At 55.0% G+C, this 57671-nt stretch carries 57 protein-coding genes, 1 pseudogene and 1 riboswitch (2 of these 59 only partly in view); of the genes and pseudogenes, 16 read left to right on the plus strand and 42 right to left on the minus strand.

Going from position 1 to position 57671, the window contains the following annotated elements:
• The 8 genes from ACZ439_RS02920 to ACZ439_RS02955 all read right to left on the minus strand — a co-directional run.
• Positions 1-343: the 5' end (the start) of a class II fructose-bisphosphate aldolase gene (locus tag ACZ439_RS02920; protein ID WP_141334032.1), read on the minus strand. It extends 512 nt beyond the left edge of the window; 343 of the gene's 855 nt are visible here — the first part of the coding sequence; the start codon lies at positions 341-343; its stop codon lies beyond the left edge, outside the window.
• 29 nt (positions 344-372) lie between these two features.
• A complete protein-coding gene (locus tag ACZ439_RS02925) occupies positions 373-1311 on the minus strand; it encodes a sugar kinase (RefSeq protein WP_054795281.1) in 939 nt (312 codons plus the stop codon).
• 11 nt (positions 1312-1322) lie between these two features.
• On the minus strand, positions 1323-2333 hold the full coding sequence (locus tag ACZ439_RS02930; RefSeq protein WP_054795282.1) for an alcohol dehydrogenase catalytic domain-containing protein: 1011 nt from the start codon (positions 2331-2333) through the stop codon (positions 1323-1325).
• Positions 2330-3148, minus strand: coding sequence for a carbohydrate ABC transporter permease (locus tag ACZ439_RS02935; protein WP_054795283.1), 819 nt, complete (start codon positions 3146-3148; stop codon positions 2330-2332). Before ACZ439_RS02935 ends, ACZ439_RS02930 begins: the two co-directional genes overlap by 4 nt.
• Before the next feature lie 6 nt (positions 3149-3154).
• Positions 3155-4048, minus strand: coding sequence for a carbohydrate ABC transporter permease (locus ACZ439_RS02940; protein WP_155614238.1), 894 nt, complete (start codon positions 4046-4048; stop codon positions 3155-3157).
• A 65-nt stretch (positions 4049-4113) separates the two neighbouring features.
• Positions 4114-5433, minus strand: coding sequence for an ABC transporter substrate-binding protein (locus ACZ439_RS02945; protein ID WP_464620602.1), 1320 nt, complete (start codon positions 5431-5433; stop codon positions 4114-4116).
• A 112-nt stretch (positions 5434-5545) separates the two neighbouring features.
• On the minus strand, positions 5546-6493 hold the full coding sequence (locus ACZ439_RS02950) for a 1-phosphofructokinase family hexose kinase (protein ID WP_054795300.1): 948 nt from the start codon (positions 6491-6493) through the stop codon (positions 5546-5548).
• A gap of 323 nt (positions 6494-6816) precedes the next feature.
• Entirely contained in the window at positions 6817-7566 is a 750-nt protein-coding gene (locus ACZ439_RS02955; RefSeq protein ID WP_054795287.1) for a hypothetical protein, read from the minus strand.
• 246 nt (positions 7567-7812) lie between these two features.
• Here ACZ439_RS02955 and ACZ439_RS02960 point away from each other — a divergent pair, with 246 nt between their 5' ends.
• The 4 genes from ACZ439_RS02960 (at position 7813) to ACZ439_RS02975 (ending at position 10943) form a co-directional block, all read left to right on the plus strand.
• A complete protein-coding gene (locus tag ACZ439_RS02960; protein WP_054799049.1) occupies positions 7813-8043 on the plus strand; it encodes a hypothetical protein in 231 nt (76 codons plus the stop codon).
• A gap of 91 nt (positions 8044-8134) precedes the next feature.
• The gene (locus tag ACZ439_RS02965) at positions 8135-9118 is read left to right on the plus strand and encodes a zinc-binding dehydrogenase (protein ID WP_054795289.1); all 984 of its coding nucleotides are present in this window, start codon (positions 8135-8137) and stop codon (positions 9116-9118) included.
• Positions 9119-9695: 577 nt separating this feature from the next.
• Positions 9696-10055, plus strand: a complete 360-nt coding sequence (locus ACZ439_RS02970) for a response regulator (protein WP_127605665.1) — start codon at positions 9696-9698, stop codon at positions 10053-10055.
• Between the two features lie 111 nt (positions 10056-10166).
• Entirely contained in the window at positions 10167-10943 is a 777-nt protein-coding gene (locus tag ACZ439_RS02975) for an SDR family oxidoreductase (RefSeq protein ID WP_054795301.1), read from the plus strand.
• A 21-nt stretch (positions 10944-10964) separates the two neighbouring features.
• On the opposite strand, the gene tenA is transcribed toward ACZ439_RS02975, so the two are convergent.
• Positions 10965-11630, minus strand: a complete 666-nt coding sequence (tenA, locus tag ACZ439_RS02980) for a thiaminase II (RefSeq protein ID WP_372812911.1) — start codon at positions 11628-11630, stop codon at positions 10965-10967.
• A gap of 209 nt (positions 11631-11839) precedes the next feature.
• Here tenA and ACZ439_RS02985 point away from each other — a divergent pair, with 209 nt between their 5' ends.
• The gene (locus ACZ439_RS02985; RefSeq protein WP_464620603.1) at positions 11840-12019 is read left to right on the plus strand and encodes a hypothetical protein; all 180 of its coding nucleotides are present in this window, start codon (positions 11840-11842) and stop codon (positions 12017-12019) included.
• Positions 12020-12131: 112 nt separating this feature from the next.
• Here the strand turns inward: ACZ439_RS02985 and ACZ439_RS02990 are convergent, their stop codons facing one another.
• The gene (locus tag ACZ439_RS02990) at positions 12132-12935 is read right to left on the minus strand and encodes an RDD family protein (protein WP_372812909.1); all 804 of its coding nucleotides are present in this window, start codon (positions 12933-12935) and stop codon (positions 12132-12134) included.
• Positions 12936-13006: 71 nt separating this feature from the next.
• Here ACZ439_RS02990 and ACZ439_RS02995 point away from each other — a divergent pair, with 71 nt between their 5' ends.
• Entirely contained in the window at positions 13007-14032 is a 1026-nt protein-coding gene (locus ACZ439_RS02995; RefSeq protein ID WP_464620604.1) for a stage II sporulation protein M, read from the plus strand.
• A 23-nt stretch (positions 14033-14055) separates the two neighbouring features.
• On the opposite strand, the gene ACZ439_RS03000 is transcribed toward ACZ439_RS02995, so the two are convergent.
• From ACZ439_RS03000 to ACZ439_RS03030, 7 genes are all read right to left on the minus strand, one after another.
• Complete coding sequence (locus tag ACZ439_RS03000) at positions 14056-15432, minus strand: DUF58 domain-containing protein (RefSeq protein WP_464620605.1); 1377 nt, start codon at positions 15430-15432, stop codon at positions 14056-14058.
• Positions 15383-16303, minus strand: a complete 921-nt coding sequence (locus tag ACZ439_RS03005; protein ID WP_155614236.1) for an AAA family ATPase — start codon at positions 16301-16303, stop codon at positions 15383-15385. Before ACZ439_RS03005 ends, ACZ439_RS03000 begins: the two co-directional genes overlap by 50 nt.
• A gap of 6 nt (positions 16304-16309) precedes the next feature.
• Entirely contained in the window at positions 16310-17437 is a 1128-nt protein-coding gene (locus tag ACZ439_RS03010) for a DUF4350 domain-containing protein (RefSeq protein WP_464620606.1), read from the minus strand.
• Complete coding sequence (locus tag ACZ439_RS03015) at positions 17421-18062, minus strand: DUF4129 domain-containing protein (protein WP_054798524.1); 642 nt, start codon at positions 18060-18062, stop codon at positions 17421-17423. Before ACZ439_RS03015 ends, ACZ439_RS03010 begins: the two co-directional genes overlap by 17 nt.
• The gene (locus ACZ439_RS03020; protein ID WP_054800434.1) at positions 18055-19155 is read right to left on the minus strand and encodes a DUF7847 domain-containing protein; all 1101 of its coding nucleotides are present in this window, start codon (positions 19153-19155) and stop codon (positions 18055-18057) included. Before ACZ439_RS03020 ends, ACZ439_RS03015 begins: the two co-directional genes overlap by 8 nt.
• Before the next feature lie 178 nt (positions 19156-19333).
• Positions 19334-21103, minus strand: a complete 1770-nt coding sequence (locus tag ACZ439_RS03025; protein WP_141334067.1) for an ABC transporter ATP-binding protein — start codon at positions 21101-21103, stop codon at positions 19334-19336.
• A gap of 13 nt (positions 21104-21116) precedes the next feature.
• Positions 21117-22892 carry an ABC transporter ATP-binding protein gene (locus ACZ439_RS03030; protein ID WP_054798522.1) on the minus strand — a complete coding sequence of 592 codons (1776 nt, stop codon included), beginning with the start codon at positions 22890-22892 and terminating at the stop codon, positions 21117-21119.
• 436 nt (positions 22893-23328) lie between these two features.
• On the opposite strand from ACZ439_RS03030, the gene ACZ439_RS03035 reads away from it, so the two are divergent.
• From ACZ439_RS03035 to ACZ439_RS03045, 3 genes and pseudogenes are all read left to right on the plus strand, one after another.
• Positions 23329-24090 carry a sulfite exporter TauE/SafE family protein gene (locus tag ACZ439_RS03035; RefSeq protein ID WP_127605683.1) on the plus strand — a complete coding sequence of 254 codons (762 nt, stop codon included), beginning with the start codon at positions 23329-23331 and terminating at the stop codon, positions 24088-24090.
• Positions 24091-24103: 13 nt separating this feature from the next.
• A complete protein-coding gene (locus ACZ439_RS03040; protein ID WP_464621103.1) occupies positions 24104-24448 on the plus strand; it encodes an ABC-2 family transporter protein in 345 nt (114 codons plus the stop codon).
• A gap of 65 nt (positions 24449-24513) precedes the next feature.
• A pseudogene (locus tag ACZ439_RS03045) lies at positions 24514-25474 on the plus strand (ABC transporter ATP-binding protein).
• 86 nt (positions 25475-25560) lie between these two features.
• On the opposite strand, the gene ACZ439_RS03050 reads toward ACZ439_RS03045, so the two are convergent.
• The 11 genes from ACZ439_RS03050 to ACZ439_RS03100 form a co-directional block, all read right to left on the minus strand.
• The gene (locus tag ACZ439_RS03050) at positions 25561-27024 is read right to left on the minus strand and encodes an amino acid permease (RefSeq protein WP_127605687.1); all 1464 of its coding nucleotides are present in this window, start codon (positions 27022-27024) and stop codon (positions 25561-25563) included.
• Positions 27025-27131: 107 nt separating this feature from the next.
• Positions 27132-27314, minus strand: coding sequence for a hypothetical protein (locus tag ACZ439_RS03055; RefSeq protein WP_464620607.1), 183 nt, complete (start codon positions 27312-27314; stop codon positions 27132-27134).
• 53 nt (positions 27315-27367) lie between these two features.
• A complete protein-coding gene (locus ACZ439_RS03060) occupies positions 27368-28573 on the minus strand; it encodes an anhydro-N-acetylmuramic acid kinase (RefSeq protein WP_054800433.1) in 1206 nt (401 codons plus the stop codon).
• The gene (gene nagZ, locus ACZ439_RS03065) at positions 28570-30330 is read right to left on the minus strand and encodes a beta-N-acetylhexosaminidase (protein ID WP_464620608.1); all 1761 of its coding nucleotides are present in this window, start codon (positions 30328-30330) and stop codon (positions 28570-28572) included. Before nagZ ends, ACZ439_RS03060 begins: the two co-directional genes overlap by 4 nt.
• Positions 30331-30369: 39 nt before the next feature.
• Entirely contained in the window at positions 30370-31539 is a 1170-nt protein-coding gene (locus tag ACZ439_RS03070; RefSeq protein ID WP_054800400.1) for an exo-beta-N-acetylmuramidase NamZ family protein, read from the minus strand.
• A 4-nt stretch (positions 31540-31543) separates the two neighbouring features.
• Entirely contained in the window at positions 31544-32224 is a 681-nt protein-coding gene (locus ACZ439_RS03075; RefSeq protein ID WP_464620609.1) for a DUF2189 domain-containing protein, read from the minus strand.
• Positions 32225-32259: 35 nt separating this feature from the next.
• A complete protein-coding gene (locus ACZ439_RS03080) occupies positions 32260-33366 on the minus strand; it encodes an ABC transporter ATP-binding protein (RefSeq protein WP_141334045.1) in 1107 nt (368 codons plus the stop codon).
• Positions 33367-33381: 15 nt separating this feature from the next.
• Positions 33382-34215, minus strand: coding sequence for a carbohydrate ABC transporter permease (locus ACZ439_RS03085; protein WP_054800397.1), 834 nt, complete (start codon positions 34213-34215; stop codon positions 33382-33384).
• Between the two features lie 14 nt (positions 34216-34229).
• Entirely contained in the window at positions 34230-35150 is a 921-nt protein-coding gene (locus tag ACZ439_RS03090) for a carbohydrate ABC transporter permease (protein WP_127605697.1), read from the minus strand.
• Between the two features lie 165 nt (positions 35151-35315).
• Positions 35316-36716: an ABC transporter substrate-binding protein gene (locus tag ACZ439_RS03095; protein WP_141334047.1), complete on the minus strand. Its 1401-nt coding sequence runs from the start codon at positions 36714-36716 to the stop codon at positions 35316-35318.
• A gap of 24 nt (positions 36717-36740) precedes the next feature.
• Positions 36741-37595, minus strand: a complete 855-nt coding sequence (locus tag ACZ439_RS03100; protein WP_054798416.1) for a MurR/RpiR family transcriptional regulator — start codon at positions 37593-37595, stop codon at positions 36741-36743.
• 170 nt (positions 37596-37765) lie between these two features.
• Between ACZ439_RS03100 and ACZ439_RS03105 the strand changes: the two genes are divergently transcribed.
• Both ACZ439_RS03105 and murQ read left to right on the plus strand, forming a co-directional pair.
• Positions 37766-38812 (plus strand): N-acetylglucosamine kinase, encoded by a 1047-nt coding sequence (locus ACZ439_RS03105; RefSeq protein WP_196426859.1) that lies wholly within the window; start codon positions 37766-37768, stop codon positions 38810-38812.
• Between the two features lie 118 nt (positions 38813-38930).
• Positions 38931-39845 (plus strand): N-acetylmuramic acid 6-phosphate etherase, encoded by a 915-nt coding sequence (gene murQ, locus ACZ439_RS03110; protein ID WP_054800401.1) that lies wholly within the window; start codon positions 38931-38933, stop codon positions 39843-39845.
• 206 nt (positions 39846-40051) lie between these two features.
• On the opposite strand, the gene ACZ439_RS03115 is transcribed toward murQ, so the two are convergent.
• From ACZ439_RS03115 to ACZ439_RS03145, 7 genes are all read right to left on the minus strand, one after another.
• A complete protein-coding gene (locus tag ACZ439_RS03115) occupies positions 40052-41131 on the minus strand; it encodes a glycosyltransferase (protein ID WP_464620610.1) in 1080 nt (359 codons plus the stop codon).
• The gene (locus ACZ439_RS03120; protein WP_141334050.1) at positions 41128-42219 is read right to left on the minus strand and encodes a glycosyltransferase; all 1092 of its coding nucleotides are present in this window, start codon (positions 42217-42219) and stop codon (positions 41128-41130) included. The genes ACZ439_RS03115 and ACZ439_RS03120 overlap by 4 nt, the downstream gene beginning before the upstream one ends.
• 95 nt (positions 42220-42314) lie before the next feature.
• Positions 42315-43139, minus strand: a complete 825-nt coding sequence (locus ACZ439_RS03125) for an NTTRR-F1 domain (protein WP_054798413.1) — start codon at positions 43137-43139, stop codon at positions 42315-42317.
• Entirely contained in the window at positions 43081-43341 is a 261-nt protein-coding gene (locus tag ACZ439_RS03130; protein WP_464620611.1) for an NTTRR-F1 domain, read from the minus strand. The genes ACZ439_RS03125 and ACZ439_RS03130 overlap by 59 nt, the downstream gene beginning before the upstream one ends.
• A gap of 480 nt (positions 43342-43821) precedes the next feature.
• A complete protein-coding gene (locus tag ACZ439_RS03135; protein WP_464619852.1) occupies positions 43822-44703 on the minus strand; it encodes an IS3 family transposase in 882 nt (293 codons plus the stop codon).
• A 41-nt stretch (positions 44704-44744) separates the two neighbouring features.
• Positions 44745-45071 (minus strand): transposase, encoded by a 327-nt coding sequence (locus ACZ439_RS03140; RefSeq protein WP_141334052.1) that lies wholly within the window; start codon positions 45069-45071, stop codon positions 44745-44747.
• Between the two features lie 328 nt (positions 45072-45399).
• Positions 45400-46161, minus strand: coding sequence for an NTTRR-F1 domain (locus ACZ439_RS03145; protein ID WP_464620612.1), 762 nt, complete (start codon positions 46159-46161; stop codon positions 45400-45402).
• A 242-nt stretch (positions 46162-46403) separates the two neighbouring features.
• Between ACZ439_RS03145 and ACZ439_RS03150 the strand changes: the two genes are divergently transcribed.
• Together ACZ439_RS03150 and ACZ439_RS03155 are read left to right on the plus strand one after the other, a co-directional pair.
• The gene (locus ACZ439_RS03150) at positions 46404-46784 is read left to right on the plus strand and encodes a cytochrome-c oxidase (protein ID WP_054797262.1); all 381 of its coding nucleotides are present in this window, start codon (positions 46404-46406) and stop codon (positions 46782-46784) included.
• A 130-nt stretch (positions 46785-46914) separates the two neighbouring features.
• Positions 46915-47106, plus strand: coding sequence for a cold-shock protein (locus ACZ439_RS03155; RefSeq protein ID WP_127606358.1), 192 nt, complete (start codon positions 46915-46917; stop codon positions 47104-47106).
• Positions 47107-47233: 127 nt separating this feature from the next.
• On the opposite strand, the gene ACZ439_RS03160 is transcribed toward ACZ439_RS03155, so the two are convergent.
• The 3 genes from ACZ439_RS03160 to ACZ439_RS03170 all read right to left on the minus strand — a co-directional run bounded on the left by ACZ439_RS03160 (position 47234) and on the right by ACZ439_RS03170 (position 49128).
• Positions 47234-47530: a DUF6509 family protein gene (locus ACZ439_RS03160; RefSeq protein ID WP_054797261.1), complete on the minus strand. Its 297-nt coding sequence runs from the start codon at positions 47528-47530 to the stop codon at positions 47234-47236.
• A gap of 122 nt (positions 47531-47652) precedes the next feature.
• Positions 47653-48393, minus strand: coding sequence for a hypothetical protein (locus tag ACZ439_RS03165; protein WP_054797260.1), 741 nt, complete (start codon positions 48391-48393; stop codon positions 47653-47655).
• Positions 48394-48645: 252 nt separating this feature from the next.
• Complete coding sequence (locus ACZ439_RS03170; RefSeq protein ID WP_054797259.1) at positions 48646-49128, minus strand: DUF2569 family protein; 483 nt, start codon at positions 49126-49128, stop codon at positions 48646-48648.
• Positions 49129-49334: 206 nt separating this feature from the next.
• Here ACZ439_RS03170 and ACZ439_RS03175 point away from each other — a divergent pair, with 206 nt between their 5' ends.
• The 3 genes from ACZ439_RS03175 to ACZ439_RS03185 all read left to right on the plus strand — a co-directional run bounded on the left by ACZ439_RS03175 (position 49335) and on the right by ACZ439_RS03185 (position 52939).
• Entirely contained in the window at positions 49335-49844 is a 510-nt protein-coding gene (locus ACZ439_RS03175) for a C40 family peptidase (protein WP_127606362.1), read from the plus strand.
• A gap of 350 nt (positions 49845-50194) precedes the next feature.
• Positions 50195-50401 carry a YrzA family protein gene (locus ACZ439_RS03180; protein ID WP_127606364.1) on the plus strand — a complete coding sequence of 69 codons (207 nt, stop codon included), beginning with the start codon at positions 50195-50197 and terminating at the stop codon, positions 50399-50401.
• A gap of 211 nt (positions 50402-50612) precedes the next feature.
• A riboswitch (cyclic di-GMP riboswitch) is annotated at positions 50613-50703 on the plus strand.
• 85 nt (positions 50704-50788) lie between these two features.
• Positions 50789-52939: a methyl-accepting chemotaxis protein gene (locus ACZ439_RS03185; RefSeq protein ID WP_464620613.1), complete on the plus strand. Its 2151-nt coding sequence runs from the start codon at positions 50789-50791 to the stop codon at positions 52937-52939.
• A gap of 209 nt (positions 52940-53148) precedes the next feature.
• Here the strand turns inward: ACZ439_RS03185 and yhfH are convergent, their stop codons facing one another.
• The 4 genes from yhfH to aceA form a co-directional block, all read right to left on the minus strand.
• Complete coding sequence (gene yhfH, locus ACZ439_RS03190; RefSeq protein WP_164751762.1) at positions 53149-53331, minus strand: protein YhfH; 183 nt, start codon at positions 53329-53331, stop codon at positions 53149-53151.
• A gap of 203 nt (positions 53332-53534) precedes the next feature.
• Positions 53535-54863, minus strand: a complete 1329-nt coding sequence (locus ACZ439_RS03195) for a DRTGG domain-containing protein (RefSeq protein WP_141334059.1) — start codon at positions 54861-54863, stop codon at positions 53535-53537.
• Positions 54864-54967: 104 nt separating this feature from the next.
• The gene (gene aceB / locus ACZ439_RS03200; protein WP_464620614.1) at positions 54968-56572 is read right to left on the minus strand and encodes a malate synthase A; all 1605 of its coding nucleotides are present in this window, start codon (positions 56570-56572) and stop codon (positions 54968-54970) included.
• 31 nt (positions 56573-56603) lie between these two features.
• Positions 56604-57671, minus strand: partial view of an isocitrate lyase gene (gene aceA / locus ACZ439_RS03205; protein ID WP_127606374.1) — the 3' portion only. It continues 213 nt past the right edge of the window; the window shows 1068 of its 1281 coding nt (coding positions 214-1281); its start codon lies off the right edge, out of view — the gene reads right to left on this strand; it ends in the stop codon at positions 56604-56606.

The raw sequence follows: 57671 nt of genomic DNA on the forward strand, positions 1-57671 counted from the left end.
CCACATTTCTTTCGAACGGATGCATGGATTGATCTATCATAACGGAAGTATAACCGGAACGGATACACTTCAGGATTAATTCAAAGTCTTGGCAGTGATCCAAGTGCAGCGCGATAGGTACGCTGGCCTGCTTCGCCGCCGCCTGGGCTGCGCCGACGATATAGTCGATGCCCAGATGTTTAACGGTGCCAACCGTGGTTTGCAAAATTAACGGCGAACGGGACTCCTCCGCCGCCTCAACGACAGCTTGAAGCATTTCGAGCGTATGCACATTAAAGGCGACAATGCCGTATCCTTGTTTTCTTGCCTCCGTTAATAAAGGCGTCGATGAAACTAATGTCATGGTTAACTCCTACCTTTCATCTCTATCCGCTAAGTCCTGTTCATAAACTCCAGTATCGTTTCCAGATCGCGCGTGCCCTCCATGGGGCCGAGCGCCGTCGTAGACAAAGCGCCTACCGCGTTGGCAAATCGCAGCGTCTCTTTCCAGGTCCAGCCTTGAAGATAGCCATAGACCACACCTGCATTAAAGCAATCTCCCGCTCCGGTAGGGTCCACGCAATGGACGCTAAAACCAGGAACAGCTTCCGATCTCACGCCATTCTGATACAACTCGCATCCATGCTCGCCCATCTTCCGCACAACAAGGCTAATTCCTTGCTCGAACAACCGCTGCGTCCCCTCTTCGACATTCGGACAGCCGGTAAGCCGTTCCACTTCATCGCCGCTTGGAAGCAAAATGTCGGTATGCTGCAAGACAGGGCCGTACCAACCGATCCATTTGCGATCCAAGGCAAGCTCGGGTCTAAGATTCGGATCAAACGTCACGATCCCTCCGCCGCGCTTGACTACACGGACCGCTTCATAGCAAAGTTCCCTGATCGAATCGTTGATGGTCAGGCTGGTGCCGCTGAGGTGCAGCGCCTTCGTCCCCTGCATAAATTGGAGGTCTATGGGCCAAGGGATCTCCACGGCCGCTGAATCGTTCATATGGAACAGAAAGTCCCGCGAGCCGTCGTCGGAATAAGTGACAAACGCCATCCCCGTCGTCTTGGCATCGCTCCGGTACACGTGCGCACACTGAATTCCATCCTTCATCAGCCGATCCGTGAGGCAGCGTCCGAACGCATCCTGCCCGACCGCTCCAATGATTCCACAGCTTAAGCCCAATTTGGCGACGGCGTCGATAAATATAGCCGGCGCGCCGCTCGGATAAGGGCCTGCGAACATCGCTGGCTCCGAAAGCGGAACATTCGTCTCCGTTCGCATGATCTCGACGAGCAGCTCTCCGATTGTATATACGTGCTCCATGAACTCACCTCTTATGGCAGTCTGACGACGCCTTTGATCACGGCTTGATCCCGTTTCCCTTCCAATAGCCCGGTCACATCCTCCAGGGAGAGCTCGGATATAATCGGATCAAGTTCGAATTGCCCGGATTCGATCATGCGGATCGCCCGAACTTGCGTGTCCGGATACGTAAAGGAACCGATGATCCGCAGCTCTTTACGGAACACCTCGAACGGCTCGATCGCAACGGCTTTATTCTCCGGATACGCTGCGAATAACAGGATGTCCCCGCCGCGTTTCGTTGCTTTCATGCATTGCATGAGGACATCGCCGGCGCCGGCGCAATCGACCGTCACGTCCAGATCGATTAATTCCTTGATTTTGTGCTTCTCGTTTACGGGGTCTATCGTTCGGAAGCCAAGCTTCTCCGCCACATTCCGTTTAATCGCCTGCGGCTCGACGAGCGTAACCTCGCTGGCTCCCTGCAGCCGCATCGCCTGCAGCATCAACTGACCGATAAAGCCGCCGCCGAATACAGCCCCGCGATAGCCCGCCTTGACTTGCAGCCGGTCAAGTCCGTGAAGTACGCACGAAACCGGTTCGGCTAAACAAGCCTTAAGCGGGTCAGTCCCCGGCTTCATCTTGTAAATCAGCTCCTCGGGAACCGCGCAGTACACGGAAAGTCCTCCGTTCACATCAACGCCCAGCGCCGTCATGCCGCTGCATAAATGCGGCACCCCTTCCAAACAAGAAACGCAGTTGCCGCACCACCGGTTCGGATTGACCGAAACAAAGTCTCCGACCGCCGTGTGACGAATGTCTTTGCCGATTTGCTCCACAACCCCTGCGAATTCATGCCCGATGGTAACGGGAAAGGATGCCGGGTAGGTGCCGTGGTAAATATGCCGGTCCGTGCCGCAAATCCCGCAAGCGGAAACTTTCACCAGCACCTCCCGGTCTCCAATATGCGGGCGCTCGACATGCCGATATTCCATGACTCCCGGTTGATGAAGCAGCAGGGCTGCAAACGTTTCTGTGCTCATTTGACGCCTCCCATGGTCATTCCTTGCACCAAATATTTTTGAATGCAGATGCCGAATATGATTACCGGAAGAATAACCATCGTTCCTGCAGCTGCCACCTCACCCCATCGGATTCCCTCAAAGGTGATAAAGCTGGTAATCGCGACCGTCGCCGTCTTGGTCTTGTCACCCGTAAGGATTAACGAGTACAAGAACTCATTCCAGGACATGATGAATGAAAATATACTTGCCGCGGCAATCCCCGGAGCGGACAACGGTATAGTGACTTTAATAAAAGCCATTAACCGGGATACCCCGTCAATTCTTGCCGCGTCCTCCAGGTCAACCGAGATGCTTTCGAAATAACTGCGCATCATCCATAAGATGAACGAAAGGCTGAACGTCATATAAATAAGGACGAGTCCCAAGGTCGTATCGAGCAAATTGAATTGCTTGAACACCAGGTAAAAAGGCAGTATGACCATAATCGGCGGCGCCATTCGGGTAGAAAGCACCCAGAACGCGAAGTCCTCTTTCTTGCGCATCGGGAAACGCACCAGCGCATAGGCAGCCGGAATACCGATCAGCAAACTGAACAACGTGCTCAGGAAACCGACTTTGACGCTGTTGAAGTAATAATGTAAGAAAGAACCGTCTTCCAGCACCTTGGAGTAGTTGGTATACGTAGGTGTGAATATGAACTTGGGCGGCAAGCTGAACGCGTCCACCCGCGTTTTTAAAGACGTCATCACCAGCCACAGGATCGGGAACACAAATGCGGCAATCATCGCCCATAGCAGGATGTTAAAAATAACGTCTTGAACCTTTCTAGGCACGAATGATCACCCCTTTCTAGCTAAATTAATGACAAATTTCGAGATCGTCGTAATGATGAACAGCATCGTTAAACCCAAGGATGCGGCATAACCTACATTCATGAAATTGAAGCCGGTCAAATACCCGAACATATTCAACGTCTCCGTTGCCGTTCCAGGTCCGCCCTTCGTCATCACGTAGATCGTATCGAACCACCGGAACAAATCCATAAACCGGAAGACGAAGGCTATGACCAGATAAGGTTGAATAAGCGGCAGCGTCAAATGCACGAACTTCTGAACGCTGGAAGCGCCATCCACCGTCGCCGCTTCATAGGGCTCATCCGGAAGCGATTGAAGCCCCGCAAGGACGACAAGCGCCACGAACGGCGTCCATTCCCAAACATCTACGGCAATAACCGCCCAGATCGCCGTCTTCTCGCCGGCCAGCCATGCCTGCGGTGCGAATCCGAGCTGCCCTAACGTATAATTAATGATCCCGAATTGAGGGTCAAACATCATCACCCAGATTAACCCGACAACGACGGGAGTCGTGATCGTCGGAAGCAAGAACAGCGTCTTGGCGAGACCGCTGCCGAAAAACTTTCTCGACATGAGGAGTGCAAGCGCGGCCCCCAGAATCATTTCAATGAAGATCGAAGAGAGCATGAATGTGAACGTGGTGGACAACGACCCCCAAAAGCGGGAATCGTTAAGCATGAACCAATAGTTGCCTACTCCTGTAAAATGCTTATTATAGGGCTCCGATAAGAAGTAATGCTGCGTGCTTGTAAATAAAGCATAGACGGTCGGAAAAACCGTTACAGCCAGCAAAAATATAAAAATGGGGGCCACCAGCAGTTTAGGGGCGGAATCCGTCTCCAGCGAAAATAACAACTTCAGTCTTTTTTTGGATAACATTATGCGGATCGAACCTCCATCATACCGGGCGGCACCTTATCGGAACCGCCCACCCGAATCCTTCATTATTTAAAGTATTGTTCGATATCCTTCTGCGCTGCGTCGAGCGCCTCTTTGGCATTCCGGTTGACCAGCACTTCGCTTACCGCGATGCCCAGACGGTCGCCCATTCTTTTCCATTCCTTGATTCTCGGACGATAATCGGGATTTGCTTTATCCATGCTTTGCACCGTTACGTCAATCCAGCCCGGGTAATTGTACTTGTTGCGGAAGCTCTGGTCTTCCCACACGGATTTCCGGGTGGCGTCGCCGCGCATGCCGTCAATTGCCGTTTTGAGCTGAATCTCCTTGCTGGTCGCCCAGGCCATAAATTGGAAGGCGGCCTCTTGATGCCTGGAGCCTTTCGGGATCACAAGACCCGCCGTATAGACGCTCGGAGAGCTGCCGGCCGGACCGCTCGGAACAGGAGCATATCCGATCTTGCCTACAACCTTCGAGTTTTCAGGGCTTTCCAGCCTGGATGCGAAGTTTGTGGCATCGATCGCCATAGCCACGGTGCCCTGCTGAACCGCCAGCTGCACTTGGTCCCAACTGAAGTTGGAGGCGCCCGGAGGGGCAGAATTTTTCAGCAGCTCCGCATAAACCTCGGTTGCCTTAATCGCTTCGGGGCTATTGACGACCGGTTTGCCGTCTACCAGCCATTTGCCGCCGAACGCGTTATAGAATCCGGCCCAAACATAAATGTTCATGCCTTCTCCGCGCATTCCGCGCAGCGCGATCCCGTATTTGCCGTCTTTCGTTAATGCTTTCGCCGTTGTGACAAGCTCGTCAATCGTTCCCGGAGGCTTCGTAATTCCGGCCTTCTCGAACATTTCTTTGTTGTACATCAGCATCGTGCTCTCGCCGTAGAAAGGCAGTCCGTACGTTTTGTTGTCCGTTTTGAAAGCATTAAGAAATCCTTCAAGGAAATCCTTCGATTGCACGGTGGCTTCGTTTTTGGCGATCATGTCATCCAGGGGTGCTACCCAGCCGGCCTTGGCATATTGCGTAGTGAACATCATATCCATCATGACGACGTCATATTGATCGGAATTGGAAGCAAGCGCCAGCTCCGTCTTGGAATGCAGTTCTTCTTGCGGCAAAATATCAAATTTGACCTTAATACCGGTTTGCTTCTCGAAATCGGGCAGCATGGCTTTAATCGCATCTACGGCCGTATGCTGCTGCATGGCAGCGGTAATCGTCACCGCCTGCTTCGCTTCCCCCTCTTTGGCAGCACCGCCGCCTTCACTCTGACCGCCGGAGGAACAAGCGGCAAGCAGTCCGGACATGACCATCATTCCTGATAAAGCAAAGGCTGATTTGCTTTTCCATGTTTTGCTCATTTTTTCATCTTCCCCTTTTAGAAAGTTATTAGGACGATTCCAAACGTTTGGCCAGCACCGCGTATGTTTTTATCATCACCTCCCACAAGATTAAAATAAGAAACGCGCCAATCTACAAAGGCTTGACCGTTACCTGCCGCAGCATCTCCTGCATGCCGGCTGCATGCACGTGCCCGGCAATCGGATATAAGGCGTTGGAAGCGGCGGCGGCGGTTCCCCATGCAACAGCTTCAATCATGCTGGACGCTGCGGGCTTATCCCCGAGAAGATCGAGAAAGTTGGCTGTCCCCCCCACCAAAGCGTCCCCGCAGCCTACCGTATTCACCGCATCAATAACGGGCGGCAGAACCTGCCATGCCTGATTCTCCGATACGACGAGCGATCCGTCTTTGTCCAGGGAAACGACTACCCATGAGATGCCTTGGGCGATCAGGGTTCTGGCCATATGGATTACGCTTTCGGCACTGTCCGCGCGTTGACCGGTCAATTGGGCCAATTCGTCCCGATTAGGTTTAAGAAGGAAGGGAGCGCTTTCAATTGCTGCGCGTAAGCTCTCTCCGCTGGAATCGAGAATCGTGAGCGCCCCCGCCTCCTTCGCAGCCTGGATAAGCTCCGCATAAGCGTGAATCTGAAGACCTCTCGGCAAGCTGCCCGAAAAACTGATCACGCTGCTCTTGGCCGCCAAATCCTTCACTTTGACCTTCATCTCTTGCCATTCAACCGCGCTAATCTCAGGGCCGGGCTCTAAAATCTCGGTTTGGGTTCCCAAACTTTGATCGATGATGTTGAATGCTTCCCGGGTTTGACCGGTTACCCAGACGGGATCGCTTGCAATTCCTCTGGCGCGCAATTGCTGATCGACGAATCGCCCCGTGTCTCCGCCGAGGAAACCGGAAGCGGTTACATCGGAACCCAATAAACGCGCAACCTTGGCCACGTTATTGCCTTTCCCTCCAGGCTCGGCGGCAATTTCCGCAACGCGGTTCACGCTGTTTATCCGGAAACGTTCGATATAATGAACTTTGTCTATAGCGGCATTTAAAGTAATGGTTGTAATCATCAAATCATCCCCTATGAAGTCGCTCACTTGAACAATGAAAATATGTTTCGTAATCATATGTTTTTAGTTTCGTTTTGTTTCGAATTAATTCAATAATATTTCGTTTAATTATTTTTGTCAATCCTTACTTTGCAAATTTTACAATTCGAAAACGCAGGTATATGCTGCGAGCAAAAAAACTTGATGGCTCCAAGGCTGCCGGCATTCCTTAGACAAAAAAATGCCCCTGTCTGCGTCAGCAGCCCTAAACGGGGCTATTGACAACAGAAGGGGCTTGGGAAGCAGCTCAAGTCCGCGGCAAGAAGCTGTCGCTTTGCCGGATGTTACCTGACGTATTTGTTAAAATCAACGGCAAACTCGACATAATAACTGGTGTTGCTCTTATCGAACACCTTCAGCACAGCCGGCTTGGTGAAATCAATCTCGCTGACAGGAAAGTTCGCCAGTTTGTACCGGCTGTAATACTCATCGACCGATACGTCGGTCGGCTCAATCATTTTGTTTCCTTGTACCAACACGACGGCAAACCCTTTGGCGAATCCTTTATAAAAATTAACATGAAAACCGAGCTTATTGTAATCGATGTACTTTTTCGCCGTCGCTGCATCGATGAGCTTGTCTTCCTTATAGTAGGATAAGCCTGAGGCTGACGCTACCATCTCGTACGGCGGTTCAATGTTGGCCTCGTATACAAGCGGGCTTTCGTATTCGCTCTTCTTGGGCGGCGAATAGGTCACAGGAAGCATAAAGGGCTTGCCGCATTCCAGCAAACAGCTCTTCCCCAGCGCAATCGCCTCTTTGATCTTCGCGTCGTCGATTGCGTATATATACGCCGGCTTGACGGCGGCAGCCGGCGGGGCCGATTGCTGCTGCGGCGCAGCTTGTGTATTCTCCTTATTGGGCGCCTCGGTTTGTGGAGCGTTCGCTATCACGGGTTCTTGTTTCGGAGTCGGGACGGACTGACTTGCGGTTTGCACGGCAGGCGCTTTCTTGGAGTCGGTGACGATAATAAACGCGACAACACCCCATACGCCGAGTACGACCAAAGCGAGAAAAGATAGTACATATTTCATTGCATTGCATCCCCCAAGTTGTTAGTTACGTTACATTATTAGTTCGTAAACCCTATTGACTTTCCTACGAGCTATTATATAGGAGTAACTTAAAAAATCAATATATGCGATATTTATAATTTCATCCGTTTCCATAAAAATCCACGACGATGTATTGATTAATCGTTATGAAAGCGCTACAATAAAAGAAGCATATCTCAAATTTATACTTCATCTTAATCCTCATAAGAAGGGAATTGATTAGCAATGCCCCCACTGAAAACTTATGAAGGTTTTAAAGAAAGGTTCGAAGAGATGCAGGATTTGTCTTTCGATTGCTACCGAACCGATCCTCAGTTGTTTGGCATTATTGATAGCTTAGTCAGGCTCGGCGGTATGCTAACCGAATCAGCTCCGGAAACTTATGTTCGCAGTCAATTGGAAACGGCCTACAACGGCTTGAAGAAGTATAAGGAAGAACGGATGAGCAGCCTTTAGCGCTGCTCTTTTTGTTTGTGTCTCCGGCATTTGCATGCTGAAATACATTTGGTATCATGATAGGGACGACTCATGACGAGGAGAGGTTCGAATGAAAGCCTTACTACTGAAAGCCCCCGGTAAACCGGATACGCTAACCGTATCGGAATTACCGGTGCCGGAACCGGGTCCGGGAGAAATTCGGGTGCAGGTTCGCGCAGCAAGCTTGAATCCCATTGATTATAAAGTTTCACTGAACGGGCATCCCGACTGGGTCTACCCTTTCGTGCTCGGCGTGGATGTGGCCGGGGTCGTCGATACCGTCGGTGAAGGCGTCACGCAGTGGTCGCCCGGAGACCGCGTGGTGTATCACGGCAGCTTCGTTAAGCCGGGAGGCTATGCGGAGTACAGCGTCACCAAGGCGCACACTGCGGCTTCCATTCCTGAGGGCATATCGTTCGTGGAAGCCGCAGCTTTTCCTTGTGCGGGATTGACGGCTTATCAAGCACTGCAAAGAAAAATGCGTCTCCAGGCGGGCCAATCCATCCTGGTGCACGCCGGAGCCGGGGGTGTCGGCGGCTATGCGATTCAATTGGCGCGGACGTTCGGCGCTTCCACCATCATCACCACGACTTCCCCTGCCAACTTTGATTATGTGAAGAGCCTCGGAGCTCACTTGGCGATCGATTACAACCATGAGAACGTACGCGAAAGGGTCATGGAGGCGACTAACGGCCTTGGCGTGGATTGTATCCTCAATTCGATCAATCGAAGTACGGCCCAGGAGGATTTATCCATGCTGTCATTCGGAGGACAACTGGCTTGCATCGCCGGCGCTCCGGAAACGGTTGCCGACTTCCAGCCGTCCCACCAAACGTTCACGGTTCACAAAATGATGCTGGGTGGAGCACATGTATCCGGAGATGTCCGAGCCGAGCAAGAGCTTGGCCAAATGGCGGCCGAATTCATGGAGCTGATGACAGCTAAGAAGGTGGAGCCGATGGTAACGGAAGTCATCTCGCTGAAGGATGTGCCGGAGGCGCTGATCCGCTTATCGCAAAGACATGTCAGAGGCAAAATTGTAGCGGAGCTGTAAGCTCAGCCTGCCGGAGAAGGGTGTCCGGGACAAGCGTCCTGAGCCCTTCTTTTTTACTTTAGAAAAGGTTAGGGCGTGATTTTGTTGTTTCTGTTGAAAAAGTTTGCCTTTTGGCTCTCGATCATTAGCCTTGTCATAGGCTTAAACAACTACTGGGGAAATGACGATAAGAACATTCTCCTTATTGGACTTAACCCGTTCTTGAATTCCGTTGCATATACAGAGCCATTGCGACATTGGATATTCGATTATGATAGTGCGAAACTGGCTGCCGACAGTGCAAGTATCCGGGTTCGGTTTCCTGCTTACCTGATCCATGTCAGCTCTTTCTTCTTGGCAGGACTTATCATCGATTTTCTAATCTACCTGTTCAAACGCAAACAAACTTTTAAATAGGTTGGTTAGCACGTTTATTGTTCCATCCGGTCTCCGGAAGATCCCGTCTCACACCTGGGCACTCTGTTTCCTTAGTCGGGTTCTCCGGTTTACTTTCCTATCATATAATCATTCTATGCCGATCAGCTCCTTCCAATTTTATTATGAAATCTCATATAACGAATGTAGGGGGAATCCAGTAATGGCTGCCATTATGATTGTTGACGACTCAGCGTTCATGCGGCTTATATTGAAAGATATGATACAAAAGTCGGGACACCGGTTGGCCGGGGAAGCGGAGAACGGCTGGACAGCGGTTCAAACTTACCGGGAGGTCGATCCGGATTTAGTCATCATGAACATCATCATGCCGGACTTAAACGGAATCGAGGCTCTCAAAAAAATAAAGAGCATCCATCCTTCTGCAAAAGTCGTGATGTGCTCCGCCATGGGAAATCAATATTATGTCATCGAATCCATTCAGGCGGGAGCGATCGATTTTATTATGAAACCGTTTGATGAGGCCAGAATGATTCATGCCATTCATAAAGCTCTCAGCTAGCAGGCAGGAAAAAATAACTATAGTTATTTTTCAATTGGCAAGCCGAGGGTGTTTCCGGTTATTATGGGATCAAATAGGGATTAAATAGGAGCTGCATCAGATTTGGATCCAATGAAAAGCGGTAAATTAAAAGGTAAAATAGCACTCGTTACAGGCGCAAGCCGGAGTGCTGGAATTGGGGCGGCTATTTGTAAAGCGCTGGCTGGCGAAGGAGCCGATATTTTTTTTACATACTGGGTCGGCTATGATGAACAAATGCCATGGGGCGGCAATAGCGCGGAACAAGAGCAGCTAAGAAAAGAGATTCTCCGGCTTGGCGTTCGCTGCGAACATGCGATGGCCGATCTTGCCGATGTAAGAAGCATCCCTCACATCCTGAATGAGGTCGAGGAAGCTCTCGGAAAGCCGGCCATCCTTATTAATAACGCTTGCTATTCCGTGAACGATAATGCGGATACGATTACAGCAGAATCGTTAGACGCCCACTATGCGATTAACATAAGGGCCGTGACCTTGTTAAGCGTGGAATTTGCAAGAAGGTTTAATCAAGGCACCGGAGGAAGAATCATCAATATGACTTCCGGTCAATCTCTCGGCCCTATGGTCGGCGAGCTTTCGTATGCCGCGACGAAAGGGGCTATAGAGGCTTTGACCCGAACTTTGGCAGCAGAGATCGGGTCAAAAGGCATTACGGTAAATGCCGTTAATCCCGGGCCGTCCGATACGGGCTGGATGACGCCGGAAGTGCGGCGGGAGCTTGCCGGCCGTTCCCCTTTGGGCCGAGTAGGCCTGCCTCAAGACGCGGCGCGCCTCATCGCTTTTCTGGCGACGGAAGACGCCGGGTGGATGACCGGTCAAATCTTCCATTCCGATGGTGGATTTCGATGAGATAAAGAGAATGGCATAACCCTACGGCCACATCTGCCCGTGGTACGACATGTCCCAGAACATGTACTCGAACCGGGTCGTGTTCAAGAAGATCGTCTCCAGCTTCGCCAGCTCGGCTTCGGTCTTCCCGGCCGCGAGCGTATCGAGCAGGTCGATGCACCAGCCCGCCAATTCGCCATACTCCGGCGAGCTGTACATCCGGATCCATTCGCCGTACAGCTCATGTTCGGCCGCGCCGGGTATGGCGTTCAGTTCTTTGCCGATCTCCCAATACCCCCACATGCACGGCAGCAAGGCTGCCACCAACTCCGCGAGCGAACCTTTCTGCGCCTCATGCAGCATGTAATGCGTATACGCGAGCGTAATCGGCGAAGGCTCCGCCTCCTCCAGCTCGTCTTCCGAAATGCCGAAGCGAGCGGCGTAACTGCGGTGCAGCGCCATCTCATCGTGCAAGGTTGCATGCAGGAGCGCCGCAAACTTGCCCATCGTCCCGAGGTCTGCCGCTTTCACGGCGCCCAGCGCGAACAGCTTCGAGTACTCGATCAAATACAAGTAATCTTGAATCATATAAAACCTGAACTTCTCTTTCGCCAGCGTCCCGTTCCCCAGCTCTTGAACGAACGGATGATCGTGGTTTTGACGCCAAATCGGCCTCAGCTTTTGCTGCAAACGCTCTGAAAATTTCATGGCTAATCCCCTCCTGGACTTCCGGCACCGGCTTGTTGGTTGGATTGACATACAAAAAACCACTCTCCGCCGTGAAAGTGGTTGAACATGTCACCCTAAATTGTAACATATCGATCGGGAAGAAGAAAATTTTATCAAACGATGTCAAACTCGATCCTGGCTGCATATATATAGGAGGGTTCATTTTTAATGATGAAGGAGCTGGCATTGTGGTAGAAACAACGGCAAGAGATGTACGTGAGGAAAAGGAATACGCAGAACGTGTATTGGATGACATGGGCTTGAATCAGATTGCCAACTGGCTGCGTGTGCTGCCCGAGGACCGATGGGAGAAATTGTTCGTCTTCTACTGGCCGACGCTGGCCAGGAAATGCGGCATCCGGACCTAATATCTTCTACATAAACACGCTCGTTTGCGCCGTCCGGCGCCTGCGGCTTGCCGGGTTTCCTCCGCAGAAGATGCGTCCGGCAAAGCCGCTTTTTTGTGTCGCCTGGCTGCCGCTAAAGCGTCCATTCGCCCGCAAGCAGTACGTAAAGCTCCATCAAGAACGCCTCCGCCGATACGAAACGGAGTTCGGCTTCGAGCTCCAGCTTGGCGGCCAGCCGCCCGGCGATCTCCGCGGCCAGAGCGTCGCGCTTGATTCCCGTCAGCGACGGAATCCGTTCCACGTAGGCGGACAGCAGCAGCCAGTCTTCGCGCTCCACCCGTCTGCGCTGCAGCTCCGTTAACGGAAGGTTGGGACGACCGGCCATCTCACGCTGATTCAGCCATTTCTCCGTTTGGCGGCGTCGATGCAGCTGTTCCCGGCGCGTGTCGCGCACAACGAGCGTGCCGGCGGCGAGATCGCCCAGCCTTTTATCCATCGGATGGAAAAAGATCCACAGCCCCCCCAGAAAATATAACCAAGGCAAGAAATCGATAAGCCGGAAAAAATTGCGGATGATCGCGGACAAGAAGGTGACCGGTTGGCCGTTCTCTTGAATGACGCGCAACCCCAACTGCTTCTTGCCTACTGTCTGGCCGTTCATATAATACTCGGCTAACACGAAGTACCCGCCGCTCAGCACCGAACTGAACACGATGATAAAGGCGAGTGCATATTCGCCCGGCATATCGTTCACGCCGATGCCCATGACCATGAGCGCCAGCCCGATCAGCAGGCACACCGCGCCGAATACGAGCATCAACAGCAGCACGTCGATCAGTTGTGCGGCCGTGCGGCTGCCGAGTCCGGCTGTACGGAATTGCAGCCGCACGTGCTCCGGCGTGACAACCGTCGCTTCCCGGTTATAGCTATCGTTCATTTCCCCACTCTCCTTCTTCTATTCATTGTGGTAGTATGAACTTATCGTCTTGAAGGAGGATGCTCCGTCTTATGGATATTCAGTACTTTATTCGTGAGCATAAGCCCGTTTGGTCCGAATTGGAACAGCTGCTCGAGCCGTTCGAGCGAAGCAAGCGGACGGTGCAGGCGATGCAGATCGATCGTTTGACACTGCTTTACAAAACCGCCTCGGCGCATCTGGCGTTCGCACAAACGTACTACCCGGGCGACGAAATCGTCCCCTTCCTGAATCAGCTCGTTTCGCGCGCGCATCAGGCGCTCTTTGCCGGGCAGCGCCAGCCGGCCGGCCGGCTGGCCGACTTTTTTAAAAGCCAGTTTATCGGTTTCGTGCTGGAGCGCAGACGGTTCATCGCCGCAGCCCTCCTGCTGTTCATCATCGGCGGACTTTCCGGCTTTCTCGCCGTTTGGTCCGATCCGTTGAATTTGTACACGGTAATTCCCGCTCAAATCGCGGAAAGCATCAATCCGCATCAAGTCGGACGGGGCCACGACGATCTCCAGAGCGCGGTCATGTCCTCGACGATCATGACCAACAACATCCGCGTCGCCGTGCTGGCGTTTGTCAGCGGTATTACGTTCGGCCTATTAACCGTCTACTTGCTGCTCTACAACGGCCTCTTGATCGGCGCCTTAACCGCCGTGTTTTGGCAGTCCGGCAACAGCTATAGGTTCTGGGCCTACATCCTGCCACACGGCATCATTGAGCTGGCCGCTATTTTTATCGCCGGGGGCGCCGGTTTGTATATGAGCTACCGGATGATTAACCCGGGACCGTATACGCGTAAATATATGTTCCTGCGCTCCGTAAAAGAATCGGCGCTGCTGCTCGTCGGTACGATCCCGCTGTTCGTCATCGCCGGTATCATCGAAGGGTACATCATCCCGTCCGGACTTTCGCTCGAAGCGAAGTACGCCTTCGCCGGGTTAACGCTGCTTGCGCTGGCCGTGTACGTCCTCTACGGCATCGCGAACGGGCGCAAGCTGCTGTTGGACGAAACTTCGCACGGACTTCACGCGCCGGACGTACAGCCGGAGCCGAAGCGCTCACCCGTCTAATTCGGCCGACGGTTTCGAGGCGCCTACAGCCTGTCGCCGGACTTCACGTCCAAGTACCGGTTGACGGCCGTCCAAGCGAGCTCGCCAACCGGGACGTCGACCACATCGATGCCCCCGGACGCCATCTCAGCCGCGTACGCTTGACGCTCCAACGTCATCTTGTGCGCCAAGCTTTTGACGAAAGCTTCGCGTTTGCCGCCCGTCTCCATGATCGTCCAACGGTGCAGCGCCTCGTCCCGAAGCCCGAGCAGCAGCAGGAGGTGCTGCTTTTGCATGCGCAGCAGCAGCGGACGGAGCTGGTCCTCGTACATATAATTGTCCATGTCGGAGAACAGCACGGTCAAGCTGCGCTTCTTCTGCACACGCATCAGATGATGCAGGGCGGAGGCGTAGCTGGACTCCACAAAATCGCTTTGCAGGTGGAAGAGCGCTTCCGTAATCGCCTGCAGATGGCCGGTACCCGTGCCGGGCGGCACGTAAGCTTTAACCCGGTTCGAGAAAGCCATCACCGCGACTTTATCCCCCTGCTTCAAGGCCACGGCCGCCAGCGACAGCGCCGCTTCGAGCGTCGCATCAAGCTTCGCGCGTCCGTCCAGTTCTACGCCCATCATGCGCCCGCAATCCAGCATAATCGTGACGACCTTCCCGCGCTCGGGCCGAAACACGTTCGTCATCAGGGCCCGGGACCGGGCCGACGCCCGCCAGTTGATCAGGCGCGTGTCATCGCCCTCCACATACTCGCGAATCATGTGAAACTCCGACCCGGCACGTTCCTTGCGGAACACCCGTTTCCCCTCCAAAATCAATTGATGCTGCACGGAAGCCAATATACCGCGAGCACCCGACATGTCCGGATAAATGCGAATGTCCTGTGCAACCGGCGCAACCAGCTGTTTCTCCCAAAGTCCAAGCGACCCGCGAATACGCAATCGGGCAAACCGGAACTTATGAATCCCGCGCTCGCGTCCGCAAGTCGTATACAGGATCTCGGCCGATCTCCCCTGCCAGTCGGCAGCAAGCGATTCGACCGGCACGGCAAGGAACGACTGCGGCACATCGTCGGCAAGCTCAAGCCGCAGCGAAACCGGCCGGTCCGTCTCGACGCGCACCGCAACTTCGAAAGGCGCGTCCCGGTCCGCATGGCTCGGCAGATCGCGGCTCACCCGAACATGCCTTCTGCGCGGAAGCAGCGACAGATCCAGCACGGATGCGCCGAGCAGCGCGCCGTTGACGAGCAAGAAGGCCGCTGCGCCCGCGCCGAGCGCATACCCGGCAGCGATCAACGCCGCGCCGCTGGCGGCGGCGGCCGCCATGCGGGGCGTCGGTACGATCATGCGCCGCTGTATCGCATCAGCGAGGGACCGGAATCGAGGCCAACGTTTCCTGGATGAAGTGGTCACTCGTCTCTCCCTCCAATTCAATCTGCGGCGTCAGCAGCAGCCGGTGCCGGAGCGCCGGTCCGGCTACCGTCTTGATGTCGTCCGGCGTCACATAGCGGCGGCCGTCTAGCAGCGCCCATGCCCGCGAGGCCATCAGCATCGCAATCCCCGCACGGGGACTTGCGCCAAGCAGCAGCCTTTTATCCTCCCGCGTCTTGCGGATCAGGGCGGCGATGTAGCCGATCAGCGCGTCCTGAACCACGACATGCGGCAGTTCAGCCCGCAGCGCCTTGAACTCGTCGAGCGACAACACCGCCTCTTGCGGCTGTTCCTGCACTGCGTAGAACGGCTTGTGGCCTTTCAATATGTTCAATTCCGCCTCCAGCGACGGATACGACACCGTTAATTTGAACAAAAACCGGTCGAGCTGCGCCTCCGGCAGCGGATACGTGCCTTCGTACTCCACCGGATTTTGCGTGGCGACGACAAAAAAAGGATCGGGCAGCGGATAGGTCGTGCCTTGAATCGTCACCTGCCGTTCCTCCATCGCCTCCAGCAGCGCCGCTTGCGTCTTGGGCGGCGTACGGTTGATTTCGTCGGCCAGCAGCAAATTCGTAAATACCGGCCCCCGTATCGTCTGAAACTCGTTGTCCCTCATATTAAAGATTGCGCTGCCGGTCATATCGCCCGGCATCATATCCGGCGTAAATTGAACCCGGCTGAACGACCCCTCCGTCAAATCGGCGAGCGTGCGCACCATCTTCGTTTTCCCAAGCCCCGGAACCCCTTCCAGGAGTACGTGGCCTCCGGCCAAAAAAGCGGTCAGCAGCAGGCGGATATTCGTCTGCTGTCCGATCACGATTCGTTCCATTTGCTGCAGCAGCTGTTGCATCGAACTTCACTCCTTCTCCAGATTGCGGATGACTTCATCGGCCTTCCGGCTGTCCATCTCCAACTGCTTCGGCGTATACGACACGGCTTCCTCCGCCGCCCTCCAGCAAGCGAGCAGCGCCGCGAGCCGGTCCACCGCAGCCTTATCCCAGTGACGCTTGGCTGCGGCCAGCACCTGGGCGTCGGATGCGTCGGTGCGAACGCCGAATCTGGCGCGCAGCCGGCTGCGCACGTACCGCTCCTGATGCGCCAGCGCTTCACGGGTCAGCCTGCCCCGCTCGTACCAGCCTGCCGCGGCCAGCAGCGTTTCGTCGCCGCGCCGCACCGTCCATGCGCGCGGCGTGAAGGCAGGTCCGAAGCGGACCGCTTTCCGCCACAGCCATAGCAAGACGGCAAGCAGCAGCTGCAGCAGCACGGCGAGCAACCAGTCGGGGTACACGGCAAGCAGCCCCGGTTTGTCCTGCAGGCCGTGGTGGTATTCGTCAACCCAGAGCGCGCCGCTCGGCCGGTTCAAATACGGCCACAGCAGCTCGAAGTGCGAATGCTCAAGCACATGCTCGTTCATGGTCCATTCCGGCACGACGAACAGGCTCAGGCTGCCTTCGCCGACGGCGAGATGGCCGCCGATCACCCCGCGCGCATCGCGAAGCACCGGCTCCATGCCGCTCGATGCGTCCAGCCGGTAAGCGGACGCGACGCTGCCGGTGAACCCCGTCTCGGCCGGACGGCGCAGATCGGTTACCGGGACGACGCCGGGGTCCGGTTCGTCCAGTGCCGCTGCGGGAAACGTCGTCCAGCCCTCAGGAGAACTGTCGAACACCAGCAGCTCGTTGCCCCGCTCCACCCAGCCCGCGATTTCTTCCCGCTCCCGCTCCGTCAAGCTGTAAGGCTGAAGGAGCACCAGCGTTTGTCCGGAGGCCTTCGGCAAGAACCGCCAAGGCTTCTGCCATCGTTTAACCGGGACGTTCTTCTCTTCCAACAACGTATATAACGCTTTCGTTCCGTCGCGATCCGCCGAAACCGACACATAGGCCGGCAGATCCGGCAAATCGGGCCGGACAAGCAGCCAGCCGATGCCGAGAAACGCGGCGACGCTAAGGACGAGAGCAATCGGCGTCTTATTTCGTTTCAGCATGACCCGCCCCTTCCCGGACAAGCGAAGCCAGCAGCTCCGTCATCCGCTCGTAATCGCGCGCCTCTGCTTCTCCGCGTCCGTAATACACATGCTCGAACAGCCGGGCCGCTTCGATAAAGGACCGGGCGGCGGCAGGCTCGCGGTCGTGCAGCTCCTCCGCATATTCGCGGTTCGTCTTCCACGTCTGGGCCCGTACCCAGTCCCGTTCATTCATGAGCAGCAGCAGCGCCAGGAACGCGTGCCGCACCGCTTCGGGGTAATCCCCGGCGGCGGCGAACCGCTGCGCTTCCTCGGCCAGCCTTGCGGAAGACCGGTCCAGCTCGACTGCGCTGCGGAAAACAATCCGGCGCCGGCTGCGCCGCTCGAGAATCAGAAGGCGCATCATCCACAGGATGGCGGCGGCCAGCGCGGCCAGCAGGAAGCCCAACAGGAGGTACGCGACCACATTCGGCGTTCCCGGCGCTATATCCAGCTCCGGGAACAGGTCGGCAATCTTCTCCAGCTTCTCCTGCAGCCATTCGAAGATCGGGTTGCCGCTGCGTTCCCGCATATAGGCGGTATATTCGTCGCGGTTTAGAATCTCCTGCAGCTTCTCTTTATCCGTCTGGACTTCGGCTTTATTCATCGGTCTTTTTCGTCTCGGTCATTTTCGTCTCCACGGCGCTCCAGTCGGTCGGGCCCTCGTCCTCCGGACGATCATCACCTGCATTGCCCGGCATCGCCGCATCCGGGTCCTTATGCCCGTTCACGTTCGGCAGGCTGCGGGCAAGCATCTGTTCCAAATCGGTGCCCTCGCTGCGCAAGCGCAGATCGAAATAAATGACCGCATACGGGATCATGTAGAACGGCGTGATGAGCAGAGACAACAGGACGTAGATCAGCTGGCCGAGCAGCGACATTTTGAACACCGACACAAGAAGCGCATAGATGCCGAGCAGAAATACGGTATAAATGACCGTCAACACCAAATAAATGGCGAATATACGCCAAAAGCTGCCCCTCGTCAGCCTCCAGCTGCGGCGCAGCGCCTGTCTCTCCTTCTCCACGGCGACAACCGGCAAATAAAAGCCGAATCGCACGACGAAGTAGCTGACAACGGCCAGCACAGCGAAAAGCGCAAGCAAATAGAGAATGACGATCAGCGCCACAAACGCGATGCCGCCGCCTAACGGATCGGCGCCCATCCTCGTAAAGGCTGCTCCGAAACCCGTGCCGACGATGGCCAGCACCCCGAACACAGCGACAAACACGATAATTAGGCCGATATAGATCCCGGTTACAATCAAGCCGAACAAAAACGTATTGCCGACCATCCGCCAATAGGGCGTGAACGATTGGCGGAGCAGGTCTCCGAAACGAATGCTCTCGCCTTTGCCTGCCGCGTTCACCAAGTGCAGCTGCGCAGCCACCGACGACGGAAAGAACGCCAGTATATACAGCGGCATGAGCAGGGCAAGCCCGGCAAGCCCGCCCGACATTTCCGCCTGTCCGCTCCTGTTGCCATTCAAGAAAAGATCGAATGAACCGGAAATCGAATGCTCGCTTTGCGGGAGGAACGAAACGCCGCTCATGTCGTACAACAGCACGTTTTGCACGAAATAAAACGGTCCGAAGAACAATAACGCAAGAAGATATGTCATGGTGAAATGTTTGCGGTACAGCTGAAAGCTTCTGTCCAAAATCGTCCCGACGCCCATCGGCTTGTTGAATAATTCCATCCTGGCATCCTCCCGCTTACATATTCGCCATAATTATACACGAAGGCAGCAGCCGTGGCACCAAAAATTACAGCCGCCGCAACAAACAGAAAGCCGGCTTTCCCCGGGAAGCACCGGGCAAAAGCCGACTTCTTTGTTCGTGTAATGGGCGCCAAGCTCTGAAAGCAGCGCGCTTGCCTTACCCCGCGCTCTGCGAGTGCAAATACAGCTGCTCGTAGTAGCCGTGCAGCTCGAGCAGCCCGCGGTGGTCGCCTTCCTCGACAACTTCGCCTTGGCGCATGACGAGGATGCGGTCCGCCTGCATGATCGTGGACAGCCGGTGCGCAATGACAAGCGTCGTCCGGCCTTGCGAGACGACGTGCAGCGCGGACTGGATGAGCTGCTCCGTATGCGAGTCCAGATTGGCCGTCGCTTCGTCGAGAATCAAAATTTTCGGCTGGAACACGAGGATGCGCGCGAACGAAATCAACTGGCGCTCGCCCGCGGACAGCCCGCTGCCCCGTTCCGACAACCGCGTGTCGTAGCCGTCCTTCATGCGGCGGATGATCGCATCCGCTCCGACAAAGCGACAAGCGTCGATGACGGCCTCGCGCGAGATCGATTCATCGAACAGGCGGACGTTGTCGATGATGCTGCCCGAGTACAAATACGGCTCCTGCTGCACAAGTCCGATCATCCGGTGCAGCGTCGCCTGCGGGATATCGCGAATGTCCGTACCGTCAATCTTCACGCTGCCCCGGGTCACGTCGTAAAACCGGCACAGCAAGCCGATCAGCGAGCTTTTGCCCGCGCCGGTCGTACCGACAATACCGATCATTTCGCCCGGCTGGATATGTAAATCGACATTGCGTAAGACCGGGACGCCTTCCTGATAAGCAAAGTGCACATGGTTAAAGTCAATCCTCCCGCGCACCGAACCCAGATCGATGCGGGCAGGCTTCGCCGCATCCCTCACCTCCGGCCGTTCCGAGAAAATATGCCAGATCCGGTTCACCGACACCGTAGCCGATTGCAGCGTGTTCCACTGCTGCGTAATCGTGTTGATCGGCTGGAAAAACAGGCGGATGTACGTGATGAACGCATACAACACGCCGAATTCGATACTTTTGTCGAATACGGCGATGCCGCCGAGCCACGTGACGAACGCGACCGACAAGTTGCCGAGCATATCGAACGAGCGGTTAAACAGGACGCTCGTGCGGATCTCGCGCAAATTCGAGCGATAGTAGCTGCGGTTTTTATCGGTAAACTGCCCCTGCTGCTCCTGTTCCTGATGGAACGCTTGAATGACATTCATCCCGGCCAAATTCTCGGCGACGAACGCCACCATACGCGATAAATTCGTCCGCGCCATCTGGTACGTCTTGCGCATATACGAGCGGAAAGAGACGGCAATCAGCGCGATCACCGGCAGCAGAATCAAGCAGTACAAGGTCAGCTCCACGTCCAGCTGAAACATCATCACGATGATAAACACCAGCGTCATCCCGTCGCGCACCAGACTTAAGAGCACTTGATTAAAAAATTGGTTCAACGTCTCGGTGTCGCTCGACACGTGCGTGATCAAGCTCCCGCTCGGCATCCGGTCGAAGTAGGACATCGACAGCTTCGAGATGTGCTCGAACAGCTCCTTGCGGATTGTCGCGACGATGCTCTGTCCGGCGTGCTGGAGCAAATTGTTCTGCAAGTACGTGAACAGCAAGCTCGTCAACGACAATCCCAAATAGACGGCGCTGATCATCACCAGCGTCCCGTAATTCGTATCCCCGATCATGAGATGATCGTCGATCGCGATTTTGACCAAGAACGGCTGGAGCAAGTCGGCGGCGATCGCCAGCAGCACACAGACGACCATCAAGCCGAACGTCAACCGGTGCGGCTTCGCGTAGCCGAGCAAGATACGAAACGCCGACTTATACTGCGTCGGCGTCTCCGGAGCGCCGTCCATGGTCGAATCCCTTCTAGGATCCGGAACCGGGCGTCCGAATTCCTTCGGCATAGTGGCTCCCCTCCTCTTGAATGGCGTGTAAAACCGCATAAATCCCCGGCTGAGCCAGCAGCTGCTGATGAGTTCCCCGCTGCACGATGCGCCCTTCGTCCATCACGATAATTTCGTCGGCGTGCTGAAGCGCGCTGATCCGATGCGCGATCAATATCGTCGTCTTGTTCCGGCGTTCGGCGCGGATGGTCTCGATTATTGCCTTCTCCGTTACCGCGTCGACCGCGCTCACGCTGTCGTCGAGAATCAGAATCGGCGAATTTTTGATCAAGCCGCGGGCCAGGCTTGTTCGCTGCCGCTGCCCGCCGGATAACGTTACCCCGCGCTCGCCGAGCATCGTCTCGAACTGATCGGGGAAAGCGATAATACTGGCGTAAATTTGCGCTTGCTTCGCCGCGCGTTCCACCTCGCCAAGCGACGAGTCCCGGCGGTAGAAGGCAATATTGTCGCGAATCGTCGTGCTGAACAGGAACCCTTCCTGCGGCACATAGGCGATTTGCGTCCGCAAGCTTTCCAGCGTCATCTCGCGGATGTCGACGCCGCCGATGCGGATCGCGCCGGCCGGCGGATCGTAGATGCGCAGCAACAGCTTCGCCAGCGTCGTCTTGCCGCTCCCCGTCTTGCCGATGATACCGAGCGTCTTGCCCGGCTCAATCGTCAAGTCGATGCCGTGCAGCGCATCCTTGGCCGCATCCGGATAAGCGAACGACAAGCCGCTGACGCGAATGCCCGAGCGGTCTAAATTGACCGGCTTCGCTCCCTCATCTTCCGCAATGTCAGCCGGCCGCGCCAGCAGGTCGTTGATCCGTTCCAACGAGGCCCGCGACCGCAGGACCGTGTTGATGACATTGCCGATCTGCTGCAGCGGGTTGACCATCATCCGGATGTACAGCGTCAGCGCGACGAAATTACCGAGCGTAATGCGGTTTTCGATGGTCAAATACCCGCCGTATGCGATCGTCACGACAAGTGAAAGCGCGCCGAGAAACGGGATGATCGCCTGGAATAACGACGATACCCGTACCAGGCGCAGCTGGTTGTCGCGAATGCGGTCCACGGACTCCCCGAAGCGCCTGATCATAATCGGCTCGACGGCGAATTTCTTGGTCACGCGGATGCCGGCGAACTGCTCCTCCGCCGACTCGGTCATCTTCCCAAGCGATTCCTGTACGCTTAAGGATCGCATACGGATGACAGGCCCAAGCTTGACAACGACGAACGGGATGATCAGCAGCGGCGCGATACAGACGGCGATCAAATAAAGCGGGATCGCGCTGGTTGCCATCATCGTGACGGCGGCCGCAATCAGCATGACCGCGTTTGTCGTCTGATTGATCCCGAGCGAGATCGATTCCCGGATGGAGGTTACATCGTTCATCACGTAGCTGAGCAGCTTGCCGACCCCGTGCTGCGAATAGAAGCTTTCGCTCAGCTGAGTGAAATGGTCGAACAGCTTTTTGCGGGTCACAAACTCGAAATAACGTCCGATCCGCATAATGATGTACTGGCCGACACCCCCGAACAACGCGAACGTCACCCCGATGCCAAGCAGCATCAAGCTGTAATCGACGATGACGGGCGGTGTTAACTCTGCCCGCTGCAGCTGATCCGTAAAGCTGCCGAGCAGCTTCGGGTAGCAGGACTGAACAATGTTGGCCGTCGCAATGAGCGCGATTGCAAACGCAAACTGACGCCACTTGGATCGTACGAAATCGAACAATAATCGTTCTGAACTCAAGACGCGTCACATCCTATGGGTGGTTTTGGGCGGTCGTTCTACCAGAACCCAACGACTGTCGGTCCTGGAGGTTGATTCGGCCGCACTTCATTCGGAGCAACGGCATCATGGCCGCCCGCTGCGGCCCTTGCATCCGCGAAGCCTGCAGCCCGGGAATCTGATGAAAACGGTTTATGCCGATCATAAGCTGCTTCAATATTTTAACATACGATCCGCCTCTGCTGAACACCTTGCGAAAAAAGTTCCGCCCGATGAGCCTAGCGCGTGGCGCGATGACGAGGCGACACAGACGACCGCCATTGTACATGGGCTTCAACAGGGGATGAGTGCGGGGCCAAAAATAAAAGCAAGCCGCCCCCTTGTCCCGCATAGATTAGACCGATAAGCACTAACAAGGATACAAGCACTTAATCCATACACATGGAGGGGATGCCTTATCGAACCCAGCCTTATCCTGATCGGCGCCTTCGTCGGGATGCTCGTCGGACTGACAGGCGTTGGCGGAGCCGCACTCTTAACGCCGCTTCTCATCACCATTGGCGTACAGCCGGCAGTGGCCGTCGCCACTGATTTATTTTACAGCTCGGTCACGAAGCTGTTCGGCAGCGTTCAGCATGTACGGCAACAAACCGTAAACCTGCCGTTAGTGAAGCAATTCGCGCTAGGCAGCCTACCGGGCGCCGCGGCTTCGATCCTGCTGCTGAAAACATACCCGCCCCTGCATGCCTATCAAGATACGATCATCAGGAATACGCTCGGGATTATGCTCATTGTCGTTGCACTGCTTAATTTGGTCAAGCTGTGGCTGGGGGACGAAGCCACCGGCGCCATTCAAGACAAGCCGCTGGAAGGGAAGCTGGTCCTGACGATCAGCATCGGCTTTGTCCTCGGTTTTCTGGTCGGCCTCACTTCCATCGGCTCAGGCTCGTTGTTTGCGCTGGCGATGATGTTCTTTTACCGGCTTACCGCCGCCGAGCTCGTCGGCACCGACATCGTCCATGCCTTCCTGCTCGTGTCGGCGGCAGGCCTCATGCATGCGGGTCTCGGGCATATCCATTACGGACTTGCTTTCCAGCTGCTGATCGGCTCGGTTCCGGGCGTTCTACTCGGAAGCCGTCTCTCGGCGAAAATCCCGGCGAAGCCGCTGCGCACCGCCATGGCCGCCATCATTCTGCTCAGCGGCATCAAGCTGCTGTAATCCCTTGACCTCTGTGCCCTGGACCTTATTCGCCATCGGGACCGGGGCGATCCTTTTATTCTCGATCGGTTTGGCCACAGCGACCGTCGGCTTCTGGATCACCCGGATCGCCGAGCTGCAGAACTTCACCGAGGACGCCGCCCGCACGGCCGCGCAATATCCGCTTGCGCTCTATCCCAAGTGGCTGCAATCGCTGCTCCTTGTCGTCGTGCCGGTCGGCTTCGTCAGTTACGTCCCTTCTCTTTACATTGTGCGGGGCGAATACGGCGTCTGGCTGCTTGCGGGGACGGCATTGGCCGCTCTTCTGTGCTTGGCGGGCAGCTTGGCGTTCTGGCGCTACGGATTAACAAAGTATTAAAGTACGGGGAGTTAGGGAGGCGGCAATAAACCTTGAGCGCTCCATCGAGGATAGAAGTCAATCATATGTCTAAGCCATTTAAAACCCCTGTCGTTCGCGAAGGTCCATGGGCCGGGCTGCGCACGTTGTTCTCCCGCGAATATCGGGTGAAGGAAGCGGTGCGCGATATCAGCTTCTCGATCGAACCGGGCGAGTTCGTCGGGTACATCGGTCCGAACGGCGCCGGCAAATCGACGACGATCAAGATGCTGACCGGCATCCTGCATCCGACGTCCGGCACGGTGCGCATCGGCGGGGACAGCCCTCATCGGGACCGGCGGCGCGTCGTCCGCCGGCTCGGCGTCGTGTTCGGACAGCGCAGCCAGCTGTGGTGGGATTTGCCGGTTAAAGACTCGTTCGATATTTTAGCGGAGATGTACCGGGTCGAGAGCTCGGTAAAACGCCGTCGGCTCAAGGAGCTGTCGGACCTGCTCGACTTGCGTGAATTTTGGGAGACGCCGGTGCGCAAGCTGTCGCTCGGCCAGCGGATGCGCACCGATTTGGCGGCGGCCCTGCTGCATGACCCCGACCTGCTATTTCTTGACGAGCCCACGATCGGGCTGGACGTCTCGGCGAAGCGGAACATCCGTGCATTCCTGAAGACGCTGAACCGCGACTTCGGCAAAACCGTCCTGCTCACGACTCACGATATGGACGACATCGAACAACTGTGCGGCCGGGTGATGGTCATCAACCATGGCAGGCTCGCCTATGACGGCACGACCCGTCAGCTCCGCGAGATGATCGGACTGCCGACCGTCATCCGCGTCACCTTCCGCGGCGCCTTCCACATTCCGGCGCTGTCCGAGACGGAATCGCTGCCGTTCCGCATCGCCGAAACGTCGGAAAGCGGGGTCGTCATCGAGGGCAACCGGCAGGACGCGAAAGCGATGGACATGCTGCGGGAGCTGAGCCGCTGGGGCGAAACCCGACGATATTCTTATGGAGGACCCGGCTTTCGAAGACGTGATTCATCGCGTTTACTAGCCTAACAACCGGGAGATAAGGGGCATCCGCTGTAAAAAAGCCGTTGAACTCCAGCTGGCCGGAGTTCAACGGCTTGTTCATCTTGTTCAGTCGGTCAGCTTACACTGCCCGAGCGGAACGACTTTCGTTTTATGCTTCAATTTATAGCCGATCCAGATGGCGGCAAACAACGGCAGGCCGATGAACGAGGAAAGCAGGCCATACCAATCGATTTCTTCCCCGGTTACCGCCGCATACCCTTGCCCGAACATGACGAACAAACAAAGCACCAAGGCAAATAACGGCCCGAACGGAAACCACTTGGCCTTGAACGGCAGCTCGCTCAGCGAGTGACCTTGCAACAGGAAGGCTTGGCGAAACCGGTAATGGCTGACGGCTATGCCGAGCCAGGCGAGAAACCCGCACATCCCCGACAAATTCAGCAGCCAAATGTACACGATCCCGTCGCCGAACAGCGAGGTGAAGAACGCGAGCATCCCGATCGCCGCCGTCACGGCAAGCGCCGCAACGGGTACGCCGCGGCGGTTCAGCGACGCCAGCAGGCGCGGCGCCTTGCCTTCCTTGGCGAGCACCCAGAGCATCCGAGTGGAGGCGTACATGCCCGAGTTCCCGGCGGACAACACCGAGGTCAGAATTATCGCGTTCATGACCGAAGCGGCGAACGCAAGACCCGCATTTTGAAATACGATGGTAAACGGGCTGACCGCAATGTTGGCGACATCGCCGTTAATCAGAACCGGGTCCGTATACGAGATCAGCATCCCGATAACGAAAATCGCAAGGATGTAGAACAGCAGGATGCGCCAAAACACTTGGCGGATCGCTTTCGGAATGTTGACACGCGGGTTATCGCTCTCCCCTGCCGCAATCCCGATCAGCTCCGTCCCTTGGAAGGAGAAGCCTGCCGCCATAAAGACGCCGAGCACCGCCATGAAGCCTCCGTGAAACGGCGCGTCGCCTTCCGTAAAATGACGGAAGCCTATGGCCTCGCCGCCGATAATGCCGACGATCATCAACAGGCCGACGCCGATGAAAACGATAACCGTCACCACTTTAATGAGCGCAAACCAGTATTCCGATTCCCCGTACCCCCGTACGGACAAGTAATTGAGCCCGAACATGAAAGCCAGAAACAGGACGGACCATGGCAGCGACGGCGTATCCGGAAACCAAAACTTCATTATAAGCCCGGCCGCCGACAGCTCCGCCGCGATCGTAACCGCCCAGTTGAACCAATAGTTCCATCCCAGCGCAAAACCGAGCGCCGGATCGACAAACCGGCCGGCATAGGTGCTGAAAGAGCCGGATACCGGCATCCATGCCGCCATCTCGCCCAAGCTCGTCATCAGGAAATAAACCATTAAACCGATGGCCGAATAGGCCAGCAAGGCCCCGCCCGGACCGGCGGAATGAATCGCCCCTCCGCTGGCCAGGAACAGTCCGGTACCGATCGATCCCCCGATCGAGATCATCGTCAAATGGCGGGCCTTCAATCCGCGCTTCAATTCGTTCGCCCGCTGCGGCGCTGCTGTGTGCTTCTTGTTGTCCATAGTCGTCCCCCGACATCGTTCGCCGTGATGCATTTTCTTGCTGCAATCAAGGGTCTTCGTCATGTTATGTTCTTCTTTTTACAAAACATTTATTAGTTTACGGAAAATTAGTCGGGGAAACAATAAGTTAATTCTTCCAGAAATGATTCCAGCAGATCGGTCGGCCCCGCAGCGACCAATCTTTCAGCGCTCATGAAAAAAAGCCCCCGATGGTCATGGTCATCAGGAGCTTCGTCACCCACGATATACACGATATAACGATTTTGCAAACCGTTTTGATTGTTAGTCACGAGGTTCGGCCCCGTTGGGCTGACGTTTCGGGATGTTCACCTATTCGCCGGCGCTATTCCGGCAGCGCCAGCTTGCCCATGACCGTCTGCCGCGCGGCTCCCGTGGCGGACGGAAGATTGTTCGGCTCGCCGTGAAGCAGGTTGTTGCCGAACACGGCGAAGCAAATCGCTTCCTTGGCGTCGTCCGAGACGCCAAGCGATGCAGCGGTGCGCACCCGCTGCCCCGGCAGCAGGTCGCCAAGCATGCGCAGCAGCGTCCGGTTGTGCGCGCCGCCGCCGCTGACGACGACCTCGGCGATCGCCTGGCCGGGCAGCACGAAGTCGCGATAGCTCTGCGCGATGCTGCGGGCGGTGAACGCCGTGAACGTGGCGACGATGTCCTCCGGCTGCAGGCCCGCCGCCCGCATGCGGGACATCCACGCGTTCGCATACGCTTTGCCGAACAGCTCGCGGCCGGTCGTCTTGACCGGCTCCAGAGCGAAGTACGGATGACTCAGCATCTCGCCGAGCAGCGCCTCGTCTGGCCGTCCGGCCGCCGCCCAAGCGCCGTCCGCGTCATACGTCAGCCTGCCGTCCGTCAGCTCGAGCACGGCCTGATCGATCAGCATGTTGCCCGGCCCCGTATCGAAGGCCGTCACCTGCTCCGGCTTCGCGCCCGCGGGCAGCACTGCGCAGTTGCCGATGCCGCCGATATTTTGCGCGATGCGGCCGACGTGCTCGTCACGGAACAGAATCAGGTCGCCATAAGGCGTAAGCGGGGCTCCCTGCCCGCCGACGGCCATATCGGCGGTGCGGTAATCGCCGGCGACCGGCCGGCCCGTCAGCTTCGCGAGCACCGACAGATCGCCGATCTGCAGCGTTGAGCGAACGCCGAACGGGTCGACCGCCGCTTCCGCCGCGACCGGGATATGCCAGATCGTCTGGCCGTGCGAACTGATCAGATCGATGTCCTCCAGCCGCAGCCCCGCGGCCGCGGCCGCTTCCCTCGCCGCCTCGGCAAAGCGCTCCGCCATGTAAAAGTTCATCGCGCATACGTCCGGCGTCGAAGAGTGATCCGGGCTGCAAAGCCGCTTCAGCTTCTCCCGAAGCGGTTCCTCATACCGGACGCTGTGATAATGCACCAGCTCGATTCGCGAATCGAGCCCGCTTCCGGCGATCCTTACGACGGCGGCGTCGATCCCGTCGAGCGAGGTACCGGACATAAGCCCGACGATGAGACGCTCCGGCTTGTGTAAAGCGGCCTGCAGCCAATGGATCATACGGCGTCTCCTCCTTGGCTGCCGTCAGCACCCGAACCCGCCGTAGCTTGCCCGCCAAGCGAGATCGGCAGTCGGCCGGCGGCAGGAATGCCGCCAGTCAGCACCTTGGCCGCGCTGCGCAGCGCCAGCGGCCGGCTCTCGTAAACGGCCATGAATGCGCCGACATCGGGAAACGCAAGCAGATCGTAAGGGCTGCGCAGCGCGACGACGATCGGATCCTTCCCTCTTGCCTGCAGCGCCCTTATCAATTCAGCCTGATCCGGCTCCAAATAGGCGTTATACGTGGCCACGACGACCTGATCGGCGAACAGCGCGCTGCGCACCAGCTCCTCCTTGAGCTCGCCAACTTTGCGGAGTGGCACGAGCCATTCCGTTTCGCAAGCGCCGAGCTCCACAAGCGCTTTGCCCAGCGAAAGCGGGGCCTCCAGCAGCTCGTCGACCTCCGATTGAACGGCAGCCTCCACCGAGATCACGACCAGCGAACGGTCCTTCGCAAGCGGCAGCAGTCCGCGCTCGTTGCGCACGACCGTGATGCTCGCTTCGCTGATGCGCTGCGCCGCCGCCAGATGCGCCTCGCAGCCAACGAGCGGCGGCACAAGAGCCGGCTCGACCGCTTCGTCTTGCGGCTCCTCTGCCGCTGTTCCCCCCGGCACGCCGCCAGCCGCGGCCGGTGCCAGCACGCCGCGCCGCGCCTTCAGCGCCAGCAGCCGCTCGACCGAGCGGTCGATGCGCTCCTCGCGGATGCGTCCGGCTAGCACCGCCAGCCGCAGCGCTTCCAGCGCCCCCAGCTGACGCTCATGGCTGTGGCTGATGAGCACAAGGTCGGCCCCCGCTTCGACCGCCATAACGGCAGCCTCCACCGTGCCGAAATGCTCGGCGATTGCGTTCATCTCCAAACAGTCGGTCATGATGACGCCCTGATAGCCGAGCTCCCCGCGAAGCAGACCGGTCAGCGCCGCATGCGACAGCGTCACCGGCAGCTTCGCCGGCTCGTACGCCGGAAATACGATATGCGCCGACATGATGGCGTCGACGCCGGCCGCGATCGCCTCCCGGAACGGCCGCAGCTCAACCAGCTCCAGCCTTTCGAGCGCATGCGCGACCGTCGGGAGAGCGAGATGCGAATCCACATGCGTATCCCCGTGGCCGGGAAAATGCTTGGCTGTCGCCACAACGCCGGCCTCTTGCAGCCCGTGGATCGTCGCAACGCCTAATTCCGCCACGCGGCCCGGATCTTCGCCGAAGGAGCGCACCCCGATAACCGGGTTGGCCGGATTGTTGTTCACATCCAGAACGGGGGCAAAGTTCAGGTTAATTCCAAGCGCCTTCAGCTCGCGGCCGCTGATCGAAGCCGCTTCATAGGCGTCTTCGGCGGAGCCGCCGGCCGCAATCGCCATGGCACCCGGCATCAGCGCGACCCCGTCGGTGATCCGCGCGACCATGCCGCCCTCCTGGTCGATGCTGATCCACAAGGGAAGCCGCCCGGCGATCGATGCGGCCGCTTGCAGCGACCGGTTGAGCCGGGCCACCTGCTCCGTGCTCTGCACATTACGGGCGAACAAGATGACGCCGCCGACCGCTTCGTCGCGAATCAACCGCTCGATATCGGCCGACGGCTCCGTGCCGGTGAAGCCGCACAGCACCATTTGCCCGATCTTCTCCTCCAGCGTCATCCGTTTCACGAGTTCCGCAGCCGCTACAGCCGCTGTTTCCGCTTTGTCCCCTGCTTCCCCCGCGCTCCGTTCCACTACGTCCATCCCGATTTCCTCCCCTTCCGGGTTGTTAAATAAAGTGCATTACATATACAGTAAATAACCGCTCCGCTCCTTCTTCCAACCCTCTATGTCGGCTTCGTAACGGTCCAGCACCCGGCGCAGTCCGCCGTCTTCCGCCAATTCGGCGGCTACCAGCGAATCCCCCGTCAATAAATCGATGAACGCCTTTCCGCCTTCGCGGACCGGGGGAAGAAACCGGAACGTCTCCGGGTACAGCTTCTGCATCGACCGGAGCAGCGTCAGACCTGCCCGGACCGATTCGAAAACATCCGGCTCGGTCACATACAGCCGAACCCCTCCGCACAGCTCGCCCTGATGCTTGGAGAACGTCGGCGAGAAATAAAGCGGATGCGCGTGCACCCCGGCCAGTCCGAACGAAGCGAATTCGCGCGCGAGCCGTTCGCCGTCGATCCAAGGCGCTCCTACCGTTTCGAACGGACGCGTCGTGCCTCGTCCTTCGGAAACGTTCGTGCCCTCGAACAAACAGGTGCCTGCGTAGACGCGAACCGTGTCAAGCGTCGGCACGTTCGGCGACGGCACGATCCACGGCAAGCCCGTCTCATCGAACCGCATGCCCCGCTTCCACCCTTCCATCGGTACAACCGTCAGCGCGCACGGCTGCTCCAGCCGGTCGTTAACCCACCCGGCGTACTCGCCGATCGTCATGCCTGTCGCATACGGCGTTCCGGCGACCGCCCCGACCATTGACTCGTATCCGGGCTGCAGCAGCCCGCCTTCAGCCCGGAGGGCGCCGAGCGGATGCGGACGGTCCAGCACGTACAGCGCACGCCCCGTTTGGGCGCAAGCCGCCATCATGTACACAAGCGTCGATAAATAAGTATAGAACCGGACGCCGGTATCCTGAATGTCAAAGAGCACGGCATCGACGCCTTCCAGCATGGCGGCGTCAGGCTTCTTGCGCGTGCCGTACAAGCTGTAGACCGGGATGCCGAGCTCCGGATGCTCTTCGTCTTCGAAGCGAACGCCGGCCTGCCGTTCGCCGCGCAAGCCGTGCTCGCAGGCAAAGAGCGCGGACAACCGCACCGAAGGCATCTCCGCGCACGCGGCAAGCGTCGTCCGGAAACGGGCGTCCACGCCCGTCGGGTTCGTCAGCAAGCCGAGTCGCAGCCCGCTCAGCTTCGCCGCGATGCGAGGAAGCAGATCGGCGCCAGCCGTAACCCGCGCCTTCATCCGGCTATGCCCCCCACGTCTTCCCGCCTTGGTTCTCCGCCTTCTCCTCGCGCCCGGCGAGCACGTTACGGGCAACCATATTCGAGTATACGGCCGCCATTCCGGCAAACAGGAAGGCGAAACCGACGACGGTCAATCCGAGCAGCACCGTGACGCACAGCAGCTGCAGGAAAGCCCCGATCGTATACCCCGGATGGGTGACAGTCAGCTTCACGCTGCGGCCTACGGCGCGAAATACAGGCTCGTTCTCCTGCACGATGAGCGGCAGCGTATACAGCTGAGATACGAAGAACATCGTCACAAAGTAAGTCTGGAAGATGGCCAGGGCCCAGTGCAGCATGCCGTCCTTCTGCCCGTAATACCACCAGGTGGAGGCCAGAATCAGCACGAACAACGAGCACAGCAGGCCGAAAACGGCCGACGGGATGAAGAAACGAACCGCCCCGGCGAACACATCCTTCAGCCTCGGCCGTTCGCCCGCCACCATCCGGTGAGCCGCATAGAAGACGCCTGCCAGCAGCGGAGCATAGACGACCGGCACCAGCAGAAGCGCCGTTCCCGCCGAGAACAAAAATACGAGCGGCATCAGTACAGCCGAGCTGACCGCGCTGAACAGAAATATCGCGATCATCTCCCGGTACACCAGGCCGCCGGCCTGTACGATCAGTTGACTTAAACTGCGCATGCAGCCTTTCCCTCCTTATTCAAGCCCCGCAATCGTTACAGTATGATGCGCACTTCGGTATCCGGATTGAAGAAATGCGCCTTGCTCAGATCGATAATGAACGTCTTCAGCTGTCCGATCGAAGCATTCGTCTCCGGGTGCACCTTAGCCGTTACCATCCGCTCACCGACACGGAAATAAACCAGATTTTCCGAGCCCAGGTGCTCGACGACCTGTACGGTAGCCGACAGCTTGTGCTCGGGAGAGACGTGCAGCGCAAAGTCTTCGCCGAAAATGTGCTCCGGGCGAATGCCCAAGATAACGCTCCGTCCTTCGTACGCCTTCATGCTCCTTGCCATCCGCTCCGGCAGCGTGAATGCCGCGCCTTCCACGATCGCCTTGTCCCCTTGGATCTGCGCGTCGATGAAGTTCATCGCCGGGGAGCCGATGAACCCGGCGACGAACATGTTGCTCGGGTTGTTGTACAGCTCCGTAGGCGGCGCAATTTGTTGGATGACGCCGTGGTTCATCACCACGATGCGCTCCCCGAGCGTCATCGCCTCAACCTGATCGTGCGTCACGTACACGATCGTCGCGCCGAGCCGCTTGTGCAGCTCCGACAGCTCCACGCGCATCTGAATGCGCAGCTTCGCATCCAGGTTGGACAGCGGCTCGTCGAACAAGAACACCTGCGGATCGCGGACGATCGCGCGTCCGACGGCAACGCGCTGCCGCTGCCCGCCGCTCAGCTCCCGCGGCTTTCGCTCGAGCATCTCGTCAAGGCCCAGGATCGAGGAGGCGGACTTCACCTTCTCTTCGATTTCGGCTTTGCTTTTTTTCAAATTTTTCAAACCAAACGACAGATTCTCGCGAACGGTCATATGCGGATACAGCGCATAATCTTGAAACACCATCGCGATATCGCGGTCTTTGGGATGAAGCTGGTTGACTACCCGGTCGCCGATCAGAATATCGCCGCTCGTCTGCTGCTCCAGTCCGGCGATCATTCGCAGCGACGTCGTCTTGCCGCAGCCCGACGGGCCGACGAACACGACGAATTCTTTATCCTCAATGACGAAGCTCGAGCCCGCTACCGCCGTAAAACTGCCTCTTTTGACATCCTCATATTCCTTACGGACATTTTCGAATACAACGCGAGCCATACGTTCTCCTCCCAGCTAGCCCTTAACGGCTCCAATGGTGATGCCCTGCAGGAAATACCTTTGCAAGGCGAAAAACAATACGATCATCGGCAGCGCCCCGATCGTCGCCCCGGCCATGATCGCGCCGTAGTCGGTCGATTCCGCAAACTTAAAGCCGGCCAAGCCTACCTGAATCGTCCGCATCTCATTGCTGCGCGTGACGAGCAAAGGCCAGAAGAAATCGTTCCAATGCGCTACGAACGTGAAGATCGCGAGCACCGCGAGCCCCGGCTTCGCCATCGGAAGAATGATTTTGTAGAAAATGCCGAATTCGCTGCACGCATCGATCCGCGCCGCATGAATGAGCGACGTAGGCAGCGTGGACATGTACTGCTTCATCAGGAAGATGTTGCCCACCCCGACGAGCGCCGGCAAAATGATCGCCGTATACGTGTCGCCCAAATTAAACATGTTGATGACGAGAATGTAGAGCGGGATGAGCGTGACTTGTGAGGGAATCATCATCGTGCTGAGCAGCACCCAGAAAATCGACTTGTTACCGGGAAACTTCAGCTTCGCGAACGCGTATCCGGCCAAGGAGGCGAAGAACAGGTTCGTTACCGTCAGCACCGCCGATACGAAGAGCGAGTTAACCAGCCAGCGCCACGCCATCGTTTTGTCGAAGAAACGCTCGTATGGCGCGATGGACCAGATGTCCGGAATCATCTGCGGCTTGAACGTCGCGCTCGCTGCCGAATCCTGAAAGGAGCCGATGAACATCCAATACAGCGGAATGACCGTGATGAACGCCCAAAATGAGAGAATTACCGCGCCGAGAGCAATCAGTATCGTTTTGTTGGTTGTTTTCATCGCGATTGCCCCCTCTAGTACTCGATATCCGTCGAGAAGTATTTGAATTGCACGACGGACACGATCACGATCATCGCCGCCAGCACGAACGACTGCGCGGAGGCAAGCCCGAAATCGTAGTAGACGAATGCGGTGTCATAAATCAAATAGGCGATCGTCGTGGTCGCAAAGTTCGGACCGCCCTGCGTCATCAGGTACACGCTGATGAACACCTGAAACGATGTGATAACGCCCGTCACAAGCAAATAGAGCGTCGTCGGCTTAAGCAGCGGCCAAGTAATCTTCGTGAACTGCGTCCAGCCGCTCGCGTGGTCGATGTCCGCCGCTTCGTACAGCGACTTCGGGATGCCCCCCATCGCCGCCAAATACAAAATAATGCCGCTGCCATGTGAGCCGAGGTAGGTCATCAGCATGAGCGAAAACAGCGCCGAGCTCGATTGCCCGAGCCAAATGACCGGCTCCAAGCCGAAGAGAGCGAGCACCTTATTGAACAAGCCGCCCGAGGTCGGGTCGAACATCGCCAGCCAAACAAGCGACAGCGTGACGCCGGAGGCGACCGTCGGCAAATAAAGCGCTGCTTTGAAAAACGTCTGCCACTTGTTTTTCGTTTGAAATATAAGATAGGCGAGACCGAACGTAATGACAATATTGACGGGCACCGTGCCGACGGTAAAAATGACGGTGTTCTTCATCGATTTCCAGAACACTTCGTCGTGCACCAACCGCGAATAGTTGCTGCCCCCGACCCATTTGGACTGCAGAATGCCGTATTCCTGAAAGCTCATAATAAACGCCGAGATGACGGGATATAACGTAAACACGAGAAACAAAAGCACCGGTACCGCAATGAATGCATACGCCCACCCGTACTCCCGCCAAAAACGCTTGAGGGGACTTGGTGCCGGTACGGGCCGTGCAACCGAAGTTTGCTGCATGAGGGTCTCCTTTCCGCCGAAAAAGCCGATTCGTCCTCATTCTGAAAGGAAAGAAAGAAAGCACAAACGGGGAAGCCTTACCCTTTCGGGCTGTCCGTCTTTCGTTAAGCTTCATCGGACGGCTTCCCCTTTGTACTTCGCCTCAGTTTCCTGTTTTCCCTTGAATTATTGGCCGAACATTTGCTTGCCTTTGTTCTTGAAGTCTTCCACCGCTTGATCGGCGGTCTTCTCGCCGGCCAGCACCGCCTGGAACGTCGGTTTCACCACTTGCTCGTTAAACTGCTTCATCTTCGCGGCTTTATCGACATCGATGCTGAGATCGACCGGCATCGAGATGTTTTTCGCCATCGCTTGGGCGGCCTCCGAGTTCACTTGGCTCGCTTTGCCCTTGCCTTCGAATTCCTTCGCTTGCGACTTGCGTACGAACGGCAGGGACAGCTCGTTGGCGGAATTGCCCGCTTTGGCTCCGCTGAGCGCTTCCATCACGAGGAACGTGTTCTTCGCGTGCTGCTCGCCTTTATCGTTCTTTTGCTTGAAGGCCACATAGCCTTCGCCGCCCATCGTCGTCTTGGCCGGCTGGTTGTCGTGGTGCGGAACAGGCAGGAGAATGAACTCGATTTTCTCGCCCTTCACTTTACCAGCGTCGATGTCTTTGTTGCGGTTTTGGATCATGACATCGTAGTATGGAATCGCTTTACTGATGATCGCCGCTTGGCCGGCATAGAACATTTCGGTCCGTTTGAGCGGCGCCAGGGCAGCGCTCTCCTTCGGCATAACGCCGGTTTTGACCAGTCCTTCGATAAATTTCATCGTATCGAGAATCCGGGTGTCGTTCCATTGGAATTTCCCGTCTTTGTCCAGCACATCCGGCATCCCGGCGTTGCGTGAGAGCATTTGAATGAAGTCAAGGCTCGTGCCGTCTGTAACGAGACCGTATTGGGTAGAGCCGTCCGGCAGTTTTTTGGTCAGCTTCTTGGCCGCTTCGTTAAATTCGGACCACGTCCAGCCGCTCGCTTGTATTTTCTTCCAATCGATGCCGGCTTCCTCCAGGATGCGCTTGTTGCCGCCCCAAGCCCATTGGAATTGGTACAGCGGGAGGCCGTACTGTTTGCCCTGGATTTGTCCGAGCTCCAGCGTTCCCGGCTGGTAATCGTCTTTAATTTCTTTAGTTAGGAAAGAGTCCAATTGAAGGGCAAGGCCGGTGTTCACGTATTGACCGCTGACGGAGTGGAAATACAGGTCCGGCGGATCGCCCGCGTTAAGCGCGACGTCGAACTTCTTCGGACCTTCCGCCCAAGACAGCATTTCGTACTCGACTTTAATATGCGGGTTCGTTTTGGTGAAATCAGCGACAAGCTGTTTCAGATCGTCTTCGTACGCGGCATGCACCGGATACGTCCATACTTTGACGGTATCCGGCTTCTTATCGTCGGTCGGCGCCGCACTTTGCTCGCCGGTCTTCGTTCCCGCCGTTCCAGTCTCTCCCGCACCGCCGCCGGCGTTGTTACAAGCTGTTAGGGCCAAAGCACTGATTACCATTAAAGACAGCCATTTCGTACGCTTCATCGTTAAATCCCCCTTGGTTTGTGGTTATTTGTTCAAATCGCGTATGACCGCCCGGCTTCGGTCGAGGTATTGAACCGACTGGTTGTAGTTGCGGCTGGCGACTCCCAAATACAAAATGTCGATCACATTCAATTGTGTGATGCGGGAAGCCATCGCGCCGCTGCGAATTTCGTTCTCGGTGGAAGAGATGCAGAGCGGAATTTGCGAGTAGCTGTGGAGCGTCGTCGTACCGTATTTCGTAATGCTGATCGTCGTGGCGCCCAGCTCTGAAGACGCTTTCAATGCGGTAATCACTTCGCGGGTTTCACCTGTGTAAGAGATGGCTACCGCAGCGTCACGGGGAGTCAAGGTAACCGCCGTCATCAACTGCACGTGCGAGTCGGCGAACGAGAACGCCGTCTTGTTAATACGGAGGAACTTGTGCTGCGCGTCCTGCGCGATCAATCCGGAGGCCCCGATCCCGAAGAAAAATATGCGCTCGGCCCGGTCTAACGCCTCCACCGCTTGACTTACCATCGCTTCGTCCAAAATCTTGACGGTGTCGCGGATCGACTGAATGTTGTTCGCCGACACGTTCTGAATCAAAGTCGAGATCGAGTCATGCGGCCGGATTTCCTGATAGCCCTGCATCTCCGGCACCTTGGCCGACTCCTGCAAATCGCCCGCGAGCTTCAGCTTCAGATCCGGGAACCCTTTCAGCCCGAGCGACTTGCACAACCGCACGATTGCGGCTTGACTGGACCCGCTGTATTCCGCGAGCTGCGCTACGGATAATGCAATAACGCCTTTGGGATCGCCCAGTATATATTCCGCCACCTTCTTCTCCGATGGCGTCAGATCGTGCAGGGCTTCTCTTAACCGGACGAGTCCGCCGTTCAACTCCCTCACCCCCTCTTGCCAGAATTCATTTCCAACTGACTCCAATTATAAAGCCTCTGAAACTTTATTTCAACATATATTTCAATAATAAAATTTTGTTTTACACGGACAAGCCTTTTCGTATATACTTTAAACATAATCTTACATGACGTGGCAAGAAGGTGATGTTCGTGAAGCTGTTTGTAGGCATCGACGGCGGCGGGACGAAAACGGAGATTTGCGTCATCAATGCCGCAGGACTGGAGCTGACCCGGTTGTCAGGAGGGCCGAGCAATCCGCAAGCGATTGGCTTCGACGACGCCGTTCGCGAGCTGACCCAGCTGTTGAATCAAGCGCTTTCTTCTATACGGGAAGACGACGGGGGAACGGGAACGCCGGGGCCGGAGAGGTCCGAAGAGCTTGGAGGGCTTGACAAGCGCGAAGTGCTTGGGGAGTGTGAAAAGCTTGACAAGCTCGGTGCGCCCGGACAACGTTGGGAGCTCGGCCTCTGTCTTGGCATGGCGGGCGTCGATACGCATGAAGATCGGGAACGCGTAACCTTCGCAATCCGGTCTTATTTCGAACAAACGGGCGTCGAGGCGAAGCTGCTCGTGACGAACGACGCGGAAATAGCGCTGATGGCCACGCTCGATCGCAGTTTCGGCGTGCTCGCCATCGCAGGAACCGGCTCGATCGTCTTCGGCCGCACGCCGGACGGGGACTGTTACCGTGTCGGCGGTTGGGGGCACTTGCTTGGCGACGAAGGCAGCGGCTACCGCATCGGTCTCGATACGCTGCATGCGGTCATGCGCAGCTACGACGGCATTGATCCGCCTACGGCGATGACGCCGATGATTGAACAGGCATACGGCTGGGAACGTATCGTCGAGCTGCGGAGGTATATCTACCAGCCGCACATTAAAAAGCAGGACGTCGCCGCCTTCGCGCGGTATGCGATCGAAGCGGCCGCTGCCGGCGATCCGCCGGCCAGGCGGCTGATCGAGCGCAGCGCCGCAGCCTTGGCAGAGCAAACGTCCGCGCTTGTGCGCAAGCACGCTTGGTTCGTGCAGGCGGACCTGGTGCTCAGCGGCTCGGTCTTTCGGTACAGCGAGCTGTACCGGAAGACGTTTCGCGAGCGGCTGGAGGCCGCTTGGCCGGATCTGCGGCTGCACGAAGCGCGGCAAGCGCCCGCCTATGGCGCCGCCCGGCTGGCGCTGCAACTCCTGCCAGGCGAGTGAGCATTCCCCTCTCCAGCCAACTGGCGCAACTGCAGCGGCTGGAGCAACTGCTATCGACACCGCTGCCTGATGCAGGAGCACGGTATCCCAAAAAATTATTCAAGAAGGAGCTATCTCCATGCAAATACATCAGCTACACACACTCACGACGGAGCAGGTCAATCCGCGGACACGACAAATCGACGAGCTGCCGACCGAGCAAATCCTGACGCTCATCAACGATGAAGACCGTCTAGTCGCCGACGTGCTGCGAGGGCTGATTCCGAAGCTGGCGCAGGCCGTCGACCGCATCGTCGCCTCCTTTCAACAAGGCGGACGCCTCATCTACATCGGCGCCGGCACCAGCGGCCGCATCGGCATCCTGGATGCGTCCGAATGCCCTCCGACCTACGGCACCTCGCCGGATATGGTGCTGGGTTTGATTGCCGGCGGCTTCCAGGCGGTGAAGGATCCCGTCGAGGGCGCCGAGGATAGCGAAGAGCTCGGCATGTCCGATGTGGATGCCCACGGAATCGGGCCGAACGATGTAGCCGTGGGCATCGCAGCCAGCGGACGGACGCCCTATGTACTCGGCGCGATGAAACGGGCCAAGGCGAACGGCGCCGGGGTCATCGGCATCTGCAACAATGAGGGGACGCCTATGGTTCCGCTGGCCGATATCGTGCTCGAGGCCGTGGTCGGCCCGGAAGTCGTACTCGGCTCCACGCGGATGAAAGCGGGCACCGCCCAGAAGCTCATCTTGAACATGCTGACGACGACATCGATGATCCGCATGGGCAAAGTGTACGGCAACCTGATGGTCGATGTACAGCCGTCGAACATCAAGCTCGTTGATCGCGCCAAGCGGATCATCCGGCTCGCCACCGATGCTTCGGAGGAAGCCGTAGAACAAGCCTTCGCCGACTCCGGCGGCCATGTCAAAACCGCCATCGTCATGCTCCTCGGAGGCGTCCATTGTGCCCAAGCCCAGGCCGCACTTGCCGAAACCGGCGGCTTCGTGCGCAAATCGTTAGAGCTGCTGCTGACGAAATAGGACTATTGAAATATCGTAAGTATGTTCGTGAACAACTCAAAAAGCTCACGTGTGCTATCCTTCCGTGGGCTTTTATTGATTAGATCATTTGTAACGCCGACCTCTATTTTCAAGCAGCCCCTGTGTCACCTCTGCCCTGTTCTTTCAAAGGGGCGCTCCCCCGCCTCAGCAGGCGGGGGCAGGTTACAACGAGATAAAGCCGGGAGCTATTCCCTGCTCCGCTTATAAAAAGAAATGACGGCTTCTTCCAAAAATTCCACAAGCCGATCGCTTTGATCTTCCATCGTGAGACGGTAATCGTTCAAAAAACCGGGATTGATTGGTATAAGGGAGGCGGCCCGAACCTGTTCGAATAGATGGCCGGACAAGTCCAAAATGCGGCCGACGGCATAGCTTTTCAAAAACTGTTGAAACGAGGTCAAATCGCTGAACAAAATGGGCAACCCCGCCGCCAAATAATCCCACGCTTTGTTTGGAAATGTACTGTCCAGAAACGGTTTGTTTCGTTCGGTTACATGCAATACGGTTAGCCCGACGTCATAGCGGGTCATCTCGTAAATCAGCTCGTTCGGCTCCCGGGTTCCTTCCCAATGCAGGTAAGGGGATTTCTGCTCCAGCATGCTGTAATATGAGCTCTGAAAAGGGGTGTAATAGTGAACATGAACTTTCTCCTGCGCAAGGGCAAGTAAAACAGGTTCGATATTACGGTGATGATCGCTGCGATTCGTTAAGCCTCCCTCATAGACGCAATGGATCTCGCCGTCCGTTTGGCTTAATTTCGGAAGATATTGCTGGGGTAGCTGTTCACGAAGAACATAGTTATCCAGCACCGTGACCGGTTTATTCGACAGACCGAATCGTTGTACGGCAATTTCCTTGATTAAATCCGTCACATAGATGTTCGCGGACGCATATTTATTGGCGATGAATTCCAAAATCGCTTGATCGTTCGTAATATCCCCGCGGAGCGACATCATGTCGTGACAATCATGTATGACAGGTTTGGTGGAGCAGGCCAGCACGGCGCTGATGATGTCAGGCTCATTACAGCTAATGACAAGATCATAGGAGGATTGATCGACAAACTCGACGATTTCCTTAATCATCCGGAGTTTAAAAATCCGGGAATATGGCAGTGCATAGCCGCGATAAACTTCCGCAGGATGCGTCTTTAAATAGAGCAGATCGGTTTGGATGCCGGCTTGGCTTAACACGTTGGCGATTTTATTCGTTCGGATATCGGGAATGACTTGAATGAATAGCACGCTGTTAATACGGACATTCATTCATCCACCTTCTTTGGCAGCGTAAGGAGTCCCTCAAGCAGCGTTTTATTGTGGAGAACATTCGTGTCCTCGGGACGGTACTTGCGGGCTTCTTCGTTATGAACGTATGCGTTCTCGTATTCGCCCAACCGATAATAGCAAACGCACATATGCAAATGTGGATACCAGGTCCAGTAAGCGGGATAACTGAAGCCCCACTGATTCGTATCGGCCGGCAGCCGGGTCGCTAAATCATACCAGAATATCGCTGTACGATAGTCCCGCTTCCGGTAAAAATAAAACCCCATCCGGCTGGCTACTTCAGCTCTGGGCTTGCCGTAATCGAACGATTTGCATAAAGCCTCCAGTTCTTTTTTCAAATCGCCGAGGAACCGGTAGCAGTCCGCCATGTTGATACACGCATTAATTTTATCCTCGACCCATCCTTCGGCAAGGTCCAAATTGTTTTTATAGTTATCTATCGCCTTCTCATAATGGCCGTTTTCTCTGAGTTCATTTCCGTAGTAAAAATAATCCCGGGGACTGAACTTGTCGCCGCGTTCGATTTTACGCTCATAAATTTGCAGGTTACGACCTACTTTATGTCTCGTTTTCTTGTGCGTGATCGCCACGTCCGAATTAATAATGTAGCCGGAGACCTCCAAATAATTATGCACGTCGCCGCGCCATTGAAAGTTGCGGGCCGTCTTGATGAGCCGGTTGCGCCGGTAGCGCAGCGTGACATTGCCGAACTCATCCGTGCCGGCGTTGTAAAACATGGAGACCGAATCGACCGCGGGATTCAACGTTTTCTTGAGCTCTAGAAATTGACGGCGATCTTCCTCCAAGATGACATCATCCGCATCCAAGTAAAGAATGTACTCTTTCGTCGCGTAGGTGAAGGCATGGTTTCTCGCTTCCGAGAAGCTTCCTGTCCACGGAAAATGAAAAATGCGGTCCGTGTACCGTTTCGCAATTTCCACGGTTTGGTCTTCGGAGCCTGTGTCGATAATGTTGATTTCATCGACGATATCCTTGGCGGAATCCAGACAGCGGGCCAACACTTCTTCTTCGTTTTTGACAATCATGCACAAACTGATGGTTATCATGAATCATCCTCATTTCCGGAAGTTATAGAGAGGAGAAAAAATAAAGGGACGGATGCCTTCTCCTGAAGAAGGCATCCCGAGTCCCCAACCAAGTATTACGTGAATTGTATGACGTTCAATGCGCGAATGTTAACTTGCGCATCCGTAATATTGGTACCATTTACGGCGATTGCTATGGAATACGTATGCGCCCCAGCTCCAGGCGTATCCACCCAGGTCATGTTGGGAATTTCAATGATGGTACGGGCAATAGCGATACTCTGAGCCGAGTTGTCTTCTCTTGTTATGGTGGCAATAGGAGTTCCATCGAGCAGCAACTGGTACGTAATAGTGTATTCAACAGCATTGATGACAGCGCCGGATACAATTTCGACTTCAACCATGGAGTCGATTTTGAACGAATCGGTGCCTGTAGCGACTACCCCCAACGATAAAACCGTTGCTGGAGGATCTCCGATGGTAATGATTTGCGCTGCAACTGCATCTGTACTGGACAGTAACGAACCGGATCCTGTCGCTCCCGTGACACCAGTGGCTCCTGTCGCTCCCGTGGCGCCTGTCGCTCCTGTCGCTCCCGTGGCTCCTGTGGCTCCTGTCGCTCCCGTAGCTCCTGTCGCTCCTGTGGCTCCTGTCGCTCCCGTGGCTCCGCTGACCACCAGAGCTTCAACATCGTCTACCAGTACGTCAGCTGTTCCGGCTTGCGGCAACGCATTAATCGTGATCAACGCTTGTGTTGTGCCTGCGGGTGCCGGAGTCGTCACATTGTAAACTTCGAGCCAAGTATCATCCGTCGCCGCGTCTGGAAGCCGGGAGGAGATGTTATTCACGATCAGGCCAATACCGAGGAAATTAAATGCACTATCATAATATGCAACACTCGTGCTGACGATTGGGTTCGGCAAGTCGCCGATCTTGGCCACCGAAAACAGCAGCTCTAATTTTTTCTCCCGCCGTAATTGGAATGAACTGGGATATAAAAGAGTTTGATCCTCCGCCATTTAACTGCGCACTGAAAAAACCGGAATGACTGTGTTCGCTGTTGATAGACGCGTTCAGCGAAAGCCAAGGGTCCAGCGTTCCCGTTTCAAATCCGCCGTTCACAACAACATTGTTTAACGGCAATTTAACCCACCTCCAGTTCATTTAAGTCGATTCACATATGTTGCCTTAAACCAACTTAATTTACGGTATGTCACCATAATGAGAATGGAGTCGGCGTATGCCAAAGGACAAACATCCATTCTTACTCTATTGTTTAGTAGATTTGTAGAAAAACAGAGCCCCATTTGACTTCAAGTAACCATTTTTTGGTTCTATTAACACTAAATATAAGATTCAAAAAAAGAGAGGAAAGGCTGCTTACCAGCCCTTCCTCTGATTCCTTGCCTTCACTAGCTTCATCGGTTTAAACCCGTAACTTTAGAGTCTTACACCCTTATTCTCACGATTTCGTAATTTCTTATTGATTTACGTCGTTACCGCCCTTGACATGGAGCCTCCAGGGGGCATGATTTTTCGCGATAGGGCGATGCGGATCACACATGCATCGCGAGGCTAACAAGCCTATCATGCCCCACCCCTCCATGTAAAGGGCTTTATCCATCATACCTTAATCACAAGCGGTTTTATGGCTTGCTTATGCATAGCTTGATGAAACTCGTGCGGGGACAGATCATACAAACTGCCATGGATACGCCGCTGATTATAAAACAAGAGGTAGTCAGATACGATGCGGTATGCATCCTGATAACTTTCAAATTCATGTCTGGAAAGACATTCTTGTTCTAAAATGGCATGGAATGCTTCGATATGCGCATTTTTATTCGGCGTTTTCGGAGGAATCCGTTCATGTTCTACACAATACTCCAAGCATGCTTCTTCAAAAGCATGGCTGATAAATTGCGGGCCGTTATCGGTACGAACCACTGGCAGTTGATCTTTCTCAAAGAGCTGCCGTTTCCATAACGCTCTCTGCAGGATCTGCGCGGCATGCTTCCCTTCGCAAGAGAGGCCCATATGGTAGTCGATAATCGATCGGTCGTAGACGTCAATCAGGCTGAGCAAGAAAAAGAAACGCTGCTCTGCTGCAATATAGCCGTATTTCACGTCCATCTCCCAAAGCTGATTCGAAGCGCGGATCTCACGGTTGTTCGCCAGCTTTCGGGGATATTGGATTCGCTTCCGACGTTGTGGCTGCAGGATGCCCAGTTCCTGACACAGCCGATATACTTTTTTCTTGTTAATGATCAGCCCATACTGTCGTTTCAGGCATATGGTTAATTTACGGTAACCGTAAGTCGCTTCTTCCCCGGCAATAAGCTCCAGCAGCCATTCCTTGATCTGCTCGTCGCTGACGGGACGCCGCTTATGATCCAAGGAAAAGCCGGGAAGCGGCCGTCCGCCGTTATACACTCGCTCTTGCTTGAAATGTTTCTTACGGTAATAGTATGTCGCTTCACTGACGCCGACGATTCGCAGCACCACTGCAGCTTTATATCCCCGCGCAATCCATTTGTCGGCAATCTCTATTTTGTCCGATAGGCGGGGTTCACCTTTTTTACGAGATCACGAAGAATCGCAATCTCCAGATCCTTCTCGCCCAACAGCTTTTTCAATTTGTCGTTTTCCTGCTCTAATGCTTGAAACTCTTTAGATGATGGAGTGTAGGCTGCAACTTTTTTGGATTCTGGTGATGTGTTTTTCCAGTTTGCATGCTTCGATTGACGAATCCAACGAGCGAGCATTTTCCCGTCTATTCCATGTCGTCTTGCAACTTGACTTGCATTGCCTGCTTCTAAGGCCTCTTGGATGAGCTGCTGTTTAAATTCGATACTGTAACTCTTGCGCTGCATCTTTGATCCCTCCACTTTCGTTCATTCATATTGTAGTGGATAAGGATAAAAGACTCAAAGGTAATTATGGGGCTTTAGAGTCATCATGAGACACATCGGCAAGTGCCCGTCCACTGTCTATCCATTATAAATGGTACCCGTGAAACTTCTTTCCCCAAAGTTGCTGTTTGCCAAATTCACTCCTGGACCCGTACTGGCTATAATAAAGAAAGTGTACGTATAAGTTCCTGGCGGCGGATCATCTACCCATGTAATCGTACTTATCTGTTGAAAAAAAACTTGAATGGTAATACCGCCACTAAGGAAATAAACTACATCATCAATTTCATTAGCTAAGAATGGTTACGCCTCTCCTAAAGAAGATGTTAAATCCATAGATAAGGGTGGAATTAGCCGATTGCTCAAAAACTCCTGAAACATTCCCGTCCAATTTTATTTTTTGACCTGGACCTAATGTGGCGATCAGTGTTAGAGTTACGTTATTTTGGACATCAAACGGAACAATATCTGTAAACTGCTGGTTTAAAATTTGTGTTACTACACCTGTAGGTCCTGTTGCCCCTGTGGCTCCTATTGCTCCCGTTGCCCCCGTCGCTCCTGTCGCTCCCCCTGCACCTGTGACCACCAGAGCCTCGACATCGTCTACCAGTACGTCAGCCGTTCCGGCTTGCGGTAGCGCATTAATCGCGATCAACGCTTGCGTCGTGCCTGCAGGTGCCGGAGTCGTCACATTGTACACTTCGAGCCAAGTATCGTCCGTCGCCGCATCCGGAAGACGGGAGGAGATGTTGTTCACAATCAAACCGGTCCCCAGAAAGTTAAATAACGCGTCATAGTATGAAACCGAGGTACTGACGATCGGGTTCGGCAGGGCGCCAAGTTTGGCCAACGAAAACAACAGCTCCAGATTATCCCCCGCCGTGATCGGAACGAGTTGGACGATGAACGAGTTTAAGCCTCCTCCATTCAGCTGCGCACGGAAGAACCCGGAATGGCTGTTAGCGCTGTTAATAGACGCGTTCAGCGATAGCCAAGGGACCAGCGACCCGGTTTCGAACCCCCCGTTTACTACATTATTGTTTAGCGTCAACTTTGCTCACCTCCATATTTTTAGCCGATACAAGTAGATTAACTTGAACCCGCTTCATATAAAGTATGTCGCATAGATGAAGCCGGAGGACAACTATACGGAACAGTGACGTCTTCTAACCTCGAAAAAAGGGCATGTACCGAGCAATGAATGGGCGATGCATATGGCACGTGTAACTTCTTGAAATGACGAAAGGCTCATATACTGAGAAAAGTACGACTATGGAAAATGGAGGGATTTTAGTGGCACAACGTTACTTGAAGCTGGCAGCGATTTATTTTACGGTGGGGGTCCTGCTCGGTATGGTGATGGGCATCATTCACGATTTCAGGCTGACCTCGGTTCACGCTCACTTTAACTTGCTCGGCTGGGTCTCGATGGCTTTATTCGGTCTTATCTATCATTTCTATCCGGGTGCGGGGCAAACCAAATTAGCCAAAACACACTTCTGGCTCCACAATATCGGCCTCCCGATCATGCAGATCAGCATCGCTTTGCAAATTACGATCGAAAATATGGCATTCCTGCCCATCACGATCGTGAGTTCACTGTTGGTCGTCATCGGCGTTATCCTGTTCACGATCAACTTGTTTCAACAGGTCCGTCCAACCCCTGCCCCGTAAAGGATAAGCACTTCGTAAGCTTAATGGGCACCTGGCTCCTCGCGGACAAGTTTTCGGTCTAACACTCCATAAGCTGCATATCATGTAAGAAATGCGCTGGCTAACATGATGCCAAGGAGGAGGCCGTCAATTGTACAGGAAACCGGATCCGGTCCCCATTGAGGAAACATCCATCTGGCTGTGCGGCGAAGAGAGCTGCACCGGTTGGATGAGACAAAACTTCACGTTTGAAAAAAGTCCCGTCTGTCCATTTTGCAATTCGGATATGGTACAAGGCACGAGACAACTCCCTGTTCTGATCAATAAGTCGATAGAAGCGTAATTTCCTATGCAAAAAGACTGCCCGAGAGGCAGTCTTTTTGCATGCAGGGGTATCCGAACGAAGAAGAGGCCTTGTAAACGGTCGAACGGGTTTGGGATTCGGGAGAGCCTGTCGGCATTCCCTTATCCTACTCCGCCGCTTGCGCCAAATGCTCTTTACAAAACGCATCCACGAGCGCAATCTCATCGTCTTCCATCTCAAACTCCAGATAACGTTCTGTCGTTCGCTCGAAAATTTCGTATTTGACAATTCCGCTGCTGTCTTCTTCGACTTTATAAATGACCCGAATATACAGGCCCTGTTCGGAGTACAATTCGTCATCCTCGGGCACCTCGATATCCAGGACGAACTCGTACCGCTTGCCCGCTAATATTCCATAAGGGTCCTTGACCAATTCCACTTCATATCCGGTAACCGTTAACATTGCTTCATTCCGCCTTCTGTTTCTAAAGTTAGTAAACGTGTGATTCTTTCATTATAGGAAGCTTCCTTGAGAAAAACAAATAAGGCCGGCTTGAAGCAGCAGCCGGCATTGAATAGGTCGTTCTATTTGTTCGGATTTATCGCAACCAGATCTGCAGGGCTCTGCGGAATGATTTCGTACGTTTCGTATTGACTCAAAATGCCTGTAATTTCATAGGTGCCCCCAACTCGAATCTCATGAAGATCAAGCAGACCCTCCATCGCAACCAGCGTAATGACGTTCCCTGCTTCATCCGCGACCGGAATGCGGTAAACGCCATCCGTGGGCCCGGCAGGAAGCTCCTTCATTTGTCCGGGCAGCTTTACCAGCTGTCCTTTCAACGCTTCCGCTCGTCCGGCATGATTCAAATCGGCCATTTGCAGAGAGCTCGGTGCAGGTACGGACTTATTCTTTTGCAGCACCTGAATCGGGGCGGCTGTCGGACGAATCTCCAGAAGGCCTTGGCGGTCGCCAACCACGCCCGTCACCTGAATCCGATTCCCCGCCTTCGCATCGGGACCGCGATAATCATAGATGTGAATGCCTCCGGTTTCGTCTTGAATATGGACCGACCGCTTCCCGCCGCGGATTCGCACCTGATTCTTCACGACGACCCCTTGTACGGTGACGAGCTGACCGGGGAGGTCTTTAGCTTCCATTACGGATACGAGCGGCGCTTCCCCGGTAGACGTACGCAAGACTTCGTTCCGGAATGCCGCGGCAGGCCCGATGCTTCCCGCGAACGCTTCAAACGGGATAGCGGTCAAGCTCAGAAGGATCAGCAGCATGAGGTGAGCAGCGTATTTCTTAAGCCAACGTTTCAATGAGATCCGCCTCCTGAGAGTACTTCAGTCTATAGGTATAGGATAGAAGACGGATGTTAACCGCATACGTGAACTATGTAAACATTTTGTTAAATCAGGCGCTCCAGCAGAAGGCCCCCACAAAGGTGCAAAGTGCGCATCCGGCTCCGCCCCAGCGAATGCCCGAGGCGGCCGCGGCTGCAACGTTTACGACGAGTATACCCCATTTGCGGGAAAACGATTCTAACGGCTTGAATTCCGTTCATCAAACCGTTACTCGGTAAAAGTAGCTTTTACCCGTTTGGATATATGAAAATACATCATCCAGATCCACGATACGATTACCGTCAAGCCCGTATTCGCTGCCAGCTTCATCTCATCGATGCTTTCCTTTTGAACGGCGTACAAATACATAGCGATCATCAAGCTAGCCCCTATATTTACGAGATAATAAGCCTTCATTAAGTTTGGGAGCGTCCGGCTTCTCTTCCACCATTTCGCAATGAGGATCAGATATACAGGAATCGACAGCAGGCTTAACGTATAGGAAAAGTAATAAAGCGGCTTGCTGACCGCAGCATTCGAGTCACTCATAAACAAACTGACAAGCGTTGCCGCCAACGAATAAACAAGGCCTACAGCCGGCAGGCTCAGCCATCCTCTAATGCCGGCAAAGACTTGATTCGTATCCGTTAGCTGCGTTTGGGCCAAATTCCCCGGACTCCCTTCCTGCAAGTCATTTTGGCTTGAAACCATGCTTAGCTCCCCCTGCTATTGAGATTTTTCGATGTCAAGAAATTTTTCATTAAACTTTTCTAATGAAATTCTAATAGTAGCGGCTCATCCCAGGCGCGAAGGGCTTCGCTCCGACCGCCGGTAATTCATGGAAGTTTAAGATATGGTATCGTTGTTCTTGCGGACAAGCCGTATCCAAACAACAACCTAAAGGGAGGAAATAAGAGATGAACAACACGAAGAAAAACCGTCTCGGTAAAACCTTGGTGGGAGTCAGCCTTAGCCTCTCCCTGTTTTTTTCGGGCAGCATGTTCTTGGCGCCTCAGTCGGCTCAAGCGGCCGTCGCAAGCAATGCTTCCGTAGCGGACAAAGTGATCTCAACGGGTAAACAATATCTCGGGACACGTTATCAATTCGGAGCTAAAGCCGGAAATACCAAAGCCTTTGACTGCTCCTCGTTCACGCAATATGTATTTAAACGAAACGGCATCAACATTCCCCGTTCGTCCAGGGACCAGGCTAAAGCTGGCACCTATGTTCCAAAAAGCAAGTTGAAGCCGGGCGATTTAATCTTCTCGGATACGAACAGAGACGGGGTTATTAATCACGTCAGCATTTATATGGGCGACGGAAAAATACTTCATACGTATAAAGTCGGCGTGGGAGTTACCATTTCCAATTTTAAAGGCAGCATTTGGGACAAGACTTACGTAACAGCACGTCGCGTGATTAAATAAGGGGAATACCTCTAGGCCATTATTTTATTATCTCATAGCTTGACTGCAAACATGCAGAGCTCACGAAGAGCTCTGCTCTTTTTTTATATTCATAGCCTCATCCCCAAGTATATACCTTCATCTATTCGCTGCCGGAACGCGGTTTCCCTGCTCACATCAGATACATCGCCACAATCGTCGTGACCGCCAAGCCGATCAGCACCGGCTTCAGATTGCGCCGGATGCAGGCGATGGGATAGGCGTTCGCGGAGGGAGGAGCCGATAACGGAAAGTACGTGCATCCGTCCCGGCATACTGTTAAGATGTGATCATAAGAGCAGCATACTACCCGAGATCGAGGAGGATTTACCGTGGAGTTCCGTTTGGAAAGAATCGAAAACAAGGTGGAGTTTTTTCAAGCGTACGACTTGAAATCGCTGGAGCGTCAAATCGACCAGCAAATTGAAAACAACAAAGCGCTCATGTTGGACGTATTTGCCGTTCAGCACCACACCGTATTTGATCCCAATGCGGGCAAGTTGTCGTACAGCGCCGTCGTTCATTTTAAGGCGAAATAAAGCGGCAGGATGCGTCCCAAGCGGCCAGGCTGCGCAAATCCGGACCTGCACCGGAGGCGAAAGCCGGCCGCCGCTCTCCGACTCTAGTGCGATAGCATTAAGACGAAAAACCCTTCCATTCTACATTATGGAACAACTTTCTACAAATCTTTACAATTCTATTACATAATAGTATGATAAGCTCATATAAACGACTGGATCTAGGAAATAAGACACGAAAAGGCACACTGTACGAAAGTGCAGGCCGCAAAGCTACAGGGGCTTCACGAAACGGGAGTTTCGTATGCCAGCCAGCTTCCGAACGCTCGGCTCTGGTACCTGGCGCGGAGACCGGTGATGGCTGGTCTCTTTTTTATGTATTCAATCAACAATCAGGAGGGCATTAGCATGGTAAAGGGCAATCGAACTCAGCGCAGTCAGAAGTTCCTCATTATTTTCACCCCCGGCATCGGGCTTATGAACCGCTTCAAATATGCCAGTAAGTTTTTATTAATCGGACTGCTTGTGCTCGTACCGCTCAGCATCTTCTTGTATTTGCAATTGTCCGCGTCCGCCAAAGAAATCGCTCTCACCGAGCAAAAGCAGGTCGGTCTGGAGTACGTGAGCCGGTTAAACGACTTTCTGATCGCGGTCGATGTTCACCGCGCATTGATTGTCGGTTCCATTCACGGCGATAAAGATTTGAAGTCCCAATTAGCCGCCAATGAGGAAGCCCTGGATCAAATCGTGGCCGGGCTGAACGAATTGGATGGCCGGTTAGGCGAGAGCTTGAATTCGACGGAACAATGGAAAGCTCTTCAATCGAAATGGTCGGAACTGAAAGGAAGGGGCGTCAGCCTCACGGGTCAAGATGCATTGGACCAATACGGTGCCATCTTGACGGATACCCGGGCGATCATCACGCGAATCGGCAATGCGTCGCATCTCGTGCTCGATTCCCAGCTGGACAGCTATTATTTAATGGACTCGACAGTCCGCCAATTTCCCACTCTGATGGATCGCGTCGGACGAGCACGTGCTCTGGCCGTTCATTACGCGGGGTCAAAGACGCCGATTTTCACCACGGAAGAACGAACCCTGACATCGCTGCTGGACCAAATCCGCACGTCGATGGATACCGTTAAAGGCAACCTTGAATCGCTCCGAACGGAGAACGAGATGCTGAGCTTCGAACTTCTCGATGCTTGGCAGGAGCATAACCAGCTCGTACTCCAACTGAATCGCTGGATAAACAATCAGATCATCATACCTAAACAAGTAGATCAGACTCCCAAAGCGGTATTCGATGACCTGTCCAATCTCATCAAGCAAACTCAAACTCATTACGACACCGAGCTGAAGGCTTACGAGCATCTGCTGCAGACGAGGCTGACTGGCTTGCATCAGAAGAACACGCTGTTCGTCTTGTTGGGTCTGCTCATCCCGCTCGCTTTGCTCTACATTTTTATCAGCTTTTATTTGTCAGTCAAACGAGCCGTCTCCGCGTTGGAGCAAACGGCCACGGAAGTGACGAACGGCAATCTCACCTCGCGGGTACAGCTTCAAACCCGGGACGAGCTTGCCATTGTGGGCAACTCGTTCAATCAGATGACCGAGGCGTTCCGCAACGCCATTCAGACGAGCATTACCGTATCGGAACGGGTGGCGGTCTCCGCCCAGTCGCTGACGCAAAGCGCTTCCCAGTCGACCGAGACCAGCAATCGGATCACGGATGCCATTCAGGAAGTTGCCCGGGGTGCGAATACGCAGCTGAAGGGCGCGGAAGAAACGTCCACAGCCATGGAAGAAATGGCTCAGGGCGTACAGCGGATCGCCGAGACGTCCTCCAGTGTCTCCGAAGCCGCAACGCAAACGTCCCAGCTTGCGCAGAAAGGGAACGACGCTGTCCGCAAGGCTGTCAAGCAGATGGAAAATATTCACAAGCACGTCGACACTTCCGCCAAGGTCATTGAGGAGCTGGGCGCACGATCGCAAGAAATCGGCAGCATCAGCAGCTTGATTACGGACGTCGCCATCCAAACGAATTTGCTGGCGCTAAACGCCTCTATTGAAGCCGCTAGAGCCGGCGAACACGGGGCCGGGTTTATGGTGGTCGCTTCCGAGGTGAAGAAGCTGGCAGAACAAACGAAGACGGCCGCCGCTCAAATTAGCGAGCTGATTCAACACATTCAAGGGCAAACGAAGGATGCGTCCATACATATGAACGAAGGCGTACTTGAAACGAAACGAGGTCAAGAGGTCATCAAGCAAACCGGTGACGCGTTCGAACAGATCATGAGCGCGGTCGAGCATGTGGCCCATCAAATTCAAGAAGTATCGGCGGCCGCGGAGCAAATGTCGGCCGGTACGCAGCAGGTGACCGCCTCCATGGGCGAAATCGTCAGCATTTCCCGCGTATCCGCCGACAATGCGCTGCAGGTGTCCTCATCGTCGCAGGAGCAGCTTGCGACCATGCAGGAAATTCATGCATCCGCCGAGGCGCTGCATGCTTCGGCGCAGGAGCTTCAGGAGGTAATTCGAAGGTATACGGTCGTATAAACCGCCATCATGGCTTTAGCCGGGCTTTTTCAAGAGTCGATCTCTTGGAAAGTCCGGCTTTTTCTATACCGCATGACCCAAGCTGTCGATTTCGTTTGCGTTTGGGGGATCCCAAAAACAACAAAGAAGATCGCACCCGCACGAACCGTATTGGCTTCATGGGTTGCGATCTTCTGTTGTTTGGACGGCTGCGATGGCTGCACCCTCCCTCATTCGTAAACAACGGTGTGAAACGGTTTGTTTGTATTGACCGGGGATAACGGATAAAAGTTCGACTCATTGCATTGAAAGCAAACGTTCGTGTGACAATCTGCAAGCTGCTCCACCGATTGTCCGCACTTCTCACAGCATTTGGGCTCGAGCGTCTCTAGAAACCGGGTTGATTTCATCATCATAAAACCCTCCACTATCGTATAATATTTTGATCTGATGTGTTTTATTATATAACAGTATTCGAAACAGTTCAAGACTTTTATGCATTATTATATAACATTCGTGAAAGGTGTATGCGTCTTAACCAAAGAAGCACCGGCCGATTGCGCCTTCGCGCATCGGCCAGTGCTTCCTTGTCGATGAAACTCCAGGGACGGCGGCCTTACAAAATGCGCGCCGTTACCATCGTTCTCGCCACTCGAATCCCATTGCTTCTTATTTCCAGATCCATTTTGCAAAATCTGCGGCTTAGCTCAACGATCGTCGGTATGATTTCGATCACATCGTCAATTTGCAAAGGCACCAGAAAATAACTGGAGGAGCTGTCGATGATCAAATCCCCCTTCTTCTGCTCCTGTACCGTTCGGTAAGCGGCCCTGATGATGACGGTCGACAAGACGCCTTCCGAGACCAGGCCCTCAAAATTCGTCATCTGCGGGGTTACCGTCCCCTTGAAGAACAGCTTGCCGTCCTTGTCGCGCAATTCTTCAAATCCGGACCAAATTTGTACCTCATACGTTTCCGCATTTTGCGGCTGCTTCTGCATGTATTGCATCGCTTTCATGACATCTTTACGGCTGATGACGCCGATCATGCGCCGCTCTGCATCAATAACCGGCAGCAGCTCAATGCCTTCCCACACCATCGTATGACCGGCGGAAGCGACGGACGTTCGCGCGCTGATGACAAGCGGATGAAGCGTCATTAAATTGCCGATCGTTTCGGAAGGCTTGGCCCCCAGGATATCTTTCGTCGTCACCATGCCCACCGGTCTCATCTCTTCATCCACGACCGGATAACGGGTATGGGTCGTTTCCACGACCAGCTCCTGCATCTCTTCCACCGTATTGGTCGGCCGCAAGGAATAGACCGGGGAATCCTTGCGGATGATGTCCTCGACGACCATAATTTGCTTCTTGATCAACCGGTCCTCGATCGCCCGGTTAATCATCGTCGCCACGGTGAACGTATCGAAAGTCGTACCGATGATCGGCAGTTCCAGATCGTCGGCAAGCTTCTTGACCTCCGGAGTCGTATCGAATCCGCCCGTAATCAAGACCCCCGCGCCTTGACCGAGCGCGCACATATGGGCTTGTACACGATTGCCGACGATCAGCAGGTTGCCGGCTTCAATATATTTAAGCATCGCTTCGAGCTGCATGGCGCCGATGACGAACTTGTTCAAAGACTTCTGGATGCCCGCCGCTCCGCCCAGCACGACCCCTTCCACCACATTGACGATTTCTTCGAACGTCAGCTTATCGATGTGGGGCTCCTCTTTCTTCTCTACGCGGATCGTGCCGATCCGGCGTTTCGTACTGACCAATCCGCTGTTCTCCGCCTCCTTGATAGCCCGATAAGCGGTTCCTTCGCTGACATCCAGTTCTTGAGCGATTTTCCGTACGGACAGCTTCGTGCCCACACTCAACGACTCGATGTATTTCGTAATTTGCTCATGCTTCGTATTGAGCTCCGAATGGCCCAGGTTCATGTTCCGCACCCCACCGAACTGTACTATAATATTTAGACAATTATAGTATACTTGGCGCAAAAAGAACAGCATCCCCAAAAGGATGCTGTTCGGATGCTGTTCTGTTAATCTAAATACCGGTAGCCTTGCAGCGTCAAAAAATCTTCAAACTCCGGCGAGACGGTCATCTGCGTGAATAGCGCGGAGGCCACGTCGAATTTCCGGGTGCGGAGCGTATCTTCGCCCAGCTCGGCTTCGATACGCGCCAGCTCTTCGTATTGAATTTGGCGGAACAGATCTGCCGTCAGCTTGCGGCCGTCCTCCAGCACCCCTTTCGGATGATGAATCCACTGCCACAGCTGGGCTCTGGATATTTCGGCCGTCGCCACGTCTTCCATCAGATTGTGGATGGGAACGGCTCCATATCCGCGCAGCCATGCTTCCAAATACAGCAGGCCGACGCTCACGTTCGTACGAACGCCCTTCTCCGTAATCGGGCCTAAAGGCACCTCAAGCAGATCCTTCGCGGCGATCCGGATATCCGTCAGTTGGCGGTCCACTTGATTCTCCGACGGCATATGCTCGTCGAACACCTCTTGGGCGACCGGAACGAGCCCCGGATGCGCAACCCATGTTCCGTCGTGGCCGTTCCTGACTTCCCGCAATTTGTCCGCGCGCACTTTATGCATCGCCTCTTCGTTTGCCTGCGGATCGTTCTTCACCGGAATTTGCGCAGCCATGCCGCCGATGCAGTGCGCCCCCCGTTTATGGCAGGTCTGGATGGCCAACAGCGAATAGGATCGCATGAAAGGCGTCTCCATCGTAACAAGACCGCGGTCGGGCAAAATGACGTCGGGCTGTTTGCGCAGTTTTTTGATGTAACTGAAAATATAATCCCACCGGCCGCAATTCAAGCCTGCGCTGTGCTCCCGCAATTCATACAAAATCTCGTCCATCTCGAAAGCCGCTAAAATCGTCTCGATCAGCACCGTAGCCTTGATCGTGCCCTGAGGGATGCCGAGCGCATCCTGGGCATGGACGAATACGTCGTTCCAGAGCCGGGCTTCCCGATGGCTCTCCATTTTCGGCAAATAAAAGTAAGGTCCGCTGCCCTTTTGCAGCAAAGCTCTCGCATTATGAAAGAAGAAAAGTCCGAAATCGAGCAATGCAGCGGAAATGGGCTTGCCGTCCACTTGAATATGCTTCTCTTCGAGATGCCATCCGCGGGGGCGCACCTTGAGAGTCGCCGCTTTGTCGTTCAACCGGTATTCTTTTCCGTCCGGATTTCTATACCGAATCGTACCGTTAACCGCATCCCGCAAGTTGACCTGACCGTCCATCGAGTTGTCCCATGTCGGCGAATTGGCATCCTCAAAATCGGCCATATACACATAAGCTCCGGAGTTAAACGCATTGATGACCATCTTCCGGTCACCGGCCGGGCCCGTTATTTCGACGCGTCGATCCTGTAAATCCGCAGGGACCGGAGCAATGCTCCAGTCGCCTTCCCGAACCGATGCCGTCTCCGGCAAAAAGTCGGGTCGTTCTCCGGCATCGATACGAGCCTGCCGGACGTCGCGCTCGCGCAGAAGTTCTTGCCGCCTCACGCCGAACTTGCGTTCCAATTCGGCCACGAACTCAAGCGCTTCCGCCGAAAGGATATGTTCCCGTTCAGGGCTGGAAACCTCGCCCGTTATTTGTATGCCTGTCGGCAGCGTCTTACCGGCCATCCGATTCCTCTCCTTCTTGGGTCGACTGTCCTCAATGGGTAAACTGCTCTTGCTCGGTCGAGCCTTCAAGCGCTGTGGTAGACGAGGTACCGCCCGCAATCACTTGCGACACCTCGTCGAAGTAACCCGTTCCTACTTCGCGCTGGTGACGGGTCGCTTCATACCCGCGAGCCTCGCTGGAAAATTCGGCTTGCTGAAACTCGGAGTATGCAGCCATTCCGCGATCCTTATAGTCGTACGCCAGCTCAAACATGCTGTGATTCAGGGCGTGGAAGCCGGCCAGCGTTACGAACTGGAACTTATAGCCCATTTTCCCTAACTCACGTTGGAACCTGGCCGTCGTGGCATCATCGAGCTTCTTCTTCCAGTTGAAGGACGGGGAGCAGTTGTAAGCGAGTAATTTGCCTGGAAATTTCGCATGAATCGCCTCGGCAAACCGGCGCGCTTCCTCCAGATTCGGCTCGGACGTCTCGCACCAGATCATGTCGGCGTAAGGCGCATAGGCAAGACCGCGGGAAATGGCTTGGTCCAAGCCGTCGTTTACATAGTAGAAGCCTTCCGGAGAACGCTCGCCTGTCAGGAAAGGACGATCGTTCTCATCGATATCGCTTGTCAACAGGCGAGCGGCATTCGCATCCGTTCTGGCGATCAATACCGTTTCTACGCCCAGGACGTCGGCTGCCAGCCGTGCGGCGATCAGGTTTCGAACGGCCTGCTGCGTCGGCAGCAGCACTTTACCGCCCAAGTGGCCGCATTTCTTCTCCGAGGATAACTGATCCTCGAAATGAACGGCCGACGCCCCCGCTTCGATCATTCCCTTCATCAGCTCGAACACGTTGAGCGGTCCGCCGAAGCCGGCCTCGGCGTCCGCCACGATCGGCAGAAAGAAGTCGATGCTGCTTTGGCCTTCGGAATGTTGAATCTGGTCGGCCCGCTGCAGCGCTTGATTGATGCGCTTCACGACTTGCGGAACGCTGTTAGCCGGATACAAGCTTTGATCTGGGTACATGTGACCGGACAAATTCGCATCGGCAGCTACCTGCCAACCGCTCAAATAAACCGCCTTAAGTCCGGCTTTCGCTTGCTGCACGGCTTGGTT

It is taken from the genome of Paenibacillus sp. JCM 9796 (assembly GCF_055379675.1).

Bases quoted from the DNA above. Each gene is read 5' to 3' on its own strand.
- nagZ (WP_464620608.1), bottom strand. From the start codon at position 30,330: ATGGACGTAGTGGAACGGAGCGCGGGGGAAGCAGGGGACAAAGCGGAA.
- ACZ439_RS03050 (WP_127605687.1), bottom strand. From the start codon at position 27,024: ATGGACAACAAGAAGCACACAGCAGCGCCGCAGCGGGCGAACGAATTG.
- ACZ439_RS02970 (WP_127605665.1), top strand. From the start codon at position 9,696: ATGGCTGCCATTATGATTGTTGACGACTCAGCGTTCATGCGGCTTATA.
- ACZ439_RS02925 (WP_054795281.1), bottom strand. From the start codon at position 1,311: ATGGAGCACGTATATACAATCGGAGAGCTGCTCGTCGAGATCATGCGA.
- ACZ439_RS02995 (WP_464620604.1), top strand. From the start codon at position 13,007: ATGGATATTCAGTACTTTATTCGTGAGCATAAGCCCGTTTGGTCCGAA.
- ACZ439_RS02955 (WP_054795287.1), bottom strand. From the start codon at position 7,566: ATGAAATATGTACTATCTTTTCTCGCTTTGGTCGTACTCGGCGTATGG.
- ACZ439_RS03160 (WP_054797261.1), bottom strand. From the start codon at position 47,530: ATGTTAACGGTTACCGGATATGAAGTGGAATTGGTCAAGGACCCTTAT.
- ACZ439_RS02990 (WP_372812909.1), bottom strand. From the start codon at position 12,935: ATGAACGATAGCTATAACCGGGAAGCGACGGTTGTCACGCCGGAGCAC.
- ACZ439_RS03085 (WP_054800397.1), bottom strand. From the start codon at position 34,215: ATGAAAACAACCAACAAAACGATACTGATTGCTCTCGGCGCGGTAATT.
- ACZ439_RS03025 (WP_141334067.1), bottom strand. From the start codon at position 21,103: ATGGACGGCGCTCCGGAGACGCCGACGCAGTATAAGTCGGCGTTTCGT.
- ACZ439_RS03075 (WP_464620609.1), bottom strand. From the start codon at position 32,224: ATGCGCAGTTTAAGTCAACTGATCGTACAGGCCGGCGGCCTGGTGTAC.
- aceB (WP_464620614.1), bottom strand. From the start codon at position 56,572: ATGGCCGGTAAGACGCTGCCGACAGGCATACAAATAACGGGCGAGGTT.
- ACZ439_RS03005 (WP_155614236.1), bottom strand. From the start codon at position 16,303: ATGCAACAGCTGCTGCAGCAAATGGAACGAATCGTGATCGGACAGCAG.
- ACZ439_RS03070 (WP_054800400.1), bottom strand. From the start codon at position 31,539: ATGAAGGCGCGGGTTACGGCTGGCGCCGATCTGCTTCCTCGCATCGCG.
- ACZ439_RS03120 (WP_141334050.1), bottom strand. From the start codon at position 42,219: ATGATAACCATCAGTTTGTGCATGATTGTCAAAAACGAAGAAGAAGTG.
- yhfH (WP_164751762.1), bottom strand. From the start codon at position 53,331: ATGATGAAATCAACCCGGTTTCTAGAGACGCTCGAGCCCAAATGCTGT.
- ACZ439_RS02960 (WP_054799049.1), top strand. From the start codon at position 7,813: ATGCCCCCACTGAAAACTTATGAAGGTTTTAAAGAAAGGTTCGAAGAG.
- ACZ439_RS03015 (WP_054798524.1), bottom strand. From the start codon at position 18,062: ATGAATAAAGCCGAAGTCCAGACGGATAAAGAGAAGCTGCAGGAGATT.
- murQ (WP_054800401.1), top strand. From the start codon at position 38,931: ATGCAAATACATCAGCTACACACACTCACGACGGAGCAGGTCAATCCG.
- ACZ439_RS03185 (WP_464620613.1), top strand. From the start codon at position 50,789: ATGGTAAAGGGCAATCGAACTCAGCGCAGTCAGAAGTTCCTCATTATT.
- ACZ439_RS03170 (WP_054797259.1), bottom strand. From the start codon at position 49,128: ATGGTTTCAAGCCAAAATGACTTGCAGGAAGGGAGTCCGGGGAATTTG.
- ACZ439_RS02975 (WP_054795301.1), top strand. From the start codon at position 10,167: ATGAAAAGCGGTAAATTAAAAGGTAAAATAGCACTCGTTACAGGCGCA.
- ACZ439_RS03010 (WP_464620606.1), bottom strand. From the start codon at position 17,437: ATGCTGAAACGAAATAAGACGCCGATTGCTCTCGTCCTTAGCGTCGCC.
- ACZ439_RS03060 (WP_054800433.1), bottom strand. From the start codon at position 28,573: ATGATCCATTGGCTGCAGGCCGCTTTACACAAGCCGGAGCGTCTCATC.
- tenA (WP_372812911.1), bottom strand. From the start codon at position 11,630: ATGAAATTTTCAGAGCGTTTGCAGCAAAAGCTGAGGCCGATTTGGCGT.
- ACZ439_RS02965 (WP_054795289.1), top strand. From the start codon at position 8,135: ATGAAAGCCTTACTACTGAAAGCCCCCGGTAAACCGGATACGCTAACC.
- ACZ439_RS03080 (WP_141334045.1), bottom strand. From the start codon at position 33,366: ATGGCTCGCGTTGTATTCGAAAATGTCCGTAAGGAATATGAGGATGTC.
- ACZ439_RS03090 (WP_127605697.1), bottom strand. From the start codon at position 35,150: ATGCAGCAAACTTCGGTTGCACGGCCCGTACCGGCACCAAGTCCCCTC.
- ACZ439_RS03175 (WP_127606362.1), top strand. From the start codon at position 49,335: ATGAACAACACGAAGAAAAACCGTCTCGGTAAAACCTTGGTGGGAGTC.
- ACZ439_RS03020 (WP_054800434.1), bottom strand. From the start codon at position 19,155: ATGGAATTATTCAACAAGCCGATGGGCGTCGGGACGATTTTGGACAGA.
- ACZ439_RS03115 (WP_464620610.1), bottom strand. From the start codon at position 41,131: ATGAATGTCCGTATTAACAGCGTGCTATTCATTCAAGTCATTCCCGAT.
- ACZ439_RS02940 (WP_155614238.1), bottom strand. From the start codon at position 4,048: ATGTTATCCAAAAAAAGACTGAAGTTGTTATTTTCGCTGGAGACGGAT.
- ACZ439_RS02930 (WP_054795282.1), bottom strand. From the start codon at position 2,333: ATGAGCACAGAAACGTTTGCAGCCCTGCTGCTTCATCAACCGGGAGTC.
- ACZ439_RS02945 (WP_464620602.1), bottom strand. From the start codon at position 5,433: ATGAGCAAAACATGGAAAAGCAAATCAGCCTTTGCTTTATCAGGAATG.
- ACZ439_RS02950 (WP_054795300.1), bottom strand. From the start codon at position 6,493: ATGATTACAACCATTACTTTAAATGCCGCTATAGACAAAGTTCATTAT.
- ACZ439_RS03095 (WP_141334047.1), bottom strand. From the start codon at position 36,716: ATGAAGCGTACGAAATGGCTGTCTTTAATGGTAATCAGTGCTTTGGCC.
- ACZ439_RS03195 (WP_141334059.1), bottom strand. From the start codon at position 54,863: ATGAACCTGGGCCATTCGGAGCTCAATACGAAGCATGAGCAAATTACG.
- ACZ439_RS03140 (WP_141334052.1), bottom strand. From the start codon at position 45,071: ATGCAGCGCAAGAGTTACAGTATCGAATTTAAACAGCAGCTCATCCAA.